Here is a 54,609-nt window from a genome sequence, read left to right as displayed (position 1 = left end):
ACGAACTGGGTCAGTGCTTTTGCCTGTGGATGTCCCTGCTCGGCCGCAGTCTGGAACAGCTGTGCGGCGATTTCATTGTTCCGCGGCACGCCACGGCCATTGGCATACATCCAGCCCAAAGAATACTGCGCGTCGGCATAGCCTTTTTTGGCGGCTACGCAATACAGTTCCACGGCCCTGCCATAGTCCCTAGGAACACCCTCTGCGTTCTCGTATTTGCGGGCTAGCGCGGTCAATGCGGCTGACTCATCCAGCACCTTGTCATTGCCCGGCACCGGCATCGCGACCTCGGCGGCAGTCGCGCCGACAAAGAGCGCCAGCGACAGCACCGCGCCAGACAGTATGTTGAGATGGACAGAACTTGCCATATTTTTCTCTCGCGCTATGCGTAAGCAACAGCACATACACCGACAGCTAAACGCAGATGAACGACCACGCCTACTCCTTGTCTTTGGGGGACAGGAAAGCCTTATGGAACAGATGCCTTGCCAGCAGCAGCGGCGGCATGCGCAGCCAGTTCGCGCGCAGGTATAGTATCCATCTTGCGGTGCCGCTCCACCTGTCGTCGCAACTCGGATGCTGCGGCAGCAATGCGCGGGTGAATAACTGGTCCATCAGTTTCAGCAGCAGCGGCCTGGGGCGGCCGAGGTCGGCAGCCAGTACGACTTCGGCGGGAACCGGCGTGTGCAGCAGCAGGTCGGCATAGCGCAACGCATAGAACAAGGGCCGCGTCAGCTCCAGCAATGTTGCCCGCTCGGTCAGCGTCGCCCAAAAGCCTGGCGTATCTGCGTAATAGGTCAGCAACCCGTGTATATCGACCAGGTCCCTGAGCCCATGATCGTATTCTCCGTCATGAAACAAGTGGACCGCGCTGTGCAGCACCATGTCGGCGGGTGAAAATATGAATGTATTGGCACCATCGCCAGCCGGCTGTGCAGCCGCCAGCAATTTTTCAGAATCCGGGTGTATGGGTGCTGTCGCCGGTAGGATTGCATGATGTACATCGATCACGGTCTGCCGCTTGGCATGCTCCATCGGTGGAATTTCATGCATCCACTCGCGGTAGTAGCGCTGATCATACTCGTCATGGTGGGTTGCGTGCCAGCCGTGGATCATCAGGCTGGATTCAGCGTCAGCCAGATTTTTTTTGGGGACAATAATATCGATATCGGAAAAAATCCGGCCGCGGGCATGCGGCAGTTTTGCCAGCACATAAGCGGCGCCTTTTAGGATGACCAGACGCAGGCCAGCGTGCTCCATCGCCTTTTGTATAAAGCCGATTTCCCACAGCACTGCCTGCGTATGTCTTTGTGCCAGATAGTGCGACCACTCCAGATGGCGACGCGCCTGTTCCGGCACCGATTCCAGCAAACGCCTATCGACAAGCAGATAGTACAGACTCGATTGCAAATTCGCCGTGCGTGCCTGCCGCAGCAGCATATCCCATGACGGCAGACCCAATGCTGCCAAGCCTTGTGGCGCACGGAAGGCATCCAATAGCAACTCACGCGTGCTCATGTAGTACTCGCAGTTGGTGGCAACGGCAGAGTGGCAAAAGTGTCGATCGCCTCGTCCAACGAGCTGTAGGTAAAATCAAACGCGGTTGATTTATCGATGACCCCGGCCAGCGCCTCAAAACCCCTCGCACCTAGCAGGCTGTAGTTGAACGCATTATCCGCTACGCGCATGAAAGCGCGCGACTGTGAAATAGGCGCTAGTTGCGTGGATGAGCCGGCCTGGTATTTGGGAAATACGATCCACGCAGGCTTCACGGTTTCATCTATCCGCGCCAGGCTATCCCCTGGCGGCTTCATCAGTGACACCGTTCCCTTCAAGGTATCGTCCACCTTGGGGCTGAGAACCGCGCCTGGAATATATTGCCGGACAATATCAATCGATGCATTTTTTAGGCTAACCGGCCGCGGCAACGGTATGATTTGACCATCACTCAGGCGTATCAGCGTCAATTCGTCCGACAGCAGGCGCCAGCCTTTGTGGACAAGGGTTGCACACAGAGTGCTTTTACCCGAACCTGGGGGAGCCGGCAGGATAGCGGCATAGCCATCCCTCTCCATGACGGCGGCATGGATCATCAGGTAGCCGTGCATATGAGTGGAGATACACCAGTTCATCCCCCACTCCAGCATAGGAAAAGCCTGGTTATAAGGCAGGGGTTTAAATGGAGAAACACCGTCCAGCTCAAACATGGCTTGCGGCTTCAGCCAGCGCCTGATACCGGCGGGAGGATTTAGGGAGACGTGAAAATCTGCAAACTCTTCCGATGCCAGAGGATAATCAGCATATACGAGGCGTATGCCTTCAAGAACACTGGGGACAGTACTCTGAATGGCCATCACTACCGGCCCAATACGGAGAAATAGACCTGCCTTAAGCCTGGTTTGGAGTTCGGAGGTTTTTAGCGAGGAAACGATCAATCAGGCACGCTCAATCAGGGCCAATGCATCCAGGTCGGCCAGTATCGCCGCTATCTGTTCAATTGCATCCTGCTCAGAATCAAACTGCCAATCGTCGGAGAGCTGCTCCATTAATGCTCCGGAGTCTAAAGGATTTTGCAATTTCAGCAGAACCTGACCGGCTATATAGCCTAACAGATGGGAATCGCCGGAACGAGCATTGTAGATAACATACTCTTCGCCCCAGAGCCGCATCTTGGAACTACCTGCAGCCGCTTGCCACTTCATGCCGATGACGTCATTTTATATACGCATGCGCCTGCTGCGATCTGGTTTAATCCCAAGTACCAGCGAGATAAGTATTAACATCGTTCATGTTCCACGCTTTAGCACCGCTGGTAGGCACATAAGTTGCAGAATTTTGAAGCGAATAAAACATGTTAGTAATATTTAACTGTGACAAAAACGGAGCTTTACCAGCGGCATTATTCATATACGCAGTTAACAAATTCTTACCACAGCTCGATGGATCTCCGTTGACGCCTTGCAACACCTGCGGTACCGTTTTCCCATAGAGTGCTTTAAATCGGCCAGTTTTACTACATTGTTTAAAGACTTCTTCAAACTTTGTTTTTTGTGTTATTGAATGCGGCCAACCATGGTCGCAATTGCCAGTCCAATAATAGGGAGGACATCCGGGATTGCTAGTATTTGATGTGCCGTGCCCGCTGACATTGCCAGAGCAATATACGGAGGGTGAAACACCGACGGTACAGCCCAGCGCAGGCCGGCTAGCCAGCGTCACTAGCACGCCTGAAGCAGCGATCCCCGCCTTGGTAAAGCGACGGCGCGACTCGCCGAATGCGGCTTTATCCACCACAGCCAGCGGCGTATTTTTTTCGTTTTCGTCGTGTTGCTGTTTTTCAATAGTCATGACGCTCTCCATCCCTGCATTTTATTTCCGCCAAGAACCCCTGAGCAGGCGTTCCTATGTATTTGTGTGCGATTCTCAATTCAGAGTAAGCAAGATACATTCCAGATGCTCCTACCTAAAAATACTCTTTAATTATCAATGGCTTACAGACTTTGGCCAAGAAAAAAATTTGTCGAGCACCATTTTTAAAAAAAAGCGTAAAAATTTCCGACAGAAAAACATTAACAAAAAGCAATTAATTAAATTTTCCTTTGTCATCCCGCATTTTCTTTCCCATGAGTATATATGAACGCTGCGAAACCCATAGGAATTTGATCCAGATATTATAAAGAATGTCCTGCGACTTGAAAGCAAATTTCCGTTAAATCAGCTACTTATGGGCATCCCTTACCAGCCGGTGGTGGCTGTTGCCGCGTTCGGGTATGATGTCGCTGAGTCAATTTTCTGATTGCGACCTGGACTGCGTGCAAACGCACAGGCTTGCTATTTGCTGCCCGGAATTCCTTTATGCCTGTTATTGAAGACCTGAAAAATATGTTGGCCGATACGCTGAACCTCGGCGCGCAAAAAAATTCACTGGATGCGGATTCGGTGCTGCTAGGCGGTTTGACGGAACTGGACTCCATGGCGGTTGTCAACGTCATCGCTGCGATGGAAGAGTATTTCGGCATTGCGATAGATGATGACGAAATCAACGGCAAGACGTTTGAAACGCTGGGCAGCCTGGCAGCGTTTGTCGAGCGCAAGCTGGAACAATAATGGCATCCACGGGGCAGGCGGCCGAAGCATTTTTCCTGGAGACGGAATCCGGCTCACGCTTCTGCCTGCATCACCCGCCCCATTCCTCCGCCGAGCCCGTGGGCGCGGTCATCTACGTCCATCCATTTGCAGAGGAAATGAACAAGTCCAGGCGCATGGCGGCCATGCAGTCCCGCGCGCTCGCGAAGCAGGGATACGCGGTGCTGCAAATGGACCTGTTTGGCTGCGGCGACAGCGCCGGCGATTTCGCCGATGCCCGATGGGATAGCTGGAAAGACGATCTGCACCGCGCGCAGCATTGGCTGATGATGCGCAGCGAGGCGCCTATCTCGCTGTGGGGACTGCGCCTGGGCGCCCTGCTGGCGCTGGATTTCGCGCGCGACGCGCGCTCCGAAATCGACAATATCGTATTATGGCAACCGGTGTTCAACGGCGCTCAATACCTGAACCAGTTTTTCAGGCTGCTGCTGGCAAATGACATGATTACCGGCGCCGAGCAAAAAGGCGGTGGTACCCAGGATATCCGGCAGATGCTGCTTGCCGGCCAGAGTGTGGAAATCGCCGGTTACGAAATTGCTCCCGAACTGGCTGCGGCCATCGACAAGCTGGATGCGGCGGCCTGGGAAGCCCCTGCCAGCTCCTTGCATTGGCTGGAAAGCACGGGCCAGGCCAATGCCGCACTGTCGCCGGCAAGGAAAAAGATCGCTGATGCGTGGGAACAAAAAGGCGCGCGGCTGTCAGTAGGCATGGTCAGCGGCCCTGCATTCTGGACTACGCAGGACAACATGGTGGCGCCTGAGTGGATCAGCGCCACCGGCGCTATTTTCCAGGGTCCCTAGAATGACATACAAAGAAACCGCGCTCAGCTTCCATTGCAAGGAAACTCCGCTGTACGGCGTACTCAGCATGCCCGATCAGCTCCAGGCTCCCGGCACTGGCGTGCTGGTCATTGTCGGAGGCCCGCAATACCGCGCCGGCAGCCACCGCCAGTTCACGCTGCTCGCCAGGCATCTGGCAGAGCGCGGCATACCGGTGATGCGTTTCGATTACCGCGGCATGGGGGACAGTGAAGGAGAGCCGGCGTCTTTTGAGGATATCGATACGGATGTGCGTGCTGCGCTGGATTGTTTTTTTGCGGCTGCCCCGGGCTTGCATGATGTCGTGCTGTGGGGACTGTGCGACGCCGCAGCAGCGGCGCTGTTCTATGCGCCACAAGATCCTCGCGTGACAGGAACGGTGTTACTCAATCCATGGGTCAGGACCGAACAGGGTGAAGCCAAGGCTTATCTGAAACACTATTACAAGAGCAGGCTCATGGAAGCCGAATTATGGGAAAAGGTCCTGTCTGGAAGGTTCAACTTCTCCTCCGCGGTCAAGTCCCTGGCCGGACTCATCGGCAAAGTTGTTCTGCCGAGAAAGCAGGAGGCGGCCGGCGATGCGGCTGAAGCGGATGCGGGGGCCGGCAGCCTGCCAGACCGGATGCAGCAGGCGCTGGCACTTTTTCAGGGGCGGGTGTTAATCATCGTCGCCGGCCGCGACCTCACAGCGCAAGAATTTTCGGACGTGGCGGCATCTTCTCCCGGCTGGAAAGCACTGCTGGCGTCGCCGCGCATCCGCCGCCATGATCTGGGCGATGCAGACCATACCTTTTCCCGCCGTGCCTGGCGCGACCAGGTGGCCGGCTGGACTGCAGACTGGATCGCCGGAAAATAGGCCGGGCCCAATGCAGTTTGAAATCCTTGCCCTGCCAATGTAACGAAGCTTGTCGCGATGCGTCCGGAGTTCGTGAAATCGGATACCATGCAATTGAAAACTGTAAAGGCATCGCGTCAATACGCATGCAACACTACAAAGCACGCTCACTCCACGCACAGGTCTCCGCCTAAAAACCTGAAGGCCAGTGCGTTCGCCACCTACTACCGCTAATCCCATGTCCAGCACCCTCACGAATGGCTTCGACGTTTTAAAAAACCGGAATTTTGCAAATTACCTTTCATCCCGTGTACTAGGTACGCTCGCTGTACAGATGCAAAGTGTAGCCATAGGCTGGCAGGTGTACCAGATGACCGGCAGCCTGTTTGACCTGGGCATGATAGGCCTGGCGCAGTTTGCGCCTTTCTTTGTACTGATCCTGTTTGCAGGCCATGTGGCCGACCGGTATAACCGCCGCAGCATCATCGTGCTGTGCCTGCTGACGCAGCTGCTGTGCGGCGTGCTGCTGCTTGGCTTTACCCTGTCCGGCACCGCCAAGGTCTGGCCGGTATTTGCTGTCCTGGTCCTGTTCGGCAGCGCGCGGGCGTTCATGATGCCGGCGTCGCAGGCAATCTTGATGAACCTAGTGCCGGTAACAAGTTTCAGCAATGCCGTTGCGCTCAGCTCTTCCAGCTTCCACGTCGCCGTGATCATGGGGCCTGTTATCGGCGGCCTGCTGTACCTGGCCGGACCTAAAGCGGTATATGCGGTCGTGGCTGTGTTGCTGACGCTGGCGGTGTTGCTGATGACGCGGACCAAGATCGTCGGTCCGCCGGTACACAAGGAGCCCGCCAGCCTGCATAGCCTGCTGGAAGGGCTGCGCTTTGTATTGTCTCGGCCGGTAGTGCTCGGCGCCATTTCCCTCGACCTGTTCGCGGTACTGTTTGGCGGCGCCACCGCACTACTGCCGGCGTATGCGCATGATGTCCTGCATACCGGCCCTACCGGACTGGGTTTGCTACGTACCGCACCCGGAATAGGTGCGGCACTGACCTCCATCATCCTGGCCTTCTGGCCGATCAAGCATAACGTGGGACGGTGGATGTTCGGCGGTGTAGCGCTGTTCGGCGGCGCCACCGTAGTCATGGGCGCTACAGGCAATTTGCCACTTGCCCTGCTGATGCTGTTTCTGATGGGTAGCGGCGATATGGTCAGCGTTTACATCCGGCATCTGCTGGTCCAGTTTGAAACACCGGACGCCATCCGCGGCCGCGTCAGCGCTGTCAACGCCGTGTTTATCGGCGCCTCCAACGAGCTGGGGGAATTTGAATCCGGCATCACCGCAGGCTGGTTCGGCCTGGTGCCCGCGCTAATCTTCGGAGGCGTCGCAACGCTCGTGGTGACCGGCCTGTGGATGTTCGGATTTCCGGTGCTGCGCAATATGCGCGCTTTTCCTGAAGCGGTGGATAACAGCAAGACCAGCACCGAAAGCGCATGACGCGGTAGAATTCCTATTTTTCCAAATACCGACATCATGGAACAGGACGAATCGCTCAAAACCAAACTGATACAGGAAACTGCCCAGTTTCCATGGAAAGAATTATTGCGCCATTTTGCAACGGGCAGTGTCATCGCCGTCAGTGCGGAACTGGATCTGGTTGAAGTTGCCCTGCAGATGTCGAAGGATAATAAAGACCAGATAGCGCAATGGCTTACCTCAGGCGAAGTGACTAAAGTAAGCGATTTGCAGGCCAAGGCCTGGCTGGACGACAATGCCAGCTTATGGACTGTGGTGGTCCGGCCCTGGATACTAGTACAGCAGCGCGCACCGGCGTCAGGTGCCGGCGTCGAAAAACCTACCTTGCATTGAACTGCTACTGCGCCGCTTTTTCGCGGCGCCGATACTGAGCTCTGCTTACAGAGGCTTGCGCATCTGTACGGAATTTGTCTGGTTACGTTTTGCTTCCAGTTCTTCCTTGCTAACCTGTGACGCAGCAGAAGCCCCACGCTGTGGCAGCAAACTGCCTGTTGTATACACTTTTTCTTCTTTAGTGTCGTCTTCGGCAGTAACAGGGCCTGCGCAAGCGGAAATCAAAACCGGCAGAGCGAGTATGCCCAAAATTTTTGCGTTCATTACAATGTCCTTTCGACATTTGAAAATAGAGGGATAAATTTTATATCAATCGGTACAATATAGCTGCAAATATATTGGCTGCCGGAAAAATTAGTATATTCCCAATATAAATAACTAATCAATCTGTTCGATACATTATTCGCGCCGCCCGGCTTTTTTTACAACGATTCAGCGCACATTTATCGCTTAATTGTTAGCCGTTTGGTCAGTTCTTGTTATTGAAATAATCCTTGAATTTTTGAACTGTCTGCCGTAATTGTGCCGCGGAAACATCGAGGTGCGTCACCAGCCGTGTACGTTGTCCCACTGAAGCGACCACGCCATGGTTGGCGAGGTAGGCAGAAAGCGGAGCAACATCAGCCGCAGCAACATGGACGAACACGATATTTGTCTGCACCGGTTCAACCCGCAACTCGCTGATTTCGCCCAGCCCAGCCGCCAGCAGGCCGGCGTTCTCATGGTCTTCAGCCAAGCGCTGCACATTGTGTTCCAGCGCATATAATCCTGCTGCCGCCAGTATCCCTACTTGGCGCATGCCGCCGCCCAGCATCTTGCGCCAGCGCCTTGCGTCCGCGATCAAGGCCTTGCTGCCGCACAGCACCGATCCGGCCGGCGTGCCCAGCCCTTTGGACAGGCACACCGATACCGAGTCCAGGCCCTTGCACACATCAGCCGGCGCCAGGCCCAGCTTGACAGCGGCATTGAATACACGCGCACCATCCAGATGGACGGCCAAGCCACGGCTGGTGGCGAGTTTCCTGACTTCGGCCATGTATGCCATCGGCAATACCCGGCCTCCTATCGTATTTTCCAGCGCAATCAGCCTGGTGCGCGCAAAGTGAATGTCATCCGGCTTGATGCTCGCTTCGATGTCGTTTAACGCAATGGAGCCGTCTGCCTGGTTCAGCAAGGGCTGCGGCTGTATGCTGCCCAGCACGGCAGCGCCGCCGCCTTCATACTTATAGGTGTGGGCCTCCTGCCCGACAATGTATTCGTCGCCGCGCTGGCAATGCGCCAGCAAGGCGGCCAGATTGCTCTGCGTGCCGGTAGGGAAAAACAGCGCCGCCTCAAAACCAAACTGTTCCGCCATCACATGCTGCAGGCGGTGAATGGTAGGGTCCTGATCATAGACATCATCGCCGACGGCGGCGTCCAGCATCGCGGCACGCATTGCTGCGCTGGGCTTGGTAACGGTATCACTGCGAAGATCTATAGTGGTCGGCATGGCGGTCTTTCTACGCTGTTCAGCGAGGGATAGAGTGAGGAGAAATACATGAAGCAAACCGAAAGTATATCTGCATTAACTGCGAATGTTATGTCCCTCATTCAGTCGTAGTAAATGCCCGTATTGAAACTTATCGGCAATTTCACCGTCACACGTTCAACAGGTCTTGCATTCATCACTCTTTATTGGATACGCATGCAAACGGCAAACGCTCCGTTGAGCTCCCGCAGTTCCCTGTCCTGCCTGATGCTGGTGGCGCTGTGCCATGTGTTCGTGTTTTATATATTGCAGGGCAAAGGCTTACTGCACAGCACGCCTGCGCAAACCGGGCAAGTGATCTACATGGAGATGCGAAGCGTCGCGGCCGCCTCGCCGCCCGCCGGACCTGCCGCTTCGTTGGAGACTCCGCATTTCACAATGGAGCGAAGAAAAATCCTGCCAAAACTGCGGGCGAAAAACAGCAACCGCCCCTCTGCTCTCCCTGAAGCAGGTATGAAAATGCCTGCCCCGCCAGAGGCGCTTTCCACCGCAATCGCAACACCTGCCGGGACGCCACCTGCCTTGCCAGCAACCAGGCTGGACCTGGAAGGTCTGCGCAAACTGGCACGCGACAATGACCGCAGCCGTCAGAAGACATCGATAGAGCAGTTGCGCGAATCCCAACTAGCCAGCAGCAGCATAGAAGCCAGGGTGGGCGCCGCTGCCCTGAATGCCCAGCGCGGTGATTGCCGCACCGCACACGCCAACCTGGGCCTGCTCGCCCCTTTGCTGATCCTCAAAGACGCACTAACGGACAAGGGCTGCAAGTGGTAACGCTGCGCGCGTCTGCGTACAAAGGCCGCCATTGGCGCTGAGCAAACCCTACCTGGCCACTTCTGTGTGCTAGCACACTGACCCCTTGCGCCATTTCGCAGAATATCGTTCTACATCTACCTGGAAAAGGAAGAATTATGGATTTCACTATCGACAACAGGGGAACACCCACCAAGAAGTTTACCGGTTTGACACTGGTCATCCTGTTCCATGCCGCACTGGTATATGCGCTGCTGCATGGACTTGGGCACAAAATTATTCAAGTCATACAGCAGCCTTTGAGCGTGCAACTGGTGGAAGAAATACAGCCGCCCCCTCCGCCACCGGCAATACCGGACACGCCTCCACCGCCGCAAGTGGCGGCACCTCAGCCTTTTGTACCGCCCCCTGAAGTACAGGTCCAAACACCTGTGCAGCAGGACACGATTACCGCAAGTACCACTCCCGAACCGGAATCGGCAGTTTCTACAGCCCCGGCAACCACGGATGCCACGGCATCAGGCCCGGTCCGCGTACCCGCAGTGGTTGACTCACGAGCCTGTGCCAAGCCTGCTTATCCTGCTGCTTCGCTCAGGAACGAAGAAAGCGGCACGGTTGACTTGTCTTTCCTGGTCGGCGTTGACGGCAGGGTCATCGATTCCAAAGTAGAAAAATCCAGCGGCCATCGGACTCTGGACAATGCGGCGCGTGCCGGCCTCAGCCTGTGCAAATTCGTGCCCGGCACCGTCGACGGCAAACCAGAACAGTTCTGGACCAAGATGCAATACGTCTGGAAACTTGAAGATAAATAACAGCCGTCGCACCCAGCGCGCGTGATCATGGATGCTGGGTGCAACAGGCCTGACAAACAATAGCGTAAGGGATATTTACTCATGAGAACTCACTTCACCCCCACCATTGCTGCATTGCTGTTTGCCGTATTTTCTGCCGGCATCGCAGTCAATCCCGCCGCAATGGCACAGACGCCTTCGCAGGACGCTCCGGCAGCAGCCAGCGCAGCGACGCCAACCGACGCGGCAGCGCCTCCAGTTGCCGCACCGGTAGCGGCGTCTGCCGCAGACGCCGCAGCACCAGCAGCAGCGCCGACTGACGTTGCAGCCCCAGCACCAGTGGCCAAAGAAACAGTCGAAAACCCCTACGGCCTCGACGCCCTGTGGAAAGGCGGCGACTTCGTGGCCCGCTCCACGCTGATCATCATGGCCATCATGTCCATGGGCAGCTGGTACATCCTGATAACCAAAGTGGTAGACCAGGTAAAAATGAGCAGCCAGGCCAAAGATGCAAGAAATAAATTCTGGAAAGCCCCTTCCATACAGGCAGGCATCACCAGCCTGAAAGAAGGCAGCCCATTCCGCTTCATCGCCGAAACAGCGACCAAAGCCAGCGACCATCATGAAGGCGCCCTGCTGGAACAGATAGACTTGAATTCCTGGGTCACGATGTCGATACAGCGATCGGTGGAAAAAGTACAAAGCCGCCTGCAAGACGGCCTGGCCTTCCTCGCAACAGTCGGCTCCACAGCACCTTTCGTCGGTCTGTTCGGTACAGTCTGGGGTATCTACAATGCGCTGACAGCGATCGGTGTTGCCGGCCAAGCCTCCATCGACAAGGTAGCAGGTCCAGTGGGTGAAGCGCTGATCATGACCGCGATCGGTCTGGGCGTTGCGGTTCCAGCGGTGCTGGGCTACAACTTCCTGGTACGCCGCAACAAGAGTGCGATGGAAGAAGTGCGCACTTTCGGGGCTGATCTGCACTCAGTATTATTGTCCGGTGCGATGAGTACCGCCGACCATGGCGACGTGGCACGCGTCGCCATCAAACGGGTGGGCTAGATCATGGCAATGTCAATCGGCAATGACGGAGATGGAGAAGACGAAGTCAACAGTACCATCAACACGACGCCGCTGGTCGACGTCATGCTGGTCCTGCTGATCATCTTCCTGATCACCATCCCCGTTGTGACACACACGGTCCCGGTCAAACTGCCGTCTGAAACCAATCAGCCGTACAAGACCAAACCGGAAAACATCAACCTGGCCATCGACAAGGAAGGCCAGATATTCTGGAACGAAAGCCTGGTGCCGGATACCCCGGCGCTGCTGGAAAAGCTCAAGAAGATCGCGGTCATGGTACCGCAGCCCGAACTGCATATACGGGGTGACCAAAACACCCAGTATAAATATGTCGGCAAGGTCATCCTGACAGCCCAGCGGGCAGGCATCGCCAAGGTCGCGTTTGTGACCGAACCGCCACCGCGCGGAGGTTAGCGCTCGCTGAAAAGTTCGCCTGGCGTTGTTGCTTCTTCTAGCCGCACATGCGTGCTGTCTTCGTCGGCGCGCCTAGCCAGGCAAACTTTGCAGCAAGCGCAGATGGATCAGTTTCAATATCCAGCGTTGAATAGTAGGACTGATAAAGAAAGGAATCCACATGGGAATGAATGTAGGCTCAGGTAGCAGTTCGAGCGAACCCGATGTGATGATAGAAATGAACATGACGCCGCTGATCGACGTCATGCTCGTACTGATCATCATGCTGATCATCACCATCCCGATCCAGAACCACGCCGTCAACCTCAACATGCCGACCAGCAGCCCTGCCAAGCCGCTGACGGACCCGGTAGTGGTGACGATCGACGTCGACTTCGACGGCACGGTACTGTGGAACGGCGTCGCCTTGAGCGGCGGCCGTGCAGAACTGGAAACCAAGCTGCGCGAAGTCGCCGCACAGCCGGACCAGCCCGAAGTGCACCTGAAGCCCAACAAGCTGGTGGCGTACAAGTCGGTGGCAGCGGTGATGGCCTCGGCCCAGCGTCTGGGTGTGACCAAGATCGGGATGATCGGCAACGAACAATTCATCAACGACTGATCGCACCGGCCGCTCCGGTGTGGTGCCAGCCGGTTCGCTGTCATATATAATGCCGAAGTATCAACCGGCGCAGTATTTTTTAAGCAACATTCTGTGCCCTGCCATATTCAGCGAATATGAAACCACCCTGCAAACCCGGGTGTTCACGCTCCATCCATCAGCGACTGTTGGCTGCTGAAAAACGATGCAATGCGAGACCGGGCGGCAGGCACATTACTTCCATTTATTTATGCAAGTTTTCATGAAAAAAAATTCCTCCATTGCCGCTGCAGCGCTGCTGCTGGCGCTCGGCGCTTCCGCCCTTCCGTTTGCCATTCCTCAGGCCTATGCAGAGGAACCTGCCGCTGCGGTGAAACCTGAGACCATCCGCGTTGAGATAGGCAAGCCGCTCAATGAAGCACAGGAATTGATCAACGCGAAAAAATTCGATGAAGCGATTGCCAAGGTCAAATCACTGGACGCCGTGCCCAACAAGACGCCGCCCGAGCTGTTCATGATAGACAGGACCAATGCGATCATCGCGTCCAGCACCAACGACAATGCGCTGATGGCCAAGTCTTTCGACAACATGATCAACAGCAAGCGCCTGTCGCCGGCCGACGTGCTGAAGTTCACCGACGGCATGGCATCCGTGTATTTCAACGCCAAGGACTACCCTAATGCCAAAATCTGGGCAGAACGCTACATCGCGCTGGATCCGGCCAACCCGCAAATCCAGAACCTGCTGGCGCGCATCCTGTACCTGCAAAACGATTTTGCCGGCGCCTCCAAGCAGATCGGCAAGGAAATCGCCGCTGATGAAGCCGCCGGCCGCGCACCTTCCCAGGAAACCCTGCGCCTGCAGGCCAGCGCCTACCAGCAGCTGAAAGACAAAGACGGCTACAGGACGGTGCTGGAACGCCTGGTTAAATACTATCCAACCAAAGACTACTGGGCAGATCTGCTGTACCAGACAGAAACCAAACCCGGCTTTGCCGACCGCCTGCGCCTGGACGAATACCGCCTGGAATTCACGGCAGACAACATCACCGAAGCCGGCCGTTTTGTCGAGATGATCCAGCTGTTGCAGCAAGCAGGCATCCCCGGCGAAGCGAAGAAAGTCGTCGACAAGGGCTATGCCGACAACGTCCTGGGTACAGGCAAGGACGCAGCAAGGCATAAGCAGTTACGCGACCAGGTGACCAAGCAGGCTGCAGATGATGCGAAATCCCTCAGCGACGGCGAGAAGCAGGCCCGGGCGGCAAAAACCGGTACCGGCCTCGTCAATATCGGCTACAACTACACGGTCTACGGTCAGTTCGACAAAGGCATTCCTATGATGGAAGAAGGTATCGCCAAGGGCGGCATGAAAAACCCGGACGACGCCAAGCTGCGCCTGGGTGTGGCTTACCTGAAATCCGGGAACCGGGCCAAGGCGGAAGAAGTCTTCAAGACCATACAGTCCACCGACGGTGCTGCCGACTTGGCAAGGCTGTGGCTGTTGGCAGTGAAATAATAGTCGCACCCCGCGGCAGATCGCCGCATAGTTCAGGAACAAAGGGCCATCGGAAACGATGGCCTTTTTTACGTCCGCATCACGGAAGAATTTCTTTTCCCATGATCAATGCAGCCGCGCACGGCATAAATCCGCTTTCAGGGAGGCTGTTCAGCCTAAAGATGTGATGTGCACACCGTCCGACGTGTATGTCCCTACATGCCCACGCGTGATATTCTTTTTTAGTTCCGGCTTGCCAGGTTCGGGCAAAAAAAAAGGCACCTCCCGAGGAGGTGCCCGTTAAATCAGTAGCATGCGCTCTAAACATGCACTGAGGATACTAGCGTTGCAACATCAATCTTGCGGCTTGCGTATCGATCATGAATGGTACGCAGTTTCGCCGTGGCTGGTGATGTCCAGGCCTTCACGCTCTTCATCTTCCGGTACACGCAGGCCGATCACCAGGTCAACCAGCTTGTAGGCGATGAAGGACACTACGCCGGACCAGACTATCGTTGTGCCTACACCAATTGCCTGGGTTGTGACCTGGTCCATGATGGAGTAAGGATCAGCCGACATCTTGTTGGCGACATAGTCGAAAATACCTTGGCCGCCGAGTGAAGGCGCAGCAAACACGCCAGTCAGCAATGCACCCAGGATACCGCCCACGCCGTGCACGCCGAAGACGTCCAGCGAATCGTCCGCGCCCAGCAGGCGTTTCAGGCCATTTACACCCCACAGGCAGATAACGCCTGCCAGTAAGCCGATGATCAGCGCGCCCATAGGACCGACGAAACCGCAGGCAGGAGTGATGGCAACTAGGCCGGCTACCGCACCGGACGCGCCGCCCAGCATGGAAGGCTTGCCTTTGGACATCCATTCACCGAAAACCCACGATACCGTCGCCGCAGCAGTTGCCAGCAGGGTATTGACGAAAGCCAATGCTGCGACGTCGCCAGCCTCCAGTGCGGAACCGGCATTGAAACCGAACCAGCCCACCCACAGCAGCGAAGCGCCGATCATGGTCATAGTCAGCGAATGAGGCGCCATCGACTCCTTGCCGTAGCCCACACGTTTGCCGATCAGGTAAGCGCCCACCAAGCCAGCTACCGCAGCGTTGATATGCACCACCGTGCCGCCGGCAAAGTCCAGCGCGCCTTTTTGCCACAGGAAACCGCCTTTTGCAGATTCAGATGCCAGTGTTGCCGCATCCTTGATGCCATCAGGACCAGGCCAGAACCAGACCATGTGAGCGATAGGCAGGTAGCTGAAAGTGAACCACAGCACGACAAACAGCAGCACTGCCGTGAACTTGGCGCGTTCTGCAAAGGCGCCGATGATCAGGCCGCAGGTAATCGCTGCAAAGGTTGCCTGGAAAGCCACGAAGACGAACTCAGGAATGACAACGCCTTTGCTGAACGTGGCAGCAGTAGCGAACGTACCCTTGACCGGATCCCAGATCCCTTTCAGGAAGGCCCTATCGAAAGAACCGATGAACTTGCCGCCTTCGGTAAAGGCCAGCGAGTAACCGTAGATGCACCACAACACGATGATCACGGCAAAAATCATGAATACCTGCATCAGGATGGACAGCATGTTTTTGGAACGTACCAGCCCGCCGTAGAACAAAGCCAGGCCAGGGATGGTCATCAGGATGACCAGCATGGTCGACACCATCATCCAGGCAGTGTCGCCCTTATTGGGGATTGGTGCCGGCGCGGCCGCCGCGGAGGCAGCAGCCGGGTCAGCTGCAACTGCAGGCGCTGCAGGAGCGGAGGCCGCAGCCGCAACCGGTGCAGAAGCCGGCGCTTCAGCAGCGCTGGCAGCGGCGGGCGCCGATGCAGCAGGAGCAGAAGCCGCACTTGCCGCGGCATCATCCGCCGCCATCACCGATGGCGCCAGACCTATGGATACCAGCAGCGCGCAGGCGGCCAGTACGTTACTCAACATCTTATTCATGTGTTCTCCCTGAGTGTCGGTTATAAAGCGTCGTTGCCGGTTTCACCGGTGCGGATACGCACGACTTGTTGTAGGTCATAGACAAAAATCTTGCCGTCGCCGATCTTGCCGGTGCGGGCAGCAGTTTCTATCGCTTCTATCGCGCGATCGACAATCGCATCATCGACCGCAGCTTCTATCTTGGTCTTGGGAAGGAAGTCGACCACGTATTCCGCACCGCGATATAGCTCGGTGTGCCCTTTCTGGCGCCCGAATCCCTTCACCTCTGTGACCGTAATTCCTTGCACACCGATGGTGGAAAGGGCCTCGCGTACCTCATCAAGCTTGAAGGGTTTGATAATTGCAGTAATCAGTTTCATGCTGGCCTCGAATTGAAAAAACTAAGCGACTTAAAAGGATTTGGTTCCCACCAATACCAATTGGGTTCTACCGGTAAATCTTCCGCCTGGCGCCACATACGCAGATTCATTGGCATTGGTGCCGATGACGGACAAGTTGAAGCTGACGCCGAAAAATTCCTTGGTAACGCCGACTTTGTAGTCCGTGTAGTCAGCGATGGAATTGCTGCGAACCTTTTGGTGGCCGGCATGCAGACCCAGCGTGTAGCCTTCACCCATGTCGATATTGGCGCCGATATCAATGTAGCCGCTGTTCTTGCTGTCGACAAAACCGAACAGGTTTGTCACTGCATGCGAATATTTGATGTAAGCAGGGCCATAGCCAAGCTGGCCGTAGATTTCAGTGGTATTGGCATCCCTGAAACCGGGTACCTTGTCCAGGCCGTTGGAAGGGTAGATATAGCTCAGCACGCCGATGTCATAACTGACATCCTTGACGATCTCGCCGCGCTTGCCGGCGTAGATATCCCATTCCACGTCGCCGCTGCCGCCTGCATCCTTGGTCCACTTGATGGTGGACAACCATGTGCCGGCATAGAAGCCGGTAGGGTTGTTCGTATAGTCGGCACCGCCCTGCAAGGCAGGATCGAAACGCGACTGGCTGATACCGCGATAGCGATATTCGCTGGCAACGCCGATATTGAAACTTACTTCATTGTCGGGCTTCGCTTCTTCCGGTTTCGCATCTTCCGCCCATACGAAACTACTGGTGAAGGCTGCAGAAATGGCTGCTACAAGTATCAGTTTCTTCATAACGCTTCCCTCTTCTGGTTGATATCACATTGCTTGAATCGATTAACTTCACGATGGTATTAGCAGAAGTCGTGCCAAGCCGCATGTTTGCAAAATTTAATTTGGCAAATATGGTTTTATCAGAGGAAAGATTGTGAACGCGTTTTATGACAGCCTGTCATTTAGCCCGGCATGCGTTATGATTCTATAAATGCACAAAGAATATCAGGCGATAAAAAATCGCCAATTTTTGAACGAACAGGCAACACCCCTGGTGTAACGCACCAATTTGACGCATGTAAAAACGGTGTCAAAAAAAATACGCACCAGGAACGCGCAATTTTACCTATCAGCACCTGCGGAGAACAAAATGGATAAACAGAATTTTTTTAATGACATGCAGGCCAAGATCAACCAGGTGCTGGAAAACTCGCCTGCCAAGGATATAGAAAAGAACGTCAAGGCGATGATGAGCCAGGGCTTTGCCAAACTGGACCTGGTCACGCGCGAAGAGTTCGACATCCAGGCGCAGGTGCTGGCCAAGACCCGCGCCAAGCTGGAAGCGCTGGAAGCGCGGGTCGCCGAACTGGAAACCAGGCTGCCTAAATAGGCTACGATGCCTGAAAACCGTGGATATCGCCTGCTATTGAAAAAGCAACTGGCTTGCTTCGCCGTGTGGACCGCGTTCCAGACGGGTGGCGTAGGACCGTAATCCGGCGAACCAGGGGGCCGGCGCTTGCGGTAAACGTACATGATTCGCAAAGGCGTCCGGCGCCAGCGGCTTTGCAAACAGGTAGCCCTGCGCTTCGTCGCAACCCCACATGCGGATCATGTCCAGCGCCTCCCTGGTTTCCACGCCTTCGGCAACCACGCGGTAACCGAGGTCCTTCGCCAGTACGATCAGCGAGCGCACGATGCGCTGGTCGCGCGGATTTTTGTGCACATCACGTATCAGCGACTGGTCCAGCTTGACGACGGTAGCCGGCACCTTTTGCAGATACGAGAAATTGCTGTAGCCGGTTCCGAAATCATCCAGCGCCAGTCCCATGCCCAGCGCACGTATATCATGCAGAGTCTGCAGGACGGCCGCACTTTCCATCCAGATACCCTCGGTGCACTCTATCTCTATATAGCGAGCAGCAATGCCGAACTCGTCGCAGGCTGCCCGTAAACGCTCGCACAGGTCGGGCTCTTCAAAATTGCGGGCCGACAGGTTAATTGCCAGCTTGATCCGCGAACCGGCCGTATGCCATTCACGCAACTGCCTGAAAGCAGTGCGGATTACCCAGTCGCTCAGCGGGCGTATCAGCGCCGTCTTTTCTACCAGTGGGACGAATTCTGCCAGCGAGATCGGCCCCAGTTCAGGATGGTTCCAGCGTATCAGCGCTTCCGCCGACAGGCAGGAGCCGTCCAGAAGATTGTGCTTGGGCTGGTACACCAGCTGCAGTGCATCTTCGCGGATGGCAGTATGCACATCGTTCAATATGCGGAAAGAACGCTGGTGGCTGCTGTCGTCGGCGGTGCTATACATTGCCCAGCGTTGCTGCGCGAGCAGTGCCTGGCTGACCGCTGACAAGGCCTTTCTCGGGGCATCGGTGGCTGAACCGGCGTCCACGCCAAACACCACGATGCCGCCGAAGCTGGGCAGGTTCAAAGGCACGCCCAGGTCATGCAGCGCTTCTTGCAGCGCCTGCTCCAGGCTGTAGACGAAGCCGGTAAATGCCGTCGTGCCAGAATCCAGCGACAGCAGTGCAAAGCGCGCATCGGTAATATGGTAAATATTGGCCTTGCCGGCAAACAGGCGCTTCAGCTTTTGACCGACGCCGCGCACCAGTCCGTCATACGCCGCAGCACCGAGCACGCCGGCGATCTCGAATGCGGTGGCCGCATCTGGCATATCCATATAGACCAATACCCTGTTCTCGCCAGCCGCCGCCTGCGCCAGCGCCGACAAATCCTCGGCCAGCTGTAGTTTGTTCGGCATGCCGCTGACAGCATCCACATGGCCGACCGCGCGTTGCAGGGAAATATGCGCCATGACCAGTGTCGCCATGTTTTCCAGCTTGGCGCGCTGGACGGCGTCCAGCTGCCCGGGCTGCGTATCGGTGATGCACAGCGCGCCGATGGCGTAGCCTCCGGCGGTGATCAGGGGCGCTCCCGCGTAAAAGCGGATTTTCGCAGGGCCGGTGACCATGGGATTATTGCGGAAGCGCGGATCAGCGGCGGCGTCCTCGATCACCATGACCTGCGACTGCATGATGGTATGGGTGCAGAACGATAATTCCCTGGCAGTATCTGCGGTATCGCAGGAGCAAAAGCCCACACTGGACTTGAGCCACTGGCGATCGCTGTCCACCAGCGAGATATAGGCGCCGGACACGCCGAACAGGTCTGCTGCCAGGCGGGTAAGCGAATCAAAATAATCCGAGGTATTGCTGTCCAGGATGCCCAGCTCATGCAGCGCGGCCAGACGTTCTTTTTCTGAATGTTGCATCATCATCTTGTCACCTCAGGCGTAGGCTGTAGCCACGCGCAATGCCTTGCGGGCAGCGGCAACTACCGGCCGGGGCACGCCGGCTAGCTGCGGACGCTCGGTCTTGAACACACCTACGGCATGGTTCAGGTAGCCGGCCTGGTCCTGCAGCGTCTGCACGGCGCCGGTGGCCTGCTCGACCAGCGCAGCATTTTGCTGCGTAACCTCATCCATCAGCGCAATGGCGCGATTGACTTCCTCTATGCCCACCTGCTGTTCGTTGCTGGCCGTGGTGATGTCGCCGACCATGCCGGTCACCTGCTTGACGCTGGAGACAATGTCTAGCATGGTGGCGCCCGCATGTTCCACCAGCTGGGTGCCGGCGCCTATCTTCTCGACGGAATCATCGATCAACACTTTCACTTCCTTCGCAGCGGTAGCACTGCGCTGCGCCAGGTTACGCACTTCCGTTGCCACGACGGCAAAACCGCGCCCCTGCTCTCCTGCCCGTGCCGCCTCCACCGCAGCGTTCAGCGCCAGGATATTGGTCTGGAATGCAATACCCTCAATGACGCTGATGATTTCCACAATTTTTTGCGAGGATGTATTGATGGAATTCATCGTCTGCACCACCTCGCCGACGATATTGCCGCCCTTGATCGCGATGTCAGAGGCATTTTGCGCCAGCTGGTTTGCTTCCCGTGCATTATCGGCGTTCTGTTTCACCGTCGCCGTCAGCTGCTCCATTGCGGAAGCCGTTTCTTCCAGCGAACCGGCCTGGGCTTCGGTGCGGCCGGCAAGATGTAGATTGCCCTGAGATATCTCGGAGCTGATTTCCGCCACTTCGGTAGCGCTGCCAAGCACCTCAGCGACAGTGGCCCTCAGGTTGCCGCTCATTTTTACCAGCACCGCCATGATGCTGTCGCGGTCGCCATTGCGCAGGCTGACTTCATGGAACAGTTCACCACGGTCCACCGCTTCCGCCAATGCCTTCACTTCGGCGGGTTCCGCGCCCAGTGCCCGGCGAATGTGACGGGTAACCAGAGTAGCCACCACCGCACCTATCGCCAACGCAGCTATACATAACGCCAGCATCAATGCCTGGAAGCCGTGTGCCAGCTGGCGGGCCTGCACCGACTCTGTCTCGCTCTTGCGCTCCTGCAGGTTGATGAACTGGTTGATGCTGGCGAGCCAGTCGACAAAGGCCGGCCTGGCGTCCTGCAGCATTATCGCGCGTGCTTCGTCGAGCTTGCCGGACCTGCGCAAGTCGATGATTTGGCGGATCAAAGGCGTGGTACGCGCCTCACTAGCCTTGATCTGGGTCAGGACCGCGCGTTCTTCCTCCAGCACTTGCTGGTTTTGCGGTGTAAAGATGCCGTCCAGGGGCTTGGCGGAATTCTGGTAATCCTGGTCCAGCTGACTGATGCCGGCGACAACGCTGTCCACTTCAGCATCCGGCACCAGTGTGACGTCGCGCAGCGCTATTGCCCTGTCGTGCACGCTGCCGCGGAAATTGATCGCGTAACGCTGCTTGACGTTATTGACGTCGCTGATCCTGCTCAGGCTACCCTCAATGGAGTTCACCTTCATGATACTGAGGACGGTCAGCACCAGCATCATCGCCAGAATGCTGGCGTAACCTATGCCCAGACGCGCGGCAATACTGATTTTTTTGGACTTGGCTTGCATCATTTACCTCTTGTTTATCCAGAATGTTTCTGTGTGGATAGATAGTAAAGAGGTAAGTGACATTAATAAAATTGATTATTAATATAGATGTGATAGCTAAAAAGTATACTGAACTATCAATGCCGTCCGAAAGCTTCGCCTTCAAATGTAGTTTTTGCGTCACGCCAGGCGCTGGTCAAGACAGGTAAAGCTTCAGTCGGCAGTTGGCCAGCGCTGCCGTATTGCTTCACGATAGCGGCGGCTTGCACGCAGCTCCTGCCTGTCCGCCAGCCGCAGCAGAGAGTCGCCATTGGCGACAGCCTGCATTTCCTGTATGCGGTTGATGGCGACAATGACGCTGCGATGGATGCGGACGAAACGGCTGGGATCCAGGCGGGCCTCAAAGTTGACCAGGGTTTCGCGGATCAGATAGACATTGGAAGCAGCATGCAGCGCCAGGTAATTGCCCTGGCTCTCAATCCAGTCGACTTCGGATAACTCGAGGAAACTTTGCACTCCTCGCACTTTAACCGCTACACGCGTCAGGAACTCAGTCGGCGCGGTGCCAGGGTCGGAAGCGCCTGCAGGCCGGGCCAGCTGCATGACATGGGCAATCGCAGAGAAAGCCAGCAACGCAAAAGCCAATAGAAGCCAGTTGCCCGTCAACTGGTCACGGATATCCGCCACAGCCGGCGCCGAGGTTCTCTCAAACACCCATGCGGCAAGAAAACAGGAAGCCAGTATCAGGCCAAACGCGAGGCCGACGGCAGCGGCAACGTGTGCCAGCGCATGTCGCCAGCGGTGGGACTCTGTCATCGAAAAACGCCGCGCCAGCATCAGCGAGAATGGTGTAGCGGTTGTACTCAACGCGGCAGCGGCAACAATACGCAAGGCCTCATGGCCAAATTCCAGCACCTGCCCGGACTGGCTGGCGCGCGACACATTGCCGGGTTCCAGCACCAGCAGGAAAACCAGCCAGTACCCAAACCCATACGCGATATCCCGCAATTGCCCGGACCATGGTCGCGAGGGAGGAAGCAGTTCAGGAAAGCCGGAATTGTTCATGCGCCTGTTCATGTGCTTATTCTAGCAGCATCGTCCCAGGCATCCAGGGGCCTTCGCCTCCATTTTTGTGACGAACCGCTCCCGAAATGGGACCAGCCGGTCTGCCCGCGCGGCGCATTTTGCGCAACACTGACTGTTTATTTCCAGCCAGGAAGCTCCATGCAAAATATCCGGTACGCGTTCATATTGGCAGCCCTCACGCTATATTGCGGCATCGTGGCGGCCGATCCGGCCATGACAGAATCGGGCGCAGCGCTCGGCAGCCATGAGCAAGGGTTGTCCATCTATAAAGGCATCCCCTTTGCCAGCGCGCCTGTGGGTGCATTGCGGTGGCGCGAGCCGCTTCCGGCCAAAGCATGGCAGGGCGTGCGCAAAGCCTTGGCGTTTGCACCCGCGTGCATGCAAACAGGCGTCTCCATGCCGGGAGAAGATCCACCTGCCGTCAGCGAAGATTGCCTGTTTCTGAATATCTGGACGCCGGCCACCCGTCCCAAAGCCCAAGCCGGCTTGCCGGTGCTGGTCTGGATTTACGGCGGCGCCTACAGCAACGGCTCCGCGTCCATGCCGCTCTACCATGGTGACCGGCTGGCGCAACAAGGCATCATCGTCGTCACCATTGCCTATAGGCTGGGCCCGCTGGGCTACCTGGCCCACCCGGAACTCACGCGCGAGTCCGCTCACGGCTCCTCCGGGAATTACGGACTGATGGACCAGATTGCCGCGCTGCGGTGGGTACAGCGCAACATTGCCGCATTTGGCGGAGACCCGGAAAAAGTGACCGTCGCCGGCCAGTCTGCAGGTGCGATGTCGGTCAGTGAATTGATGGCCTCGCCGCAAGCAAAAGGCTTGTTTCAGCGGGCCATAGGACAGAGCGGCGGCTTATTCGAGCCCTGGCAACTTGCTCCGGGATATGTGCTGGCGAACGCAGAAAAAGACGGTGTAAAGTATGCAGAATCGCGCGGCGTCGCCACCTTGCAGGAGCTGCGCCGGCTGCCGGCAGCAGAACTGATCCGCGGCGACGTCCGTGCGGTCAGCCACCCGGTGCTCGACCCTTATGTGCTTCCCCTTTCGCCTTATGACGCATTCAGCCGCGGGTTGCAAAATGACGTGCCGCTGCTGCTCGGCTCAAATACCGAAGAAGCGCGGTCCCTGATTGACGTCAGCGCCGTCAAGGCGGCCACGTTCGCCGCCGGCCTGGAGCAAAGCGTGGGCCCGCTCCCTCCGCCGCTGCTCGCCGCATACCCGTATCACACCGACCCGGAGGCGCGCCAAGCGCGGCTGGACCTGGAAACAGCGCTCCGCTTCGGCTGGGACATGTGGGCCTGGGCGCGCCTGCAGGTAAAAACGGGAAAACACCCGGTCTACTACTACGCATTCGACCAGCACCCGCCGTTTCCAGCAGGCTCCCCCTATGCAGGCTGGGGCCCCAGCCACTTTGCCGAGCTATGGTACATGTTCAACCACCTGGACCAGCAAACCTGGCGCTGGACACGCGCAGACCGCAAACTGGCCCGCGACATGTCCGCCTATTGGGTTAATTTCGCCAAATCAGGCAACCCCAACGGCAAAGGCCTGGCGCAATGGCCCGCCTATGCGGGCACAGACGGCAGGGTGCTGCATTTCGGCGACCCCAGCATCATCGGCGGCGTACCCGGCATCAGGGGCCTGGAGGTGTTCGATGCGGTCTACCAGAGCGTAAGAGGCAAAGAGGAGTAGAGGAAAATCGGCACTTTTCAAAGCCCGCTCTATCGCTATGAACGGTAGAATTAACATAGCCTTTTTGCAGGCAGGGGCCAGCGCAAACCTGGCCAGGCGCTGCTCCTACTTGTCGGCGCGCTGGAGTTCGCCTACCTGCAAGTGCGGAATGATCATCTTGTTTGCCGGAGCATCTGGATTGCGGGCAGCAAACTGAACAAGTTCATGGCCGGCTGCGTTCTCCCCTGTTATCTCGAAGTAAAAGTCGAAACCGTTTTGCGCGTTTGAACGACAAGGGCTGAGCAGAAACCGATCCTCTTTTCCCCGTCCCATGACCACCGATAGATAGGCGTTTTCCCTGACTACATCAAACGGCCCGAAATAGGCATTTGCATAGGTTCCAATATAACGGCCGAGATTGACGTCTGCAGGACCATGTACGGGACAGCTACTCGGATCGAGTATGCCTGTCTGCACACCCCGAATCGCCTCATCCATTTTTTGTTTCATTTCTGCGAACAGCTCTGGAAATCTTTTTCGTGCGTCCAACTGATCATTTTCGGCGAGTTCGATAAAACCGCGCGCAAGCGCCTCGGCGACGCCGTGCGGTTCGCTATTGGTCAGTACAACGATGCCCAGTTTTTCCCGCGGCAGCAAGGTAACAACGGTGGACGCCCCCATCGTGAACGCGCCCGAATGGTTGAGTCGGACAGACTTCCCGTTCCAGCAGGCATTCCAGCCATAGATATATCTGGCAGCGTTGTCGCAACTGGCATCCGCTTTTGCTGCCAATTTCTCTTCGTCTGACACGTCAATATGGGCGGAGTAGAGTTCACGCAGTGCGTCAGCCGGGATGTACTGCTTGCCGCCCAGCTTGCCGTCCGCCAGATACAGGCGCATCCATTGCGCCATGTCTTTCACGCTGGAGCTGGCGCCGCCTGCCGGTGACTGGGCATCGGGCTGGCGCTGCTTCTCAAATACCCATTTGCCGCCCCTTATTACGTGTCCGGATGCATGATTAGGGTTGTGGATAAAGTCCGTATAGAGTGAACTGGTGTTGCGCATATCCAGCGGCTTATACAGCAAGCTGGACGACGCAGCCTCCCAGCTCATGCCGGCGGCGTTTGCCGCAGCAACGCCGGCAGCCGTCAGGCCGAAATTGGTATAGGCATATTTTTTCTCTTCAAAATTTTTCCCGACACCGGGGATATAGCGCAAGCGCTGAATCACTTCCGCCCGACTACGCCCCAAGCCTTCCAGGTCGTCACCGGCATGCTCAGGCAAGCCGCTGCGGTGGGAGTATAGATTTCCCAATGTGATCCTGGACGAAACGTTGTGCGTCACATCAGCGCTGTCCAGGACAAAATCGGGCATCAGCTTCTGGATAGGCGTGTCCCAGCCCATCTTGCCGGCTTCAGTAGCCGTTTTCCACTGTACACCCTGGCTGATCAGCTTCGCCATCACGGTAGCGCCGAGCGGCTTGGAGACGGAAGCGAGCTGGAACGCGGTATTGCTGTCGATCTTTTCCGGCTGGCTTACCTGCCGCACACCGTCGACCAAAGTCGCTACAACTTCGTCTTGATAGACGATGGCAATGGCGATACCGGGCGGGGTAAAGGCATCCTTGTGCCCCAAGCCATAATGCTTAAGAGCATCGACTGCACGTTCCACCTTTTCCCGTGTGATCTCGGGTGCGGCATTCTGCGCCTGGGATAAGGCGGGAGTGAGGGCAAGTGCCGTCACCAGCAAAGGAAAAAAGGAAAGGCGAGTCGACAGGGGAGATGTTCTAAGATGCAAAGCGTTGTTCACGATAAATACCTCTGGTTAGGAAAATCGATGAAACAGGGTCAATGCGAATTACAGCGGGGGAGCCAAAACGGATAGGACGGTGGCCTGATTTCAACCATCAAGAAATGCCTGCGTATATTAATCTTTTTATATCTATTTGCGCAATCCGCTTCTTTATTGCCGCCTGACACCCGCCCGGATCAGGAGAGGAACCGGGTGAATGGCAACAGGAAGGGCGGCATGACTGCATGGGGTGCACTTGCTGACATACCTGCGTTACTGGCGAAGCCCGACGTTTCCTGCAAATTTGAAGCCCTAGCTCTCGTCGATTGGCCGCGGCTTTGACGCACGGCCTCACAGTCTGTTATTGTTGCAACAAAATTAATCAACAATAGCCACTCATGAGTCTAGCCGTCCTGAAAAGCCGCGCCCTTTCCGGCATGGAAGCACCGGAAGTCACCGTCGAAGTGCATCTGGCCAACGGCCTTCCCAGTTTCACCATCGTCGGCTTGCCAGAGACAGAGGTCAAAGAATCCAAGGACAGGGTCAGGGCCGCTTTGCAAAATGCGCGCTTTGAATTCCCTGCAAAGAGAATCACCGTTAATTTAGCGCCAGCTGACCTGCCGAAAGAATCCGGCCGCTTTGATCTACCAATTGCTTTAGGCATCCTGGCAGCGTCCGGGCAAATCCCCGGTGACACGCTGGACCAGTATGAATTTGCAGGAGAGCTGTCCTTATCCGGCGAGCTGCGTCCTATACGCGGCGCACTCGCGATGACTTTTGCGATCTGCAAGAGCGCCGAAGCCGCTTCCGCCGTACCTCCGGCATTCATCCTGCCGCGCGCAAATGCCGATGAAGCGGCGCTGGTAGCGGAAGCGACAATTTATCCGGCAGATTCTTTGTTGCAGGTATGCGCGCATTTTGCCGGCGTTGATCCGGATACCAAGCTGAGTCGCCATACGGTCAAAGCCCTGCCCAGCCGTCCGGCTTATCCCGATTTCGCCGAGGTAAAGGGGCAGTTGCAAGCCAAGCGCGCGCTGGAAGTTGCCGCGGCAGGAAACCATAGCGTCTTGATGGTAGGGCCGCCAGGTACCGGCAAGTCCATGCTGGCGGCGCGTTTCCCCGGCATCTTGCCGACCATGACAGACCAGGAGGCGCTGGAATCTGCCGCAGTGCAGTCGCTGACCAGCGGCTTTTCCGTCAGCAAATGGAAGAGCAGGCCATTCCGCTCTCCGCACCACACAGCCTCGGGCGTCGCACTGGTGGGCGGCGGCGGAACGCCGAGGCCGGGAGAGATATCGCTGGCGCACCGCGGCGTGCTTTTTCTTGACGAATTGCCGGAATTTTCCCGGCATGTGCTGGAGGTCTTGCGTGAACCGCTGGAGTCCGGCCACATCACGATCTCACGCGCGGCAAGGCAAGCTGACTTTCCCGCCAGGTTCCAGCTGATCGCCGCCATGAACCCCTGCCCATGCGGTTATTTAGGTCATGTAAACGGCAAATGCCGCTGCACGCCGGATGCCGTCGCGCGCTACCAGGATAAAATTTCCGGCCCGCTTCTGGACCGCATCGACATGCAGATCCAGGTTGGCGCCTTACCGCATCAGGACCTGCTGAAACAGGCCGACGGTGAAGCCAGCGCCGTGATCAATGCCCGCGTCGAGCAGGCATTTGAACGGCAAATTTCACGCCAGGGCAAGGCAAACAACCAACTGTCCACCATCGAAATAGACAGCCACTGCCAGCCGGACGCTGCGGCGGAACAGTTGCTGCGTAATGCCATGACCAAGCTGAACTGGTCGGCACGCGCCTATCACCGCGTGCTGAAAGTGGCGCGCACCATTGCCGACCTGGCGGCGGCTCCGCACATCGGCCAGTCGCATGTGGCAGAGGCTATTCAATACCGGCGGGCGTTGCGGGAGCATTAGTTCAGATCCGCACTGGAACACCGACCTCCCTGCAAGTCAGCTGATCCGGTTCGCCGCCGTAATATTTATCCAGCGCATCAAAGAACACTTTGTGTTCCGCTGTCGCAGCAGATGCTGCCGCAAATAAAGTAAGGCAGGAACGAAATTTCAAATCATCAGGGCTGCTCAGTATGCGGTGGATGGAGCGCCCTTCAACCGCTATCACCAGCTGCGTGCATTCGATCAGGCGCGGGCCAAGTACTGGGTGGCTGAGATAGGCTTTTGCCTCGCCCAGAGAGGAAATGGCATAGCGCCGTGCGGTCTCTGTCTTGCCCAGCCCTTGTATCTGCGGAAAGATAAACCACATCCAGTGGCTGCGTTTTTCGCCGTCGCGCAACTCATCCAGCACTTGCGCATAGATGGTCTTCTGCGCATCTACGAAGCGCTGCAAATGATAATGGTCCGTCATGGCGGCCTCCCGGTGAGTGCTTTTAGTATACAGACATCCTTGCGCCATTCTATTTACAGGCGCACTGTCTTGAAAAGGGCTGTTTGATAACAATCTAAGAGCCACACATCTACAGACGGAGCATGCCATGTCGCCACAGGAAACCCAGGTCTTGCAACAGTTTCTGGACCAGCTGATCGAAGTTAAAGGCATCAGCAAGGATGCGGATGCACAGGCCATGATTGCGCAAGCAGTGTCGCGCCAGCCGGATGCCGCCTACCTGCTGGTGCAGCGCGCCTTGCTGCTGGATCAGGCAGTCGCCAACGCGCAGAACCAGATTGCCCAGCTGCAAACGGAAGTGAGCGACCTGCGCGCTGCTGCGACCAGGCCGGAGCGCAGCGGTTTTCTAGATGCCTCTGGTGCCTGGGGCAATAGCGCGCTGAACCGCCCGTCTGCGCCTGTACCTGCCTTTACCCCAGTTCTCAATAACCCGCCGCCTGCTTATGGCTATCCGGCGCCTGCGCAAACCATGGCAGCTCCGCAGCAGGGATTTTTCGGCGGCAACGGCGGCAGCATGCTGGGAACAGTCGCAGCCACCGCGGCCGGTGTTGCCGCAGGCGCTTTCCTGTTCCAGGGCATAGGCAGCCTGATGGGACACCATGCTTCCGGCAACTCGCAGGCGCTTGATTCCGGAGGATCGGCGGCAGCGCCCGCAGGTTCAGGCGGCGATGGGCTGATCAGCAATTATTTTACAGACGACCCCGTGGCGCAATCGGATGCGGGCAACAGCGATGGCCTGGATAGTTTCGACGACGGCGACACTGCCTGAGCTTTCAGGATGGATGCGCTTCTGCGCTCACCTGTTCAGGCTGCGAGCTGGGAGCAGGCCAGCATGGGAATTCCACAAAGAAATGCGTTTCCTGGCCTGTAGCCGTGCTTTGCGAGTAATACCCTATTTCACCCTGCATCTGGTTGACAATGGCCTGCGTGATCGACAAGCCCAGCCCCGTGCCGCCCTTGGCGCGGGTGTCGGACGAATCCGCCTGTGAAAATTTCTGGAAAATGCGGTGCCGGAATTTTTCAGGAATACCCTCGCCCCTGTCGACAACTTCCACCCTGACCCGAGTTCCCTCCATGCGGGACGCCAGCACCGTTACTTCGCTAGCGTAGGGTGAATACTTGCAGGCATTGGACAGCAGGTTGGCCATGATCTGCTGGAAACGTCCTGCGTCGACACGGATGACAGCGCCGGCAACGTCATTGTCCAGCAGCTCGATGCGCACACCGAGATTTTGCGCAAACGACTGGTTGTCGCCGACCGAGGATTCCAGCAAGCGCTGCAGCGGCAGCAGTTCGTATTTGAAATCCATCTTGCCGGCTTCTATCTTCTGGATATCCAGCAAATCGTTGATCAGCCGTGTCAGGCTTTCACTGTTCTTGTAGGCGATGCTGATCAGCGGCTTCGCCTTGTCCGAGAGGTGGCCTGCAGCGCCGCCCAGCACCAGGCCGAGCGAGCCCCGTATGGCAGTCAGCGGCGTACGCAGTTCATGGCTGACCGTGGAAATGAATTCGCTTTTGATTCTTTCCATGTTGCGCCGCTCAGTGATATCGCGCACGATGACGATCAGCTTGCGCTTGCCCGACAGGTAATATTCGCTGATGGACAATTCTGCGGGAAACAGCTCGCCGCCGTTGCGCACGGGTTCATCCTCCAGGTGGATCTGGCCGGTATGCACGAACTCGTTGCGGCTCATGGCCAGTTCCAGCAGGTCGTATTTGCCGGGTGGCGAAAACATCTTGCTATGGCGGCCGACCACCTCGGCATCCTTGTAGCCGTAGATGACCTGTGCGGCGCGGTTGAAAGCTTCTATGTTGCCGTCTTCATCAATCATGATGATGCCGTCGGCGGCGTTCTGGAAAATTGCCTCCATGCGGTCCGAACTGTCTTTCAGTGCGAGCTGCTGCTCAGTCAGGTTTTGCAGCAGCGCCGTCTGGCTCTTGTTGATGTCCTCCGCCTGCTGTTTCAGCACCGTCGTGACCATCAGGTCTTCTTCGCGCCGCTTGAACATGGCTGCCAGCATGCCGAAAGCGACAATTACGGCAATGATGGTGCCGGACGCCACCATCGCAATCAGCAGGCTGGTGCGGCGCCAGTCCGACAGATAGAGCGCATCGTCGATGGAAAAGCTGACGATCAGCGGATATTTATCCACCACCTGCACCGCCTCCATCACGTGCACCGGCTTGCCTCCGTTCTCGTCCGCACCATCGCGGATAATGACATCGCTTTTTTTCTGCAGCACCTGCGTCACTTGGTAAGCGGCGCTGCCGGTATCGCGCAAACCCATCATCGCGTCCTTGGCCGGCCATCGTGCCAGCAGCGTGAAGTCATTGCGTATCATGCTGATGGCCGCCTGCCCGCGCAAGCTTACCCGCTCGTAAAAAGCGCTATAGAAAGCGGGAGATACGCCCAGCTGCACGATGCCGATGAATTCGCCGTCGCTGCCCGTCAGGCGGCGGCTGATGTAAAAAGTCCACGCGCCATTGGCGCGGTTGTGCAGCGGCCGGCTGACATAGGCGCCCTGGCCGAGCTTGCTTTTCTGTTCGATGAAGTAGTCCCTGTCGGCCACGCTGCGCTGCGGCGCAGGGTAATCGCGCGAATAGTTGATGATGTTGCCTTCTTCATCGACCACGCCGATGACGTCGATCTGCGGCGAGATCGCCACCTTCTCACGGAGCAACTGGTAAAACTCCGGCGTCTTTAATGCTTTCTTCAGATAGTCGGCGTCGGAGATTGATGAATCCTGGATGCGTTCGACGATACTGTCCAGCGCCAGGAATGCGGTACTCATCTGCTGCGCCGTGGTTTCCGCCAGCATGCGGCTGAACGCAGCGGACTGCTTGCTCCAGTCGTCGATTTCCTGTTTGCGCAGCAAGACGATGGCCGCAATGGCGATAGCCGCGATGATGATGACCAAAAAAGCGCCAAGTGCGATTGCCACGCGGCTGGTCTGCATCCCGGTACGCTTCATGGGCACTCCTCATCGAGGTGGAATGGCGCCGCTGGGGAATGGAGATAGGGCCATGGGGTCAGCGGCATTATCAGAATAACAGCAAATGCACAGGAAAACCACTTCGCTTTTGCTAAAGGGCAAAGCCTGCCGCACGGATGGCCGTTCGCCGTGGATCGGCGCCGATATGCGCAACCGTGACTATTTGCTACATGGCGGCATTGGATATTTTTTGTGTTTTGTGAAATGATCAGGGGAAATGTTTTTTAATTAAAAAGATAAAGAGACACCATGAAACGATTCCTCCTGCGCCTGGTACAGGTACTCCTTGCGCTGTTGGCGCTGCTCGTCATCGCCGTTGCCGTCAATACCTTGCGTTTCCAGTCCAGGCAGCTGGACGTGGCGCCGGCGCCGCCCATCAGTCTCGATGAAAACGCAGCGGCAGCCCGGCTGGCGGCTTCGTTGCGTTTCAAAACCATCTCCAGCGCCGAAGACCCGGCGCAGAACGCGGAAGAATTCAACAAACTGCACGCATACCTGGAAACCTCTTTCCCGCTCGTGCATGCGAACCTGAAACGCGAGGAAGTCGGCGACCATAGCTTGTTGTATACGTGGGCCGGCACCGACGCGGCGGCCAAACCCATCATGCTGATGGCGCATCAGGACGTGGTGCCGATCGCGCCGGGCACCGAACCGACATGGCAGCAGCCGCCGTTTGACGGCGTCGTCAAGGACGGTTTTGTGTGGGGGCGCGGCTCGTGGGATGACAAGGGCAACCTGTTCTCCATCATGGAGGCAACGGAAAAACTGCTGTCGGAGGGTTTCAAGCCGCGCCAGACTATCTACCTGGCTTTTGGCCATGATGAAGAAGTGAGCGGCCTGGGCGGCGCCAAAAAAATTGCCGCACTGCTGCAATCGCGCGGCGTGAAGCTGGACTACGTGCTGGATGAGGGCCTGCTGGTCACCGAAGGCATACTGAAGGGCCTGGACAAACCCGCCGCGCTGATAGGCGTCGCCGAAAAAGGCTATGCCACGATCTACCTGAAGCTGGATGCGGTGCCGGGCCACTCATCCATCCCGCCGCAAAAAACCGCCATCGGCATGATGAGCGTGGCGCTGGCCAGACTGGAAAACCACCAGCTGCCGGCCAATATACGCGGTGTGGCGCTCGACATGTTTGAAACCATTGCGCCGGAAATGTCCGGCCTGAACCGCGTGCTGTTGTCCAATCTGTGGCTATTCCAGCCGCTGGTGCAGCGTGAACTGGCCAAGGGCGCCAGCACCAATGCGATGCTGCGCACCACCACCGCGCTGACCACGGTCCACGCTGGCAACAAGGACAATGTGCTGCCGGGCACGATAGACGCCACCGTCAATTTCCGCCTGCTGCCGGGCGATACGCAGGCAAGCGTGATGCAGCATGTGAAGCAGACCGTCGCCAACGATGCCATCAAGCTAAGCCCATACGCCGGCAATTCCGATCCTTCGCGCGTCACGCCTGTGTCCGGCAAACCCTATCAGGTACTGAACCGCAGCATACGCGAAACCTTTCCCGGTACCATTGTCGCGCCAGGGCTGATGCTAGGGGCGACCGATTCGCGGCATTTTGAAGCGATCAGCGACAACATCTTCAAATTTTCTCCGGTGCGCGCCACCGCGGACGATCTGCCGCGCTTTCACGGCACCAACGAGCGGATATCGATCAAGAATTATGCGGAGATGATACGGTTTTATCATCAATTGCTGATCAACAGCAGCAAGCCGTAATGGCTGGCGGGCCATGGAAGGCCCTGCCGGGCCGCTATTTCGTCGTCAGCAAGTCACAAAATGAAATAAATTTGCCGTGAGTCAACAGTGAAGAATACGAATGTGACATGATTCCATAAAAGCCTGCCTTCCATTAAAAATAACGGAGCCTGATATGAAACACCTGTTGCTGACTGCCGGCCTGATGCTGGCAACCGCGCAAACCCTGGCTGCGGCGCTGCCCTGCGCTGACCTGCAGACCAAGATAGAAACCAAACTCGCCGGCAAGGGCGTCAAAAACTATACGCTGGAGATTGTTTCCAAGGGTACCGAAACCACGAACCGGGTCGTCGGCAGCTGTGATGCAGACAAGAAAAAAATCATCTACAAGCGCTCATCCAAGGCACATCAGCCGGAAAAAGCGGAATAAGGATACGCCTCCAGGACGACAAAAAACGGGATGCATGCATCCCGTTTTTTTATGTATGAGGCGGCGGTCGCCGTGTTGTCAAAGCCGGCCTGCTACCGCGACTACCCCTGCTGCCTCTGCAATCTCTGCTACTTCTTGCCCGCGCGGTAGAGCGTCAGGCCTTTGGCCGCCTGTGCCTGCACGGCATTGCTTACCAAGGGCGTCCAGCCCAGCAGCAGCCCCTTTAGCCCCAGCGCCTGGCGCGACCACTTCCATACATCGAAACTGTCGATATGGCGCACGATTTTTCCATCCCTGAATTCGAAGCGGGCGTGGATATCGTTAACAACGGTATTGCCCGTCTGCGAAAAGATATAGGTCGCCACCCAGTGTGCGCGGCCCTGCTGGTCATCTGCATCGACACCATCGAACACCAGAGAAAAATCTTTCGCCCTGGTTGTCAGCATGCGCCACATGTCGCCGGCTTGGTCGCCCCGCAATTCTGGGAACACCGGATCGGTGAATACCACGTCAGGCGCGTAGCAGGCCGCCATGGCATCGGCATCGAGCTTCTGGAAGGCCTGGTAAAACGTATTGATCACTGCGGCATTGGCGTGCATGGGAACCTCGGTGTAAGGAATGAAGGCAGGCGATAAGCACCGTCTGCAACGAAGCTGTGGTAATTGCAGCAGCTGTGGCGCCAGCACATTATGCACAGGCTCCGGGCAATCCGAAGATGGCTAATTCGACTATTTTGTGTCTATAATGGACAATCCCACTCGCACTAAAATCCCATGCCCGTCGTCGCTCTGTATATCTGCCCGCATACCGTTACGTCCAGCCTGTGCATGGCGCTGGATGCGTTCCAGCTGGCGAATCAGTTCCATGGCAAGACACTGTTCCAGCTGCGGCGCGTCAGCGCCGACGGCAAGGCCGTCGTTACGGCGCTGGGCAGCCTGCAGGTAGATACCAGCCTGCAACGGCTGGGCGCTGTGGATATTTTCATCGCTCCGGCAATCGGCCGCGCCGTGGAGAGCGCCATTGCCGCCAATGCAGAATTGCTCGGTTATCTGCGGCAGCAGGCATCCATGCCCGCGATGCAGTTTGTCAGCCTGTGCAGCGGCGCATTCCTGCTGGGCGCTGCCGGCTTGCTGGACGGCAGACGGGCGACCACGCACTGGGCATTGGAGCGTGCTTTCCGCCAGCGTTTTCCACTGGCCCGGTTATCGATAGACGCTTTGTTGACGCAGGATGGCAACATGCTGTGTTCCGGCGGCGCGCAGGCGGGGCTGGACCTGTGCCTGCACCTGATCATCCAGCATGCAGGAGAAGCGCTGGCCCGCCAGGTCGCGAATGCCATGGTGGTGGAGCTGGGCCGCAGCAGCCAGATGCCGTATGCGGGTACGCTGGCCGCCAGCGACCACGGCGATGCGCTGATCGCCAGGCTGCAGTTGTGGCTGGACAGCCATTATGCGGAGGAAGTGACGCTGGAGAGCCTGGCGGCGATGGCGCATTGCTCGCCGCGCACCTTGCTGCGACGCTTTAACAGCGCCACGGGTTATAGCCCCGGCACCTATCTGCAACGGTTGAGGGTGGCCGCCGCCAGGGACAAGCTGGGCCGCGGCAACCCGCAGATAGAAGCGGTTGCCGCGGCGGTCGGCTACCAGGACAGACCGGCGTTCGCCAAGATGTTCAAGCGGCTGACGGGGCAGACGCCGGCAGCCTACAAAAGACAGCAACAGCAGGCGAGGAGCCGCCAGGGCGACGCCACCAGCCCCTAAAGCGCCTTGGTCATATGCCAGGCCCGCCCAGCATAGCTGTCCAGGCTGAACTGCTGTTCTTCACTGCAATCCTGCTGCGTCTGATAACCGAGGCGACTCCAGAAGACCAGCGACTCCTGCACCGATACCAGGCTGGAATAGCGCAGCCCATACGCCAGCGCCTGCTGCAAGGCATGGCGCACCAGCAACGCGCCTACGCCCTGTCCGCCAACACGCTGCGATACCGCCAGGTCATGCAGATACAGGCTGTTGGCATCTTGCGCATGCGCGTATGCATAGCCCAGCGGGCTGACACTGCCTTTGCGCGAGCGGTAGGCAAACAGGTAGGCGCACAGCCCGTACTCGTCTTCCGCTATCCAGCAGGTATCGGCACAGTTAGCCAGCCTGCCGCGCAGTATGTCCTGCGCTTCCACCATGCCGGGCGCATAGGCCGCCTGCTGTATCGCGCATATTGCCTCGATGTCGGCTGCGGCCATCAGTCTGACATGTGCCGCCATGACTTAATCCCTTGCGAGCGTCAGTACGTGCCCTTCTTCCGGCCGGGTGCCACCGTCCAGCATTTGCAAATAAACCTGCTGCACATCCTGCGGCCCTGTGCCATGGACAACATGCATCCAGCCACTCGCCGGGTCCAACACCGGCACCATCAATTGCTGCCAGGCCTGCGCCAGCTTTTTCTGCACGCCGCCCGGCCCCCAGTCACCCATGCGTTTCTTGATCTGGGCCGGTGCGAAAAACAGCGCAGGCCGCGCGCCCGGCAGATTGGCGCCGCCGCCCAGTTCATCCCAGTGCGTGCCGCCGACGGCGCAGCTGTATTTCATATTGTCCTGGTAATGGTGGTGCAGGCTGCTGCGCAGCTTGCCGTTACCGGCCATGTCCACGTACACAACGGGCTCGTGATTCGGCAGTGTGGCAATCTGCTCGTAAGTAACCGCCTTGCTGTAGCAGCCCAGGCGCTCAACAAAGGCGACGTTGGCGGCCGACGTCAAGCCTATCACTTCAATGTCCTTGCCGCGCTGCGACAGCATGAAGGCCGTACCGTAGGCGGTTTTGCTGGAGGCACTGGACAACAGCACGGTGCGCGCGCCGAAAAAATCATTGTCGGCCAGGAAGTCGTCGATCATGAACGACGTGATGAACAACGGGCGCAGCAGCACCTGCTGGTCTTCGCTGTCCGCCGTGTAGGCAGGGTCGCTGCTGGTGCGCAGGTACTGGTTATACAGCGCATGCATGGGCTGCCGGTGTTCGGCGGCATCGGTAAAGCCGTGCTCGCCGCAACGCGAGGGCTGCAGTACCACATGCGAGGACATCGGGTAGTAGCCGTAAAAGCGTGCACCGACCTTGACTTCATCATGGGTGGAGGCCACAACTTCTGCAAATCCCCATACCGGAATCTTGCCCCAGCCGTCCGGCGCAGGGAAAAAATTCCAGTACGACATCGCCTTGCCGAACGCGGCATAGGTAACGTTATTGGACGTAAAAGCAAACCTGTCTATCCGCATCAGCACCTGGCCTGCCGGCAATGACGCTGCATCCGGCAAGGGCGAATCGACAAATTTGCTATTGCGCAGGTTCTCGCGTTCCACGATGAATTCGCGGTTGACGGTGATACTTGTACTCATTTTTCTGTCTCCTTTTTCTGATAGAGGTTTTTACCCCATTTGTCGGACCATTTTTGCAGCGGCATCATCGCTTCCAGCAACTCTACACCGGATTTGCTCAGCGAATAACCACCCTCTTGCGCCAGTACCACGATTTCGGCGTCGCGCAATTCGCGCAGCCTCTGGTTCAGCACCGTGGGCGACATTTCATCGCACAGGCCCTGCAGATCACGGAAACTCAGCGTACTGGCGCGCAGTTCCCAGATCACGCGCAGGGTCCAGCGCCGCCCCAGTATATCCAGCAGCGCCATCACCGGGCGGCCGGTGCGCGATCCCCTTACCGGGGCTCCCGCTTTAGGCAGGCTCATGTTTTTCCTCTTGCAGCAGTGTTGATTTCCGCATGCTACACTATTTGTAGCATGCTACTCTTTCAGTAGCATCCCATGGAAACAAAAATAGCAAACGCCGTGACAGGCGTATCGCCGATTTCCGTCCACCCACCAGGAGACCGCATCATGAACCAAACCACATCCGCCACGCCGCGCATTGCGCCGCTGACTGCACCTTACGAAGCGGCCATCGCCGAAGCCTTCGCCAAGGTCATGCCGCCCGGCGTCGAACCCTTATCCTTGTTCCGCACAATGGCGCGCAGCCCGCGCGTGCTGCAAAAGATGTTTGCGGGCAGCTTGCTGGACCGCGGCAGCATCGGCCTGCGTGAGCGGGAAATCCTGATCCTGAGGACTACTGCGGCTTGTCGCTCGGAATATGAATGGGGCGTGCACGTGACGATGTTTGCCGAACGCGCCAAGCTGACGGAGCAGCAAGTCCGCTCTACGCTAGCGTTCCCGGCGGACGGCAGCCTCTGGTCGGACAGCGAATTATTGCTGCTGCAACTGGCGGATGAACTGCATCGCGACAGCAAGGTCACGGACGCCGTGTGGGACGGCCTCGCGGCCCATTATTCAGAAGAGCAGATGCTGGAAATGCTGGCGATTGCAGGCTATTACCACACGATCTCTTTCATCACGAATGCGGTAAGGCTGGCGCCGGAGGGATTTGCTGCGCGTTTTGCCTGAGCTTCGGAAAAGCCATCCCGGCTGCAAAGCACGCGCCAGCGTGCTTAATGCGCCCCGGATTTTTTGGGGGCCTTATCGGATTTTTCGTCCGGGCCTGAACTTGCACTGGCTTCTCCCGATGCACTGGCGCCGGCCTCGCCCTCAGCCGGCGGTTTGGGCGGCGGTGCAGCGGGCGCGAGCTCGGGCTTGACGACCTCGATCTTGTTTTCGCGCATGTAGTCGTTCATTTCCTTCCAGCCTGAATACACCGCGGCCCTGGAGGCATCCGGATTGATCGCATAACAATCTTCAATGGCGCGGCCCGCATGGCGGCAGGCGCTACCGGTGGCGCGCGCATCCGCTTCCTTGCTGGCAGCTTCCTTGACGGGGTCCGCAATCCCCAGTCTGTCGCAACCGGACAGCAAGGCAAGGGTAAGGGCAAGCAAACCGAAACAGGCAGAAGATCGAAGTGGCATCAAGGCACCGGTAATTGGTTAAACAGGAAAGCACGGCCGCCATTACAGCGGCACAGGCTTATTTTATCTGCTAGTTCGGCCCGTGTCCGTTTTTAAGGGAATTTCCCATACGGGTTGTTGCGGCATGTTCTACAATTTCTATAAACCGGCAAACGGATCGATATGCGCCCAGGCCGGCGCCGTGCGGACATCCACGCCATCCCTGACCCCGCTCTTGATGATGAAGTCCATCGAGGTCGCAAAATCGTCGAACGGATACGGCAACGCCACCAGGTCCTGCGTCAGCGGCCTGGTGAAATCATCCCAGTGGATGGGGAATATCCTGCGCGCGCCTACGGCCCGCACAACCTGCTGCCAGTAGGCATTCCTGAACGACTCTCCCTGCATGCCCAGCGTGCCCACGCCGAGAAAGACCACGTCCGCATGCCTTCCCTGTAAGGCGCCCTCCACAAAACCGGCGCTGCTCTGTACCATCAGGCTGCGCTGCCCGTGCTGCACAAGGATGGAATAGCTGTCTCCCTCCTTGTAGTCGGTGGCGCGCGCAGGCGGCGCCAGCGGCTGGTCGATCTCGCCACCGGTAAAGCCGGTAGGCGCATGCCGGCTTTTGATCAGCTGCACATGGAAACGGCCGAAATCCAGCTGTTCCCCGCCATGGACGACACGGATTTTCTGTTCCGGCAAACCCCAGCCACGGCCTATATTCGCCGTAGAACCTGAGCCCACCAGCACGGCGCCCGTCTGCTTTGCCACCTCAGGCGCATCCAGTGCATGGTCATAATGCGAATGCGATACGATCACAGCGGCCAGATGCCGGATGCCTGCGCGCTGCAAGGTAGCTGCAATCAATGTCGGATCGGGCGCTACCCTGCCGGTCAATACCGTTGTACGGTCGGGCCTGGTAAAGAAGCCATCGGTCAATATTGCCGTCTCCCCGTCATCCAGCAATAGCGTCGCCACACCGAGGAAGGTAACACGCAAGCCATCCGGCGCATCGAGGGATGCTGTAGCCGCGGGCATGGCCAGATGCGCGTAAGGTTTGAGTTCCGGAGGATGCGTGAATTGAAAAACCAACCAGGCAATCGCGGCCAGCAATACGACCGCTAGCAGCAGCAATGCAGTTTTCAGGATTCGCCTCACGCTTGCCTCTGGGTTAATGAGATAGAGGCAACATAAGGGAGGCTAAAAGATAAGTAAAGCAATGTTTAGTAAAAGTACAGCATCTCCCTTGCAACATTATTGTCGCAATGAAATAAACAGCCACGGTATTGTCAACAGTCCAGGCCGGCTTATCTGTTATCGAGCCTGTCCAGCTGATTCTGGCTATCGGCCTGCTGGCGGTTGGTCGAGGTCGGATACCTCACATGGCGCACATGGGAACTGTCGGCCTTGGCGCCATTTTCCAGCGCTTCGACCTGGGCAGCTTCGGAACGGCTGCCAGCGTTCTTGCCGGGTTCATCCATGCCGGCACAGGCGCCTAGCAAAAGAAAGACCGGATACAGGCATACATAGGGCTTACATCGCATATCGCACCCCAGCTTGATTTATTGTAGATATACAAACTATAGGCTGCCATGTAAAAATATCAAGAAAAATGGTCAATCATGCAACGCACATTGTGGTATCTGCTTAATCGACAGATGCCGGTTTTGCCCTACTCCCGGCTAATTCCTCTATGATGGGGAATATTGTTTTTCTCCGGCCCCTGAACGTGTTCCATCATCCCAGCGAGTTCGTCACTTTCAAAACCAGCCCCCACTTGCCCGGTGTAGAGCTGTATTCGGCACGTCTGGTGGATCATGCTTTTGCACCGCATGTGCATGATGGCTATTCGATAGGCGCGATTGAGGCTGGTGCGGAACGCTTCCGCTATCAGGGACAGGATCATATTGCCGCGACCGGCTCTGTCGTGATGCTGAACCCGGATGAGATGCATACCGGCCAGGCAGAGGCGGATGGCGGCTGGACCTACCAGATGCTGTACATAGAGCCTGATACCCTGCTGGAAATGACAGGTAGCGAGGCATTCTTCCCGAACGCCGCCGTACATGACCCAACACTGGCGCTTGCCTACCAGCGGGCATTCAAGGCCATGTGGCAAGCCGGGGACGATCTCGCTTTCATTTCCAGCTTTACGCAGCTGATCGACAACGTCGTCAGCCGCTACGGCAAGAATGCGCAATTGGTACAGCCGGTATCCGCGCGCCGGCAGCAGCGAACCCTGGCCATGCAACGCGTTCTGGAATGCATGGAGGACAACCTGGACCAAAGCCTGGGCATAGAGCAGCTGGCAGCAGAAGCGGGTTTGTCAATGTTTCACTTCGTGCGCAGCTTTGCCGCGATCTACCATGTGACGCCGCACCAGTATCTGCAGGCGCGCCGTACTGCCCGCGCCAAGACCCTGCTGGCGCAGCGCAATACGCCCTCCGACGCCGCCGCCGCAGTGGGCCTGACCGACCAGAGCCACCTGAACCGCTGGTTCAAACGCGCGTACGGCGTGACGCCGGCGCAATACCAACAGCAAATTGGTACAAGACCGGCGTTGGCAATACGCTGATAATCAGGGCATTATCGACAAACCGGCCTTGGCTCATGAAATTGCTCACCTGCGGCATACACCGTCATACAGCATGCTAGGCGGCATCCTCGCCGCACTGGGCGCCGGCCTGGTCTGGGGCCTGGTTTTCATTACACCGCTGCTGCTGCCCGACTATCCGGGCGCCATCCTGTCCTTCGGCCGCTATATCGCCTTCGGGCTGATCGCCATCGTGCCGGCCTGGCTGGACCGCCGGCGCATCGCGCAGTTGCGCCGCCAAGACTGGACGGCCGCTGTCAAGCTGGCGCTGATCGGCAACATCATCTACTACGCCGCACTCGCCAGCGCCATCCAGCTGGCGGATGCCCCGCTGCCGACGATGCTGATCGGCACGCTGCCGGTTATCATCGCGATCTGCAGCAACTGGTCCCCGCAAAAGGCCGGCGACGCCATCGCGTGGAAAAAGTTGGCGCTGCCGCTGCTGGTTATCTTTATCGGCCTGATGCTGGTCAATGCCAGCGAAGTCGCCCACATGGACGGCAAGCGCAGCATGGCGGAATATATCAAGGGCGGCCTGGTCGCGCTGGTCGCGGTGGCTGCCTGGACCTGGTACCCGATCATGAACAGCCGCTACATGAAGATCTATACCCACATCAATTCCTCCACCTGGGCCACCGCACAAGGGCTGGCAACGCTGCCGATGGCCCTGGCAGGTTTTGCCGGCTATGGGCTGTACCAGCATCTAAGCGGCAGTGCACACTACGATTATCCGCTGGGCCCGCACCCGCTCAGCTTCATCAGCCTGATGCTGACACTGGGCCTGCTGGCCTCGTGGCTGGGTACGCTACTGTGGAACTACGCAAGCCAGAAACTGCCCACCAGCCTGGCCGGCCAGCTGATCGTTTTCGAAACCCTGTCCGCATTGCTATATGCATTCATCTTGCGCGGCAATCCGCCGGCGCCGCAGATACTGATGGGGATTGCGATGCTATGTGCGGGCGTGATCATTGCAGTGAGGGCCTTCAAGCCGGCGGCGCACTAGTCTGGATTGGTGAAAGCCGGGGTGAAAACCCGTGGCATGCATCCCAGATTCCGTTGCGCTGCATCCCGGCTACCTATCCGGGTCCGCAACGATCAATAAGCGTCTTTCTCGCCAATGCTGCTTTCTGCTACCCAGATATCCTCACATCTGCTGGAACAGATGCGTATGGTTGCGACTCACTTCCAGCCGCTCTGCATGGTTGCGCAGGCTGATCATCTGCCTGCCGCGCATGTCGCGCGTCACCGCGACGATGGCATCCACCCGGACCAGCGTGGAACGGTGGATGCGCCAGAATTCCGACGGGTCGAGTTCGTCTTCCAGTTCCTTCAGCGTCTTGCGTATCAAGACCTCAGACTGCTCGGTCTGCACCCGCGTATACTTTTCATCGGACTGGAAGAACAGTATTTCGCGCGTGCTGATCATGCGTAACGCGGTGCCGCTGCTGGCCTGTATCCAGCGCAGGTAGTCGCGCTTGCCGGCGCCGCCCTGTGCGTGCTGCACCAGTTGCGTCAGCAGCTGTTCTATATGTTCGGGCGCCGCGCTGGCACGCTGCAAATGCGCGATGCGGTCCTGCACGCGGGAGCAGGTGCGACGCAGACGCTCCGCATCAACCGGCTTCAGCAAATAATCCAGCGCGCCCTGTTCAAACGCATGCACGGCATATTCATCATAGGCGGTGACGAACACGATATGACACTGCTTCATCAGCACGCGGGCCGCCTCCAGCCCGGTCTGGCCGGGCATGCGTATATCCAGGAAGACAATGTCGGGCCGCAGTACACCGGCCTGCGCCACCGCTTCGATGCCATTGCCGGCTTCGCCGACGATCATCAGCGCGGGCCAGACTTCACGCAGGCGGGCACGCAGCTGTTCGCGCATCGGCGGCTCGTCATCGGCGATCAGCGCAGTCACGGTACGGGGAAGCGATGCCGGATTCATGGTTTAAAAGCTCCATTTTTTTGATAGGGGACACGAATGCAGGTATAGGCGCCGCCCTGGGCCGGTGCTTCGATAATCAGCTGCGCGCCGGCGCCGAACAGCATTTTAAGGCGCTCGCGTATGTTCGCCAGGCCTATGCCGTCGCCCGCATGCAAATTGAAGCCGACGCCGTCATCGATGACTTCCACATGCAGGAACATGTCGCGCACACTGGCGCGGATATCGATGTGGCCACCGGCGGTTTTCGGTTCCAGGCCGTGCTTGATCGAGTTTTCCACCAGCGTCTGTATCATCATCGGCGGAAAAGGCGCGTCAGCAAGCCCTGCCGGCAATTCGATGGAGACGGTCAGCCTGTCGCGCATGCGGGCCTGCATGATCGCCAGGTAGGCCCGCGATAATTCCATTTGCCGGCCCAATGTGCCGCCGCCCTTGTCGCGCATCTGCGGCAGCGCGGAGCGCAGGTACTGGATCAGATGGTGATGGATGCGGGCAGCCTGCGGCGGGTCGGTCTCGATCAGCTGGCCGATCAGCGCCAGCGTGTTGAACAGGAAATGCGGTTCTACCTGGGCCTGCAGCATGGCCATCTGCGCTTCCAGCAGGCGCCGTTCCAGCGCCTCCACATTGGCGCGGGTGATTGCCGCATCGGCTGCCAGCTCGGCGCGCCGCTTGCCGCCGGCCAGCACTTTGACGCCGAACGACACAAAGGCGAACATCACGGCCGGCTCCGGCATATTGGCCATGCCGGCCACGACCATCGCAATAAAACAGATGATTGCGAGGTTACGCCACGACACCACGGCCAGCCAGTTGAAGAAAGACCACCACAGTGCCGAGGCAGTGGCGCCAATCTCGCGCAGCAGAGGCATGAAACCGCTGCCTTCGCCCTGACTCATGCTTATTTCTCCTCGTCCTTGTCCACACCGGCTTGCGGACCGGGGGCGCCTGCCTCGCCCAGCCCTGCCCCAAAGGCCAGCGGGCGCCGGCGCGATTTGCGCACGGCCAGCACCGACAGCAGCAAGACCAGCTTCACGCCGAGAAACACGATAAACAGCGCGAACGCCAATGGCAAGATCGTCAGCATGAAGGCCACGCCTATGCACAGCAGCATCAGGCGCGGCAAAGGCAGGCGCATCAGCGCGCGGCCGCCTTGCCGGGCGAGGCCGGCAAACGTATCTGCAACGTCGCGCAGCAATTCCAGGATATCTTCCTTGGACATGCCTGACATACCGGTATGGTTTTTCATTGCTTTCTCCCCTCAGTTTTCTTGAATGCCACTGTAACAAGCGGACACGGGCAGCGCCACCGGGTTCCGACGAAGCGCCCGCTGCGGGGGCCGACCTGCATTTTAGGACGATTAATGGCTACAAACCCGCCCCGGCCAGCGTTTCACGGCTCTGTGAAAGTCTGATCATTCTGCAATATACCGGTGCCCTGCCCCGCTAATCCCTGGCATAAAAGATGATGAAAATCGGGTCGATTACTACGCCAGAAATATGCGCAAGGGTCTGCCCTTGCTACGTGTTCGCCCTTGTCGCGATCCGATTTTGCCACTTTTATTTTGCGACGAGTTAACGGAACAGGACACCAGGCATCGCTTACAATAGCCGGTTATGACGACGAAATCAGCTCCTGAGGAATATTTCCTGCCTTCCCTGCCGGTGCGCGGCCTTGCCGCGGCGGCCCTGCTGCTGGCGCTGGCGGCATGTTCGCCCAAGCTGGACTGGCGCGAAGTGCACGGCGCCGATGCGCCCTATACCGCGCTGTTGCCGGCAAAGCCGGCCTCCTTCACGCGCGAAATCGATCTGCACGGCATCAAGATGACGATGAGCATGCTGGCCGCCGATGTCGACGGTACGACGTTTGCGATCGGCAGCGCCAGGCTGCCGGACAATGCGCAGGCGCTGGCGGCGCTGGAAGGCATGAAGGAAGGCATGCTGAAGAACATCGCTGGCAGCGTCAGCAGTGAAAAAAAGGCAGAGGCCTCTGCGTCCACGACAAACGGCAGCCGGCAGACCCGCTCCTATGACGTGGAAGCACGGGGCAGCTTGCAAAATGGTCAACCAGTGGTGATGGCGGCGCGTTTTGTAGCGAGCGACCAGTGGGTGTACCAGGCCGTGATCGTGGGCAAGGAAAAAGTGGTGACCCGCGATGCAATCGATACCTTCCTCACTGCGTTTAAAACCCGCTGAGAACGAACGTATTGCCGGTAATTTATTTCTTCCAGAATATTTTCTTGCCGGGAATATTGAAAAAGCCGGCATTTGCTCACAGCTAATGTTGCAAAGCAAAAAAGCGGATCATGATTTATGCGGGTCCGGACAAAAACAGCTGCTATTGTCGCGATTAATGCTGTTTTCGGGCTTGCCAGCATCGCCTGGGCCGCTTTTTGCTGCAATTTGTATCGTAAAGAAAAAAATCGCCGCTTTGTTCGTTAGCGCTCTGCGGCAAACGTTTTTTAGGATTATCATTAAAGTGACCCTTGATCCGGGAATGCGGGCATGAGAGTACCCGCATTGCAGCATTCCGGACCAGGAACAGGGTCATGCTATTACGCACACAACGAAAAATAAGGAGTTGGTTTCATGTTAATCACTTTCCAATCGAAAGCTGCCGCCGAAGTCACGATGTACAAAGAGCATGCACGTCGGATATTGGAGCTGCTCCATAAGGATGTGGACAGAGGCGTTATTACATCAGCAGAAACAGAAGGCGCGATCAAGATCATCGAAGCCGCCGTCGGTGAAAGCAAGGCACACCCTGTGTCTGAAATCGTGCAAAAGGATATTGACGCCCATCATAACGACACCGTCGATGACAATGAACATGAAAAAATAGAAACAGTCAGCTTCTCGGCGCGCGCTTATCCGCTGCTGGAAATGCTGTACGCGGCCAACAAGATGCAGCGAGACGTCATCTGGGGCGTTTGATGACGTCCCATATAGAAGACACTTCTGAATTTCAACTAAGGACCATCGACGGCACCTTGCTGTTTGTCAGGGACTGGCCGCTGCCGGGCCAGGTTTCCGGCGAACACCCGGCGCTGGCCCGTGACGGCATCGTCATCATGCACGGCCTGGGCGAGCACTGCGGCAGGTATGCGCATGTGGCGCGTTTTTTCAACTCGCTGGGTTTCGTGGTCAGAACCTATGATCATCGCGGGCACGGTAAATCCGGCGGCGCCCGCGGCGACGTGCCTGACGACGAGGCGGTACTGCGCGACGCGCGCCTGGTCATCAATGATTTTGCACGGCAGCTGTCGGCTCCGCCGCTGCTTCTGGGCCATAGCATGGGTGGTCTGTTTGCCGCCCGCTTTGCCGTTGCCGGACTGGCGCCGCTGCGCGGCCTGATGCTGTCTTCGCCGGCGCTTGCCTTGCGCATGTCGGCGCTCGACCGCATGCTGCTGAAAGCCGCCACCGCACTGATACCGGGAGTCGGCATTTCCAACGGACTCAACACCCGCTACCTGTCGCATGACAGGGAAGTGGTCAAGGCTTACCAGGACGATGTACTGGTGCACACCAAGATCAGCGCCCGCCTGCTGGGCAGCATGCTCAAATCCATCACTTATGTAGCTGAACATGCGTCGGAATTGAAAATCCCCGTGCTGCTGGCGGTGGCCATGGATGACCGGCTGGTGGACCCTGCCGGCAGCCGCAGCTTTTCCACCCTGCTGGAACCTGCGCTGGCGACCTCGCACTTCTACGACGGTTTTTACCACGAGATTTTCAATGAAGTGGATGCCGACCGTGTATTCGGGGATGTCCATAGCTGGCTGGGGCAGCAGCAATTCATGCCAGCACCTTTTTCCACTGTCTGACCCACTGTCGGATACGACAGCGGTTTCCCTCCATCGCCACGACCTCCTCTCCCACTATGAACAGTTTCGGTATCGTCAATTTCGGCCTGTTTTGCGCCGCTGTCCTGCTGCTGAATGCGACTCCCGGCCCGGACACCGCCTATATCGTCGGCCGTAGCGTGGCGCAGGGCCGGGCTGCGGGCCTGGTATCGGCGCTGGGGATATCCTTCGGCTGCCTGTTTCATTGCCTGGCCTCGGCTTTCGGCCTGACGGCCATCCTGGCGGCATCTGCTACCGCATTCACGCTGATCAAGCTGGCCGGCGGCATTTACCTGATTTATCTGGGCGTGCGCATGGCGCTGGCCAAGCCGGTGGAAGCTGCGGCCCCCTCTTCGGTGAAAGACGAGCGCCCGCTGAACAAGGTATTCTGGCAGGCCGCTGTCACCAATGTATTGAATCCCAAGGTGATCTTGTTCTTTTTGTCATTCTTTCCACAATTCGTGCTGGCCGATTCGCAGCACAAAACCACCGCATTCCTGCTGCTGGGCGCGGCTTTTGTCGTAATGAGCACGATATGGAACAGCGGAACAGCCTTTTTGGCTGGTACACTAGCGCGCCGCGCAGGCCGTAATCCCCGCATCAAGCTGTGGCTGGAACGCTTTGTCGGCAGCGCCTTTGTCGCCCTCGGTATCAAATTGGCAACCGCCAAACATTGAAAACCGGCGGCAGGGATGCCGGTACTCCTTGAACCTTGATGCAGTAGTACAACGTGTAGCCGGGTTTGCGCCCAAAAATTGGGCTGGAACAGACTGCGCGTAGTATTGTGGTGCCTCCAGCTGTGTGCTTTTCCGATTCATGTATCTTCAGTATCACCCGTAGCCCTATGTTGCCGCCATCCAGAAAAACCATCACCCGCCCCGCCCCTGCCGACTTCAAGGCCGTCGAGGTCAAACCCGATTCGCTCGCTTTCAGCCTGCTGGGCGCAGCGCAGGCAGTCGCCCATGTGCTGGAAGGCACTGCCTTGCCGCAGGCGCTGGCCAAAGTATTTTCCCAAAACAATGCATCGCCGCAGGCGCGCGGTGCGATCCAGGATATTTCCTACCGCACCATGCGCCAGGTCGGCCGGGCTGATGCGCTGCTGACTGCAATGACCAGCAAGGCGCCGGAACCGGCCCTGCTGTACGGCCTGCTGTGCTGCGCACTGACACTGATCATCAAGGTAGATGGCGAAGAGGCACCGTATGAAGCCTTTGTCGTCGTGGACCAGGCAGTGACGGCCGCGTCGTCCAATCCGCACATGGCGCACGCAAAAGGCATGGTCAATGCCATCCTGCGCCGCTTCCTGCGTGAACAGGATGAACTGACCGGTGTCGTGCTGAAACAGCCGGCAGCGCTGTGGAATTATCCAGGCTGGTGGATAGACCAATGCAAGACGGCCTACCCCAAGGACTGGCAGGCAATCCTGCGTTCCGGCAATCTGTCGCCGCCGCTGACCTTGCGGGTGAACCGCCGCCATACTTCAGTCGCCGACTACCTTCAGGTGCTGGCCGCGCAGCAGGTGGATGCCAGCCAGATCGGCCCGGACGCCATCCGCCTGCATAAACCGGTGCCGGTGCACCAGATTCCTGGCTTCGACCTCGGCCATGCCTCGGTGCAGGACGCCGCCGCACAATTGGCCGCCTCGCTGCTGGATGTGGCCGACGGCATGCGCGTGCTGGATGCCTGCGCCGCGCCCGGCGGCAAGACCGGGCATTTACTGGAAAGCGCCGACCTGCACCTGACCGCACTGGATTCCGATCCCAAGCGCCTGGTGCGCATCCAGGAAAACCTGGACCGGCTGCAACTGAACGCTGTGTTGAAAGCAGGCGACGCCAGCAAGAGCTCGTGGTGGGACGGACAGCCGTTCGACCGCATCCTGGCCGATGTTCCGTGCACCGCTTCCGGCATCGTGCGACGCCACCCGGATATCCGCTGGCTGCGCCGCAAATCGGACGCCACCCAGTTGGCGGCGCTGTCGGCACGTATTCTGGATAATCTGTGGACCATGCTGAAACCCGGCGGCAAGCTGCTGCTGGTGACCTGCTCGATCTGGCCGATGGAATCCGAAGGGCAGGCAGCGGCATTTGCCAAGCGGCAAAATGCGGTGCGCCTGGACGCGCCGGGCCAGTTGCTGCCCACCGCAGACGGCAGTAATGACCATGACGGCCTGTTTTATGCGCTATTCCAAAAACCGGCAGCCTGAGCCCCATTGTGGTGCGGACGCATCCTCGCGCGCATTTGTCAGCACGCCCCATGCAACTTTCAAGATATGATGGCGGTCATATCAATCCTTATCTTACTCCTGATGCAACGCCTTATCATTGTCACATGATCAGACGCCCTGTTTATTTGCTGATGTCCTGCATGATGGCCCTGCTGCTTTTGCTGCAAGCACCGGCACATGCGGCCAATGCCGAGGTCACTACGGCCAGGATAGAATCCAGCGAAGAGGGATACAGGATGGTGGCGGCTTTCTCCTTTGAGCTGAGCCATGCACTGGAAGAGGCAATCACCCGTGGCATCCCCATGTACTTTACGACCGAGGTGGAAGTAACCCGGCCGCGCTGGTACTGGTTCGATGAAAAAGCCATCAACTCCTCGCAAACGGTCAAGATAGGCTACAACGTCTGGACCCGCCAATATACTTCTGCCACCAACGGCAGCCTGCTGCAGAACTTCGTCACGCTGGAAGAGGCGATGTCCACCGTACTCCGGCCGCGCCGCTGGGTCGTGGCGGAAAAAAGCGAACTCAGCAGCGGCGCCATCTATAACGCAGCGGTACGGCTGAAGCTGGACATCAACCAGGTGCCCAAGCAGCCTTTCCTCATCAACGCCCTGAACAATAGCGACTGGCGCCTGTCGTCCGACTGGAAGCGTTTCACCTTCAAGGCAGACGAGAAGTGACCAGAATCCTGCGGTACGCGCTGATCATCGGCAGCGGCGTCATGGGCATCCTGCTGTTCTTCCTGATGTCGGCATCGGAAAATTCGTCGCAGCTGGAACAATATTATGTGTGGCTGGCCGGCGCCAACGCGCTGATCGCCTGCGCGCTGCTGCTGATGGTGGCAACGCTGCTGTGGCGGCTGTTCAAGCGTTACCGCTCCGGCGAGTTCGGCTCGCGGCTGATGACCCGGCTGGTGCTGCTGTTTGCGCTGGTCGGCATCGTGCCGGGCGCCGTCATCTATGTAGTGTCCGTGCAGTTCGTCAGCCGCTCAATCGAGTCCTGGTTCGACGTCAAGATAGAATCGGCGCTGGAATCCGGCTTCAACCTCGGACGCAGCGCGCTGGAACTGTCGCTGGCCGACTTGCAGGGCAAGGCGCGCAACATGGCATCGCAATTGTCGGAACCTTCTGAAGCGTCAATGGCGATCCACCTGTCCCGCCTGCGCGAGCAGATGCAGGTGCAGGACGCCATCATCGTCAATAGCCGCGGCCGTGTCATTGCCTCCGCCAACGCCGATGTCCGGGCGCTGCTGCCGGAACTGCCGACCCAGGCGATGATACGGCGCGCGAGCGTATCGCGCGCCTATGCAGCGACCGAGGGTAACCCTGAGGTATCGGCTCAGGCCGAAGTGGACAGCCTGGGCCGCCGCAGCAGCGCAGCCACAAGCAATGCCGCCAATGCAGCCAATGGAACAAGCGCAGCCGGGCAGGCGCCGACGGTGCTGCGCTCGCGCGTAGTGGTGGCAATCCAGACCGCGAATACCGGGCTTTCGCTGCAGAACGATACCTTCTACCTGCAGTTGATCCATCCTGTGCCCAAGGAGCTGGCCAGCAATGCGGAGTCGCTGCAGAATGCCGCCAGCGAATATGAAATCCGCTCGCGCAGCCGTTCCAGCCTGCGCAAAATGTACTTGTATACGCTGACGCTGACGCTGCTGCTGGCGATCTTTGCCGCCATCGGCAGCGCCTTCATGATCTCGGGCGAGCTGGCGCGGCCGCTGCTGCTGCTGGCCGAAGGCACCAAGGCGGTGGCCGAAGGCAACCTGTCGCCCCGCCCCATCGTCACGACGTCGGACGAACTGGGGACGCTGACGCAGTCTTTCAATACGATGACGCGGCAATTGTCCGATGCGCGCGGCGCAGTGGAAAAAAACCGCAGCGAGCTGGAAACCGCCAAGGCCTACCTGGAATCGGTGCTGGCCAATATGTCGGCCGGCGTGATGGTGCTGGACCAGGGCCGCAACCTAGTCACCTGCAACGAGTCGGTCGAGCGCATTTTGCAGCGCAGCCTGGAAGGCGATATCGGCAAGAGCCTGGAAGACATCGAAGGCATGCACGCTTTTGCGGCAGCCATCGACAAGGCTTTTTCGGAGCAGCATGCGCAATCGGCCGCCGGCGGCGCCAACGAGAACGAGCAGCACTGGCAGCAGCAGATAGAAATTCCGCGCATGCAGCCTGCAGCCGGTGCCCCATCCTCTCCCGACCATGCGGGCGACAAGAACAATACCGAAGAACAAAGCATTACGCTGCTGGCGCGCGGCTCGCATCTGCCGGTAGCCTCGGGCACCGGCTATGTGGTGGTGTTCGATGACATCAGTAACATCATTTCCGCGCAGAGGTCCATCGCCTGGGGCGAGGTCGCCCGCCGCCTGGCGCACGAAATCAAGAACCCGTTGACGCCGATACAATTGTCGGCCGAGCGGCTGCAGATGAAGCTGCAGGACAAGCTTAACGAGGCCGATGTGGCCATCCTGAACAAAAGCACGACCACGATCGTCAACCAGGTGACGTCGATGAAGCGCATGGTCGATGATTTCCGCGATTACGCCCGGACGCCGCCGGCAGTGCTGAAGCAGCTGAACCTGAGCGCGCTGATCGACGAAGTGCTGCACCTGTATGTCGCCGGCGATGAAAGAGATGCCATCCGCGTGAACCTGGCGCCGGATTTGCCGGCCGTGATGGGGGATGCTACCCAGCTCCGGCAGGTAATTCACAATCTCTTACAAAATGCGCAGGACGCTGTCGCTGATAATGTGAAACCCGGATTCGTGCCGCAGATCGATGTCACGACCGAGGTAGTTCGTTATACCGGTGCGGACAAGGCCGGCCGTTCCGCGGTACGCCTTTCCATTATTGATAACGGACCGGGTTTCAGCAGTAAAATCCTGGCGCGCGCTTTCGAGCCGTATGCGACTTCCAAGCCGCGCGGCACCGGCCTGGGATTGCCCATGGTCAAAAAAATCATAGATGAACACGGCGGTAGAATCGATATTCAAAATCGCAGCGATACAAACGGTGCAAAAGTATCGATTTTGCTGTTAAAGTTAGCACCGGATTCATGATGCAACGCTAATTGCGTTTTTCCGGCAATTACAGGGCTTCTGGATCATGCTGCTGTCAAAATAAAAAAGCTGGGGATATGTCTAGCGCTCGGGAGAGGCGCAGACTTTGACAATGGCGATGAATTTAATAGGGTAGATTTATGGCAAACATATTGGTCGTCGATGACGAAATGGGTATCCGGGAATTGCTCTCGGAGATTTTGGGCGATGAAGGGCACGTAGTGCAGCTGGCGGAAAACGCACAGCAGGCGCGCGAAGCCCGGATAGAATCGCGCCCGGACCTGGTGCTGCTGGATATCTGGATGCCGGATACCGATGGCGTCACCTTGCTGAAAGAATGGCAGCGCGATGGCGTGCTGACCATGCCCGTCATCATGATGTCAGGCCATGCGACAATCGATACCGCGGTCGAAGCGACCCGCATCGGCGCACTCAATTTCCTGGAAAAGCCGATCGCGCTGCAAAAACTGCTGAAAGCGGTGCAGCAGGGCCTTACCCGCAGTGCCGAACCCGCCCGCCCGGCCACTCCCGGGCTGCGCGCAGTGCCGAACGAAGTGCTGATTGCGACCAATCCCGGTTTTGCCGCCGCGCCGGCAAGTTATGAGAGCAGGCATTTCGCGCCTATCCAGAACGCCGCGCCGACAACGGCCAACAACCACATCTCCAACCTGTCCTTCGATCTGCCCTTGCGCGAAGCCAGGGATGCCTTCGAGCGCATCTATTTCGAATACCACCTGCACCGCGAAGGTGGCAGCATGACGCGCGTAGCTGAAAAAACAGGACTGGAGCGCACGCACCTGTACCGTAAACTGAAGCAGCTCGGTGTCGAATCGATGAAATACGCCAAACGCGGCGAATGATTCCAGCCTTACTGGTCAGCGGCGGCGATTATCTTGCAAGAGAAACCGCCGTCGCCGGCAGGCTCGCCGCCACGGCGACGCTTTCCAGTGTTGAAGTGATTCTTGAAGGCCTGCCCTCCGGCCAGGCGGTACTGGTCCCCACCCCTTCCCTGCATATCCAGCGCATCGCCCCCGGCTGCATGTGCTGCATAGGCAACCTGGCGATGCGCGTGACTCTGAACCGCGTACTGCGCCGCAAGCCCGGCCTGCTGGTCATCAGCCTGGCTTCCAGTGAGCATCTGGACAATATCCGCCGCTTCCTGACTCAGGAGCCGTACGACAGCCTGCTGCAACTGGCGGACGAAATACGTCTGTGACCTCCGCCCCCCCCTTTTTTTCACATCCGCCGCCGTCAGGGCTGGGTGAAATAACGTACCGAATCGGCAAGCCGCCTGCCGTAACATGAACTAAGCTGAAATACGTGGCAGACAATGGCCTGCGTTAGCTTTTTCACATCCTGCCTGCAAATTGTTTATAACAATTGTTAAAAAGTGGCTGAATGCCCGTGTCTTTGAGAAATTACGTTCAAGAAATCCGATTGCCTTACCGTAATTATTGCTGAGGGGAAGTATCTTCATCACTGAATTTACTTGAAATTCCTTCTTGTCAGCACCATGTCTGATGTAAGACTAATTGGATTAGCTGTACCGGTATCGGAAAGGAAAGAACATGAACCTCATCTACAATAGCGAGCAATATAGCGTGGTGGAGTACGGCGCCGATGCAGACCATGATGCACTGCGTTTTGGCGGCTACGAAATCACCGACAAGTCGGTACGCCGCGAATGGTTTATCGGCGGCCCTCTGGCGCTGAACTTTCGCAAGGATGTCACCGACCTGATCGCGACGGAACCCAGCATGGAAGAGATCGACGATTTCCTGGGCCAGTTTGACTCCTACATGGCGCAGTCCGTGCTGCTGCACTGACTGTATGATCGTAGTCAGCCGGCCGGGGTTTCCGGAGATTCAAAATCGGCAATGATGTTGACATCGCCGTCAAACACCTTGCGCACCAGCTTTTTCAATTCGGCATTGTCGGCCGGATAAGGGTAGTTTTCTATGCCCGTCACCCCGTATTTTTCCAGCCTGGCCCGGCTGGGGAAATAGGCTGTGTCCGGCGCGGTACCGGGGCGCTCTATTTCACCCTGTACCGAATAGCGGATTTTCTTCCTGTCCAGCGCGGCCATCTTACGGCCCAGCCTGTCTAATTCCTTGTCCGTCACCCCGTAGTCCCACTTGCCTTTGGCGGTGGTCAGCGTCAGCCTGCCCTGCAGGAGCGGCGCCCGATGGTGGCCGGCTACGGTGGCGAGTATCACCTTGTCCACATCGCGGTACAGGCCGCGGTCCACGCCTATGCGGGAAAAAAATTCCAGCTCCCTGACGGCCAGTTTATCCAGGTGGTTCTGCAAACCCTCGCCGTGCATGGAACGGCTGCTCAGTGCGCCACGCTGGAACTGCCTTTCTTTCTCTTCAGGCAGGCTGCCCAGTGGCCCGCCGTGGAAACCGACCAGGCTGCCCGGGTTTACCGTTTTTTGCAGCGCGGCCAGGAACAGG

At 57.8% G+C, this 54,609-nt stretch carries 59 protein-coding genes (2 of these 59 only partly in view); 32 read left to right on the top strand and 27 right to left on the bottom strand.

What is annotated here, in order from left to right; all coding sequences use genetic code 11:
• The 5 genes from ACO0LO_RS08810 to ACO0LO_RS08790 all read right to left on the bottom strand — a co-directional run.
• Positions 1-368: the start of a transglycosylase SLT domain-containing protein gene (locus ACO0LO_RS08810; protein ID WP_422963836.1), read on the bottom strand. Its footprint begins 523 nt before the window's first position; 368 of the gene's 891 nt are visible here — the first part of the coding sequence; it begins with the start codon at positions 366-368; its stop codon lies beyond the left edge, outside the window.
• Positions 369-438: 70 nt separating this feature from the next.
• A complete protein-coding gene (locus ACO0LO_RS08805; protein WP_422963835.1) occupies positions 439-1,518 on the bottom strand; it encodes a nucleotidyltransferase domain-containing protein in 1,080 nt (359 codons plus the stop codon).
• The gene (locus ACO0LO_RS08800) at positions 1,515-2,435 is read right to left on the bottom strand and encodes an HprK-related kinase A (protein WP_422963834.1); all 921 of its coding nucleotides are present in this window, start codon (positions 2,433-2,435) and stop codon (positions 1,515-1,517) included. The genes ACO0LO_RS08805 and ACO0LO_RS08800 overlap by 4 nt, the downstream gene beginning before the upstream one ends.
• Positions 2,436-2,702 (bottom strand): HPr-rel-A system PqqD family peptide chaperone, encoded by a 267-nt coding sequence (locus ACO0LO_RS08795; RefSeq protein WP_422963833.1) that lies wholly within the window; start codon positions 2,700-2,702, stop codon positions 2,436-2,438. It abuts the gene before it with no gap.
• Between the two features lie 46 nt (positions 2,703-2,748).
• On the bottom strand, positions 2,749-3,348 hold the full coding sequence (locus ACO0LO_RS08790; protein WP_422963832.1) for a hypothetical protein: 600 nt from the start codon (positions 3,346-3,348) through the stop codon (positions 2,749-2,751).
• Positions 3,349-3,855: 507 nt separating this feature from the next.
• Between ACO0LO_RS08790 and ACO0LO_RS08785 the strand changes: the two genes are divergently transcribed.
• The 5 genes from ACO0LO_RS08785 to ACO0LO_RS08765 all read left to right on the top strand — a co-directional run bounded on the left by ACO0LO_RS08785 (position 3,856) and on the right by ACO0LO_RS08765 (position 7,669).
• On the top strand, positions 3,856-4,107 hold the full coding sequence (locus ACO0LO_RS08785) for an acyl carrier protein (RefSeq protein ID WP_422963831.1): 252 nt from the start codon (positions 3,856-3,858) through the stop codon (positions 4,105-4,107).
• The gene (locus ACO0LO_RS08780) at positions 4,107-4,946 is read left to right on the top strand and encodes a hydrolase 2, exosortase A system-associated (RefSeq protein ID WP_422963830.1); all 840 of its coding nucleotides are present in this window, start codon (positions 4,107-4,109) and stop codon (positions 4,944-4,946) included. Before ACO0LO_RS08785 ends, ACO0LO_RS08780 begins: the two co-directional genes overlap by 1 nt.
• A 1-nt stretch (position 4,947) precedes the next feature.
• Positions 4,948-5,820 carry a hydrolase 1, exosortase A system-associated gene (locus tag ACO0LO_RS08775; protein ID WP_422963829.1) on the top strand — a complete coding sequence of 291 codons (873 nt, stop codon included), beginning with the start codon at positions 4,948-4,950 and terminating at the stop codon, positions 5,818-5,820.
• A 217-nt stretch (positions 5,821-6,037) separates the two neighbouring features.
• Positions 6,038-7,297, top strand: coding sequence for an MFS transporter (locus tag ACO0LO_RS08770; protein ID WP_422963828.1), 1,260 nt, complete (start codon positions 6,038-6,040; stop codon positions 7,295-7,297).
• 36 nt (positions 7,298-7,333) lie between these two features.
• A complete protein-coding gene (locus ACO0LO_RS08765; protein ID WP_422963827.1) occupies positions 7,334-7,669 on the top strand; it encodes a DUF2288 domain-containing protein in 336 nt (111 codons plus the stop codon).
• A 45-nt stretch (positions 7,670-7,714) separates the two neighbouring features.
• Here the strand turns inward: ACO0LO_RS08765 and ACO0LO_RS08760 are convergent, their stop codons facing one another.
• Together ACO0LO_RS08760 and ltaE are read right to left on the bottom strand one after the other, a co-directional pair.
• On the bottom strand, positions 7,715-7,933 hold the full coding sequence (locus tag ACO0LO_RS08760) for a hypothetical protein (RefSeq protein ID WP_422963826.1): 219 nt from the start codon (positions 7,931-7,933) through the stop codon (positions 7,715-7,717).
• 205 nt (positions 7,934-8,138) lie between these two features.
• Complete coding sequence (ltaE, locus tag ACO0LO_RS08755; protein WP_422963825.1) at positions 8,139-9,158, bottom strand: low-specificity L-threonine aldolase; 1,020 nt, start codon at positions 9,156-9,158, stop codon at positions 8,139-8,141.
• A gap of 195 nt (positions 9,159-9,353) precedes the next feature.
• Between ltaE and ACO0LO_RS08750 the strand changes: the two genes are divergently transcribed.
• The 6 genes from ACO0LO_RS08750 to ACO0LO_RS08725 all read left to right on the top strand — a co-directional run bounded on the left by ACO0LO_RS08750 (position 9,354) and on the right by ACO0LO_RS08725 (position 14,331).
• Positions 9,354-9,971, top strand: coding sequence for a hypothetical protein (locus ACO0LO_RS08750; protein ID WP_422963824.1), 618 nt, complete (start codon positions 9,354-9,356; stop codon positions 9,969-9,971).
• Between the two features lie 137 nt (positions 9,972-10,108).
• Positions 10,109-10,762, top strand: coding sequence for an energy transducer TonB (locus tag ACO0LO_RS08745; RefSeq protein WP_422963823.1), 654 nt, complete (start codon positions 10,109-10,111; stop codon positions 10,760-10,762).
• Between the two features lie 81 nt (positions 10,763-10,843).
• Complete coding sequence (locus tag ACO0LO_RS08740) at positions 10,844-11,803, top strand: MotA/TolQ/ExbB proton channel family protein (protein ID WP_422963822.1); 960 nt, start codon at positions 10,844-10,846, stop codon at positions 11,801-11,803.
• Positions 11,804-11,806: 3 nt separating this feature from the next.
• On the top strand, positions 11,807-12,238 hold the full coding sequence (locus ACO0LO_RS08735; protein WP_422963821.1) for an ExbD/TolR family protein: 432 nt from the start codon (positions 11,807-11,809) through the stop codon (positions 12,236-12,238).
• A gap of 160 nt (positions 12,239-12,398) precedes the next feature.
• Positions 12,399-12,836: an ExbD/TolR family protein gene (locus ACO0LO_RS08730; protein WP_422963820.1), complete on the top strand. Its 438-nt coding sequence runs from the start codon at positions 12,399-12,401 to the stop codon at positions 12,834-12,836.
• Positions 12,837-13,077: 241 nt separating this feature from the next.
• A complete protein-coding gene (locus tag ACO0LO_RS08725; RefSeq protein ID WP_422963819.1) occupies positions 13,078-14,331 on the top strand; it encodes a tetratricopeptide repeat protein in 1,254 nt (417 codons plus the stop codon).
• Positions 14,332-14,688: 357 nt separating this feature from the next.
• On the opposite strand, the gene ACO0LO_RS08720 is transcribed toward ACO0LO_RS08725, so the two are convergent.
• From ACO0LO_RS08720 to ACO0LO_RS08710, 3 genes are read right to left on the bottom strand one after another with little or no spacing between them, the layout of a single operon-like run.
• Positions 14,689-16,269, bottom strand: coding sequence for an ammonium transporter (locus ACO0LO_RS08720; protein WP_422963818.1), 1,581 nt, complete (start codon positions 16,267-16,269; stop codon positions 14,689-14,691).
• 20 nt (positions 16,270-16,289) lie between these two features.
• Positions 16,290-16,628 carry a P-II family nitrogen regulator gene (locus tag ACO0LO_RS08715; protein WP_110254759.1) on the bottom strand — a complete coding sequence of 113 codons (339 nt, stop codon included), beginning with the start codon at positions 16,626-16,628 and terminating at the stop codon, positions 16,290-16,292.
• A gap of 30 nt (positions 16,629-16,658) precedes the next feature.
• The gene (locus ACO0LO_RS08710; RefSeq protein ID WP_422963817.1) at positions 16,659-17,420 is read right to left on the bottom strand and encodes a TorF family putative porin; all 762 of its coding nucleotides are present in this window, start codon (positions 17,418-17,420) and stop codon (positions 16,659-16,661) included.
• Between the two features lie 349 nt (positions 17,421-17,769).
• On the opposite strand from ACO0LO_RS08710, the gene ACO0LO_RS08705 reads away from it, so the two are divergent.
• Complete coding sequence (locus ACO0LO_RS08705) at positions 17,770-18,009, top strand: accessory factor UbiK family protein (RefSeq protein ID WP_422963816.1); 240 nt, start codon at positions 17,770-17,772, stop codon at positions 18,007-18,009.
• A gap of 33 nt (positions 18,010-18,042) precedes the next feature.
• Here the strand turns inward: ACO0LO_RS08705 and ACO0LO_RS08700 are convergent, their stop codons facing one another.
• The 3 genes from ACO0LO_RS08700 to ACO0LO_RS08690 form a co-directional block, all read right to left on the bottom strand.
• Entirely contained in the window at positions 18,043-19,899 is a 1,857-nt protein-coding gene (locus ACO0LO_RS08700; protein ID WP_422963815.1) for a sensor domain-containing phosphodiesterase, read from the bottom strand.
• Positions 19,900-19,908: 9 nt separating this feature from the next.
• Entirely contained in the window at positions 19,909-21,564 is a 1,656-nt protein-coding gene (locus ACO0LO_RS08695) for a methyl-accepting chemotaxis protein (protein WP_422963814.1), read from the bottom strand.
• A 189-nt stretch (positions 21,565-21,753) separates the two neighbouring features.
• Complete coding sequence (locus ACO0LO_RS08690) at positions 21,754-22,605, bottom strand: LytR/AlgR family response regulator transcription factor (RefSeq protein ID WP_422963813.1); 852 nt, start codon at positions 22,603-22,605, stop codon at positions 21,754-21,756.
• A gap of 159 nt (positions 22,606-22,764) precedes the next feature.
• On the opposite strand from ACO0LO_RS08690, the gene ACO0LO_RS08685 reads away from it, so the two are divergent.
• Positions 22,765-24,321, top strand: coding sequence for a carboxylesterase/lipase family protein (locus tag ACO0LO_RS08685; protein ID WP_422963812.1), 1,557 nt, complete (start codon positions 22,765-22,767; stop codon positions 24,319-24,321).
• Between the two features lie 105 nt (positions 24,322-24,426).
• On the opposite strand, the gene ACO0LO_RS08680 is transcribed toward ACO0LO_RS08685, so the two are convergent.
• On the bottom strand, positions 24,427-26,109 hold the full coding sequence (locus ACO0LO_RS08680) for a serine hydrolase domain-containing protein (RefSeq protein ID WP_422963811.1): 1,683 nt from the start codon (positions 26,107-26,109) through the stop codon (positions 24,427-24,429).
• Between the two features lie 380 nt (positions 26,110-26,489).
• Here ACO0LO_RS08680 and ACO0LO_RS08675 point away from each other — a divergent pair, with 380 nt between their 5' ends.
• Positions 26,490-28,016: a YifB family Mg chelatase-like AAA ATPase gene (locus tag ACO0LO_RS08675; RefSeq protein WP_422963810.1), complete on the top strand. Its 1,527-nt coding sequence runs from the start codon at positions 26,490-26,492 to the stop codon at positions 28,014-28,016.
• A gap of 1 nt (position 28,017) precedes the next feature.
• On the opposite strand, the gene ACO0LO_RS08670 is transcribed toward ACO0LO_RS08675, so the two are convergent.
• Positions 28,018-28,464, bottom strand: a complete 447-nt coding sequence (locus tag ACO0LO_RS08670; RefSeq protein ID WP_422963809.1) for a DUF1810 domain-containing protein — start codon at positions 28,462-28,464, stop codon at positions 28,018-28,020.
• A 127-nt stretch (positions 28,465-28,591) separates the two neighbouring features.
• On the opposite strand from ACO0LO_RS08670, the gene ACO0LO_RS08665 reads away from it, so the two are divergent.
• Entirely contained in the window at positions 28,592-29,272 is a 681-nt protein-coding gene (locus ACO0LO_RS08665; RefSeq protein WP_422963808.1) for a DUF2076 domain-containing protein, read from the top strand.
• 4 nt (positions 29,273-29,276) lie between these two features.
• Here the strand turns inward: ACO0LO_RS08665 and ACO0LO_RS08660 are convergent, their stop codons facing one another.
• Complete coding sequence (locus ACO0LO_RS08660; protein ID WP_422963807.1) at positions 29,277-31,475, bottom strand: ATP-binding protein; 2,199 nt, start codon at positions 31,473-31,475, stop codon at positions 29,277-29,279.
• A gap of 270 nt (positions 31,476-31,745) precedes the next feature.
• On the opposite strand from ACO0LO_RS08660, the gene ACO0LO_RS08655 reads away from it, so the two are divergent.
• Positions 31,746-33,221 carry a M20 family peptidase gene (locus ACO0LO_RS08655; protein ID WP_422963806.1) on the top strand — a complete coding sequence of 492 codons (1,476 nt, stop codon included), beginning with the start codon at positions 31,746-31,748 and terminating at the stop codon, positions 33,219-33,221.
• 154 nt (positions 33,222-33,375) lie between these two features.
• Positions 33,376-33,630 (top strand): DUF1161 domain-containing protein, encoded by a 255-nt coding sequence (locus ACO0LO_RS08650; protein ID WP_422963805.1) that lies wholly within the window; start codon positions 33,376-33,378, stop codon positions 33,628-33,630.
• 128 nt (positions 33,631-33,758) lie between these two features.
• On the opposite strand, the gene ACO0LO_RS08645 is transcribed toward ACO0LO_RS08650, so the two are convergent.
• Positions 33,759-34,229, bottom strand: a complete 471-nt coding sequence (locus tag ACO0LO_RS08645; protein WP_422963804.1) for a nuclear transport factor 2 family protein — start codon at positions 34,227-34,229, stop codon at positions 33,759-33,761.
• Between the two features lie 174 nt (positions 34,230-34,403).
• Between ACO0LO_RS08645 and ACO0LO_RS08640 the strand changes: the two genes are divergently transcribed.
• The gene (locus ACO0LO_RS08640; protein ID WP_422963803.1) at positions 34,404-35,390 is read left to right on the top strand and encodes a GlxA family transcriptional regulator; all 987 of its coding nucleotides are present in this window, start codon (positions 34,404-34,406) and stop codon (positions 35,388-35,390) included.
• Here the strand turns inward: ACO0LO_RS08640 and ACO0LO_RS08635 are convergent.
• From ACO0LO_RS08635 to ACO0LO_RS08625, 3 genes are read right to left on the bottom strand one after another with little or no spacing between them, the layout of a single operon-like run.
• Positions 35,387-35,887 carry a GNAT family N-acetyltransferase gene (locus tag ACO0LO_RS08635; protein WP_422963802.1) on the bottom strand — a complete coding sequence of 167 codons (501 nt, stop codon included), beginning with the start codon at positions 35,885-35,887 and terminating at the stop codon, positions 35,387-35,389. The genes ACO0LO_RS08640 and ACO0LO_RS08635 overlap by 4 nt on opposite strands.
• Before the next feature lie 3 nt (positions 35,888-35,890).
• A complete protein-coding gene (locus tag ACO0LO_RS08630; protein WP_422963801.1) occupies positions 35,891-37,012 on the bottom strand; it encodes a DUF2855 family protein in 1,122 nt (373 codons plus the stop codon).
• Positions 37,009-37,359 (bottom strand): winged helix-turn-helix transcriptional regulator, encoded by a 351-nt coding sequence (locus tag ACO0LO_RS08625; RefSeq protein WP_422963800.1) that lies wholly within the window; start codon positions 37,357-37,359, stop codon positions 37,009-37,011. Before ACO0LO_RS08625 ends, ACO0LO_RS08630 begins: the two co-directional genes overlap by 4 nt.
• Before the next feature lie 147 nt (positions 37,360-37,506).
• Between ACO0LO_RS08625 and ACO0LO_RS08620 the strand changes: the two genes are divergently transcribed.
• Positions 37,507-38,067: a carboxymuconolactone decarboxylase family protein gene (locus tag ACO0LO_RS08620; RefSeq protein ID WP_422963799.1), complete on the top strand. Its 561-nt coding sequence runs from the start codon at positions 37,507-37,509 to the stop codon at positions 38,065-38,067.
• A 44-nt stretch (positions 38,068-38,111) separates the two neighbouring features.
• Here the strand turns inward: ACO0LO_RS08620 and ACO0LO_RS08615 are convergent, their stop codons facing one another.
• The 3 genes from ACO0LO_RS08615 to ACO0LO_RS08605 all read right to left on the bottom strand — a co-directional run bounded on the left by ACO0LO_RS08615 (position 38,112) and on the right by ACO0LO_RS08605 (position 40,045).
• The gene (locus tag ACO0LO_RS08615) at positions 38,112-38,522 is read right to left on the bottom strand and encodes a hypothetical protein (RefSeq protein WP_422963798.1); all 411 of its coding nucleotides are present in this window, start codon (positions 38,520-38,522) and stop codon (positions 38,112-38,114) included.
• A gap of 138 nt (positions 38,523-38,660) precedes the next feature.
• On the bottom strand, positions 38,661-39,659 hold the full coding sequence (locus ACO0LO_RS08610) for an MBL fold metallo-hydrolase (RefSeq protein WP_422963797.1): 999 nt from the start codon (positions 39,657-39,659) through the stop codon (positions 38,661-38,663).
• Positions 39,660-39,808: 149 nt separating this feature from the next.
• Positions 39,809-40,045, bottom strand: coding sequence for a hypothetical protein (locus ACO0LO_RS08605; protein ID WP_422963796.1), 237 nt, complete (start codon positions 40,043-40,045; stop codon positions 39,809-39,811).
• Between the two features lie 149 nt (positions 40,046-40,194).
• Between ACO0LO_RS08605 and ACO0LO_RS08600 the strand changes: the two genes are divergently transcribed.
• Together ACO0LO_RS08600 and ACO0LO_RS08595 are read left to right on the top strand one after the other, a co-directional pair.
• Entirely contained in the window at positions 40,195-41,076 is an 882-nt protein-coding gene (locus ACO0LO_RS08600) for an AraC family ligand binding domain-containing protein (protein ID WP_422963795.1), read from the top strand.
• Positions 41,077-41,149: 73 nt separating this feature from the next.
• The gene (locus tag ACO0LO_RS08595; protein WP_422963794.1) at positions 41,150-42,097 is read left to right on the top strand and encodes a DMT family transporter; all 948 of its coding nucleotides are present in this window, start codon (positions 41,150-41,152) and stop codon (positions 42,095-42,097) included.
• Positions 42,098-42,238: 141 nt separating this feature from the next.
• Here the strand turns inward: ACO0LO_RS08595 and ACO0LO_RS08590 are convergent, their stop codons facing one another.
• From ACO0LO_RS08590 to ACO0LO_RS08580, 3 genes are read right to left on the bottom strand one after another with little or no spacing between them, the layout of a single operon-like run.
• The gene (locus ACO0LO_RS08590) at positions 42,239-43,036 is read right to left on the bottom strand and encodes a LytR/AlgR family response regulator transcription factor (protein ID WP_422963793.1); all 798 of its coding nucleotides are present in this window, start codon (positions 43,034-43,036) and stop codon (positions 42,239-42,241) included.
• Positions 43,033-43,929, bottom strand: a complete 897-nt coding sequence (locus tag ACO0LO_RS08585) for a sensor histidine kinase (RefSeq protein WP_422963792.1) — start codon at positions 43,927-43,929, stop codon at positions 43,033-43,035. The genes ACO0LO_RS08590 and ACO0LO_RS08585 overlap by 4 nt, the downstream gene beginning before the upstream one ends.
• A gap of 2 nt (positions 43,930-43,931) precedes the next feature.
• Positions 43,932-44,279 carry a hypothetical protein gene (locus tag ACO0LO_RS08580; protein WP_422963791.1) on the bottom strand — a complete coding sequence of 116 codons (348 nt, stop codon included), beginning with the start codon at positions 44,277-44,279 and terminating at the stop codon, positions 43,932-43,934.
• Positions 44,280-44,646: 367 nt separating this feature from the next.
• Here ACO0LO_RS08580 and ACO0LO_RS08575 point away from each other — a divergent pair, with 367 nt between their 5' ends.
• The 11 genes from ACO0LO_RS08575 to ACO0LO_RS08525 all read left to right on the top strand — a co-directional run bounded on the left by ACO0LO_RS08575 (position 44,647) and on the right by ACO0LO_RS08525 (position 53,982).
• Positions 44,647-45,225, top strand: coding sequence for a hypothetical protein (locus tag ACO0LO_RS08575; protein ID WP_422963790.1), 579 nt, complete (start codon positions 44,647-44,649; stop codon positions 45,223-45,225).
• Positions 45,185-45,538 (top strand): hypothetical protein, encoded by a 354-nt coding sequence (locus ACO0LO_RS08570; RefSeq protein ID WP_422963789.1) that lies wholly within the window; start codon positions 45,185-45,187, stop codon positions 45,536-45,538. The genes ACO0LO_RS08575 and ACO0LO_RS08570 overlap by 41 nt, the downstream gene beginning before the upstream one ends.
• A gap of 80 nt (positions 45,539-45,618) precedes the next feature.
• Positions 45,619-45,963 (top strand): DUF1840 domain-containing protein, encoded by a 345-nt coding sequence (locus ACO0LO_RS08565; RefSeq protein WP_422963788.1) that lies wholly within the window; start codon positions 45,619-45,621, stop codon positions 45,961-45,963.
• The gene (locus ACO0LO_RS08560) at positions 45,963-46,853 is read left to right on the top strand and encodes a lysophospholipase (RefSeq protein ID WP_422963787.1); all 891 of its coding nucleotides are present in this window, start codon (positions 45,963-45,965) and stop codon (positions 46,851-46,853) included. The genes ACO0LO_RS08565 and ACO0LO_RS08560 overlap by 1 nt, the downstream gene beginning before the upstream one ends.
• Positions 46,854-46,909: 56 nt before the next feature.
• A complete protein-coding gene (locus ACO0LO_RS08555; RefSeq protein ID WP_422963786.1) occupies positions 46,910-47,548 on the top strand; it encodes a LysE family translocator in 639 nt (212 codons plus the stop codon).
• A gap of 167 nt (positions 47,549-47,715) precedes the next feature.
• The gene (gene rsmB / locus ACO0LO_RS08550) at positions 47,716-49,074 is read left to right on the top strand and encodes a 16S rRNA (cytosine(967)-C(5))-methyltransferase RsmB (protein WP_422963785.1); all 1,359 of its coding nucleotides are present in this window, start codon (positions 47,716-47,718) and stop codon (positions 49,072-49,074) included.
• Between the two features lie 125 nt (positions 49,075-49,199).
• The gene (locus ACO0LO_RS08545) at positions 49,200-49,775 is read left to right on the top strand and encodes a DUF4390 domain-containing protein (RefSeq protein ID WP_422963784.1); all 576 of its coding nucleotides are present in this window, start codon (positions 49,200-49,202) and stop codon (positions 49,773-49,775) included.
• The gene (locus tag ACO0LO_RS08540; RefSeq protein WP_422963783.1) at positions 49,772-52,156 is read left to right on the top strand and encodes an ATP-binding protein; all 2,385 of its coding nucleotides are present in this window, start codon (positions 49,772-49,774) and stop codon (positions 52,154-52,156) included. The genes ACO0LO_RS08545 and ACO0LO_RS08540 overlap by 4 nt, the downstream gene beginning before the upstream one ends.
• Positions 52,157-52,296: 140 nt before the next feature.
• The gene (locus ACO0LO_RS08535; protein WP_422963782.1) at positions 52,297-53,016 is read left to right on the top strand and encodes a response regulator; all 720 of its coding nucleotides are present in this window, start codon (positions 52,297-52,299) and stop codon (positions 53,014-53,016) included.
• Positions 53,013-53,372 carry a GTPase gene (locus ACO0LO_RS08530; RefSeq protein ID WP_422963781.1) on the top strand — a complete coding sequence of 120 codons (360 nt, stop codon included), beginning with the start codon at positions 53,013-53,015 and terminating at the stop codon, positions 53,370-53,372. The genes ACO0LO_RS08535 and ACO0LO_RS08530 overlap by 4 nt, the downstream gene beginning before the upstream one ends.
• Positions 53,373-53,724: 352 nt before the next feature.
• Positions 53,725-53,982, top strand: coding sequence for a BTH_I0359 family protein (locus ACO0LO_RS08525; RefSeq protein ID WP_188568541.1), 258 nt, complete (start codon positions 53,725-53,727; stop codon positions 53,980-53,982).
• Between the two features lie 14 nt (positions 53,983-53,996).
• Here the strand turns inward: ACO0LO_RS08525 and ACO0LO_RS08520 are convergent, their stop codons facing one another.
• On the bottom strand, positions 53,997-54,609 hold the 3' portion of the coding sequence (locus ACO0LO_RS08520; protein WP_422963780.1) for a hypothetical protein. Its footprint extends 299 nt past the window's final position; only the last 613 of its 912 coding nucleotides appear in the window; its start codon lies off the right edge, out of view; the stop codon is at positions 53,997-53,999.

Origin of the sequence: Undibacterium sp. TJN25, assembly GCF_049339885.1 — a bacterium.
In the GTDB taxonomy this organism is placed as follows: Bacteria; Pseudomonadota; Gammaproteobacteria; order Burkholderiales; family Burkholderiaceae_D; genus Undibacterium.
Note: the sequence above shows the minus strand (reverse complement) of the source record. Positions and strands in the feature narration are given on the sequence as shown.

Bases quoted from the DNA above. Each gene is read 5' to 3' on its own strand.
- ACO0LO_RS08575 (WP_422963790.1), top strand. From the start codon at position 44,647: ATGACGACGAAATCAGCTCCTGAGGAATATTTCCTGCCTTCCCTGCCG.
- ACO0LO_RS08525 (WP_188568541.1), top strand. From the start codon at position 53,725: ATGAACCTCATCTACAATAGCGAGCAATATAGCGTGGTGGAGTACGGC.
- ACO0LO_RS08760 (WP_422963826.1), bottom strand. From the start codon at position 7,933: ATGAACGCAAAAATTTTGGGCATACTCGCTCTGCCGGTTTTGATTTCC.
- ACO0LO_RS08735 (WP_422963821.1), top strand. From the start codon at position 11,807: ATGGCAATGTCAATCGGCAATGACGGAGATGGAGAAGACGAAGTCAAC.
- ACO0LO_RS08640 (WP_422963803.1), top strand. From the start codon at position 34,404: ATGCCCGTCGTCGCTCTGTATATCTGCCCGCATACCGTTACGTCCAGC.
- ACO0LO_RS08605 (WP_422963796.1), bottom strand. From the start codon at position 40,045: ATGCGATGTAAGCCCTATGTATGCCTGTATCCGGTCTTTCTTTTGCTA.
- ACO0LO_RS08675 (WP_422963810.1), top strand. From the start codon at position 26,490: ATGAGTCTAGCCGTCCTGAAAAGCCGCGCCCTTTCCGGCATGGAAGCA.
- ACO0LO_RS08590 (WP_422963793.1), bottom strand. From the start codon at position 43,036: ATGAATCCGGCATCGCTTCCCCGTACCGTGACTGCGCTGATCGCCGAT.
- ACO0LO_RS08620 (WP_422963799.1), top strand. From the start codon at position 37,507: ATGAACCAAACCACATCCGCCACGCCGCGCATTGCGCCGCTGACTGCA.
- ACO0LO_RS08630 (WP_422963801.1), bottom strand. From the start codon at position 37,012: ATGAGTACAAGTATCACCGTCAACCGCGAATTCATCGTGGAACGCGAG.
- ACO0LO_RS08565 (WP_422963788.1), top strand. From the start codon at position 45,619: ATGTTAATCACTTTCCAATCGAAAGCTGCCGCCGAAGTCACGATGTAC.
- ACO0LO_RS08700 (WP_422963815.1), bottom strand. From the start codon at position 19,899: ATGATGATGCAACATTCAGAAAAAGAACGTCTGGCCGCGCTGCATGAG.
- ACO0LO_RS08790 (WP_422963832.1), bottom strand. From the start codon at position 3,348: ATGACTATTGAAAAACAGCAACACGACGAAAACGAAAAAAATACGCCG.
- ACO0LO_RS08570 (WP_422963789.1), top strand. From the start codon at position 45,185: ATGCAATCGATACCTTCCTCACTGCGTTTAAAACCCGCTGAGAACGAA.
- ACO0LO_RS08600 (WP_422963795.1), top strand. From the start codon at position 40,195: ATGATGGGGAATATTGTTTTTCTCCGGCCCCTGAACGTGTTCCATCAT.
- ACO0LO_RS08695 (WP_422963814.1), bottom strand. From the start codon at position 21,564: ATGATGCAAGCCAAGTCCAAAAAAATCAGTATTGCCGCGCGTCTGGGC.
- ACO0LO_RS08555 (WP_422963786.1), top strand. From the start codon at position 46,910: ATGAACAGTTTCGGTATCGTCAATTTCGGCCTGTTTTGCGCCGCTGTC.
- ACO0LO_RS08705 (WP_422963816.1), top strand. From the start codon at position 17,770: ATGGATAAACAGAATTTTTTTAATGACATGCAGGCCAAGATCAACCAG.
- ACO0LO_RS08805 (WP_422963835.1), bottom strand. From the start codon at position 1,518: ATGAGCACGCGTGAGTTGCTATTGGATGCCTTCCGTGCGCCACAAGGC.
- ACO0LO_RS08740 (WP_422963822.1), top strand. From the start codon at position 10,844: ATGAGAACTCACTTCACCCCCACCATTGCTGCATTGCTGTTTGCCGTA.
- ACO0LO_RS08535 (WP_422963782.1), top strand. From the start codon at position 52,297: ATGGCAAACATATTGGTCGTCGATGACGAAATGGGTATCCGGGAATTG.
- ACO0LO_RS08615 (WP_422963798.1), bottom strand. From the start codon at position 38,522: ATGCCACTTCGATCTTCTGCCTGTTTCGGTTTGCTTGCCCTTACCCTT.
- ACO0LO_RS08665 (WP_422963808.1), top strand. From the start codon at position 28,592: ATGTCGCCACAGGAAACCCAGGTCTTGCAACAGTTTCTGGACCAGCTG.
- ACO0LO_RS08530 (WP_422963781.1), top strand. From the start codon at position 53,013: ATGATTCCAGCCTTACTGGTCAGCGGCGGCGATTATCTTGCAAGAGAA.
- ACO0LO_RS08650 (WP_422963805.1), top strand. From the start codon at position 33,376: ATGAAACACCTGTTGCTGACTGCCGGCCTGATGCTGGCAACCGCGCAA.
- ACO0LO_RS08770 (WP_422963828.1), top strand. From the start codon at position 6,038: ATGTCCAGCACCCTCACGAATGGCTTCGACGTTTTAAAAAACCGGAAT.
- ACO0LO_RS08655 (WP_422963806.1), top strand. From the start codon at position 31,746: ATGAAACGATTCCTCCTGCGCCTGGTACAGGTACTCCTTGCGCTGTTG.
- ACO0LO_RS08725 (WP_422963819.1), top strand. From the start codon at position 13,078: ATGAAAAAAAATTCCTCCATTGCCGCTGCAGCGCTGCTGCTGGCGCTC.
- ACO0LO_RS08765 (WP_422963827.1), top strand. From the start codon at position 7,334: ATGGAACAGGACGAATCGCTCAAAACCAAACTGATACAGGAAACTGCC.
- ACO0LO_RS08560 (WP_422963787.1), top strand. From the start codon at position 45,963: ATGACGTCCCATATAGAAGACACTTCTGAATTTCAACTAAGGACCATC.
- ACO0LO_RS08690 (WP_422963813.1), bottom strand. From the start codon at position 22,605: ATGAACAATTCCGGCTTTCCTGAACTGCTTCCTCCCTCGCGACCATGG.
- ACO0LO_RS08745 (WP_422963823.1), top strand. From the start codon at position 10,109: ATGGATTTCACTATCGACAACAGGGGAACACCCACCAAGAAGTTTACC.
- rsmB (WP_422963785.1), top strand. From the start codon at position 47,716: ATGTTGCCGCCATCCAGAAAAACCATCACCCGCCCCGCCCCTGCCGAC.
- ACO0LO_RS08625 (WP_422963800.1), bottom strand. From the start codon at position 37,359: ATGAGCCTGCCTAAAGCGGGAGCCCCGGTAAGGGGATCGCGCACCGGC.
- ACO0LO_RS08730 (WP_422963820.1), top strand. From the start codon at position 12,399: ATGGGAATGAATGTAGGCTCAGGTAGCAGTTCGAGCGAACCCGATGTG.
- ACO0LO_RS08780 (WP_422963830.1), top strand. From the start codon at position 4,107: ATGGCATCCACGGGGCAGGCGGCCGAAGCATTTTTCCTGGAGACGGAA.
- ACO0LO_RS08750 (WP_422963824.1), top strand. From the start codon at position 9,354: ATGCAAACGGCAAACGCTCCGTTGAGCTCCCGCAGTTCCCTGTCCTGC.
- ACO0LO_RS08720 (WP_422963818.1), bottom strand. From the start codon at position 16,269: ATGAATAAGATGTTGAGTAACGTACTGGCCGCCTGCGCGCTGCTGGTA.
- ACO0LO_RS08585 (WP_422963792.1), bottom strand. From the start codon at position 43,929: ATGAGTCAGGGCGAAGGCAGCGGTTTCATGCCTCTGCTGCGCGAGATT.
- ACO0LO_RS08645 (WP_422963804.1), bottom strand. From the start codon at position 34,229: ATGCACGCCAATGCCGCAGTGATCAATACGTTTTACCAGGCCTTCCAG.
- ACO0LO_RS08545 (WP_422963784.1), top strand. From the start codon at position 49,200: ATGATCAGACGCCCTGTTTATTTGCTGATGTCCTGCATGATGGCCCTG.
- ACO0LO_RS08660 (WP_422963807.1), bottom strand. From the start codon at position 31,475: ATGAAGCGTACCGGGATGCAGACCAGCCGCGTGGCAATCGCACTTGGC.
- ACO0LO_RS08580 (WP_422963791.1), bottom strand. From the start codon at position 44,279: ATGAAAAACCATACCGGTATGTCAGGCATGTCCAAGGAAGATATCCTG.
- ACO0LO_RS08670 (WP_422963809.1), bottom strand. From the start codon at position 28,464: ATGACGGACCATTATCATTTGCAGCGCTTCGTAGATGCGCAGAAGACC.
- ACO0LO_RS08595 (WP_422963794.1), top strand. From the start codon at position 41,150: ATGCTAGGCGGCATCCTCGCCGCACTGGGCGCCGGCCTGGTCTGGGGC.
- ACO0LO_RS08685 (WP_422963812.1), top strand. From the start codon at position 22,765: ATGCAAAATATCCGGTACGCGTTCATATTGGCAGCCCTCACGCTATAT.
- ltaE (WP_422963825.1), bottom strand. From the start codon at position 9,158: ATGCCGACCACTATAGATCTTCGCAGTGATACCGTTACCAAGCCCAGC.
- ACO0LO_RS08635 (WP_422963802.1), bottom strand. From the start codon at position 35,887: ATGGCGGCACATGTCAGACTGATGGCCGCAGCCGACATCGAGGCAATA.
- ACO0LO_RS08785 (WP_422963831.1), top strand. From the start codon at position 3,856: ATGCCTGTTATTGAAGACCTGAAAAATATGTTGGCCGATACGCTGAAC.
- ACO0LO_RS08715 (WP_110254759.1), bottom strand. From the start codon at position 16,628: ATGAAACTGATTACTGCAATTATCAAACCCTTCAAGCTTGATGAGGTA.
- ACO0LO_RS08710 (WP_422963817.1), bottom strand. From the start codon at position 17,420: ATGAAGAAACTGATACTTGTAGCAGCCATTTCTGCAGCCTTCACCAGT.
- ACO0LO_RS08795 (WP_422963833.1), bottom strand. From the start codon at position 2,702: ATGAAGTGGCAAGCGGCTGCAGGTAGTTCCAAGATGCGGCTCTGGGGC.
- ACO0LO_RS08775 (WP_422963829.1), top strand. From the start codon at position 4,948: ATGACATACAAAGAAACCGCGCTCAGCTTCCATTGCAAGGAAACTCCG.